The 53,799-nt window shown below is 68.6% G+C and carries 60 protein-coding genes (2 of these 60 cut by a window edge); 32 read left to right on the top strand and 28 right to left on the bottom strand.

Annotated elements, in window-relative coordinates:
* Both AC07PV_RS06890 and AC07PV_RS06885 read left to right on the top strand, forming a co-directional pair.
* Positions 1–226 carry the 3' portion of a VOC family protein gene (locus tag AC07PV_RS06890; RefSeq protein ID WP_218293968.1) on the top strand. 137 nt of this gene lie to the left of the window's left edge, so 226 of the gene's 363 nt are visible here — the last part of the coding sequence; its start codon lies beyond the left edge, outside the window; the stop codon is at positions 224–226.
* A 305-nt stretch (positions 227–531) separates the two neighbouring features.
* Positions 532–1,092, top strand: coding sequence for a GNAT family N-acetyltransferase (locus AC07PV_RS06885; RefSeq protein WP_494629789.1), 561 nt, complete (start codon positions 532–534; stop codon positions 1,090–1,092).
* 48 nt (positions 1,093–1,140) lie between these two features.
* On the opposite strand, the gene AC07PV_RS06880 is transcribed toward AC07PV_RS06885, so the two are convergent.
* Positions 1,141–1,386, bottom strand: a complete 246-nt coding sequence (locus AC07PV_RS06880; protein ID WP_494629788.1) for a hypothetical protein — start codon at positions 1,384–1,386, stop codon at positions 1,141–1,143.
* Positions 1,387–1,423: 37 nt separating this feature from the next.
* Complete coding sequence (locus AC07PV_RS06875) at positions 1,424–4,552, bottom strand: YncE family protein (protein WP_494629787.1); 3,129 nt, start codon at positions 4,550–4,552, stop codon at positions 1,424–1,426.
* Positions 4,553–4,657: 105 nt separating this feature from the next.
* Between AC07PV_RS06875 and AC07PV_RS06870 the strand changes: the two genes are divergently transcribed.
* The gene (locus AC07PV_RS06870) at positions 4,658–5,599 is read left to right on the top strand and encodes a M14 family metallopeptidase (protein ID WP_494629786.1); all 942 of its coding nucleotides are present in this window, start codon (positions 4,658–4,660) and stop codon (positions 5,597–5,599) included.
* 33 nt (positions 5,600–5,632) lie between these two features.
* On the opposite strand, the gene AC07PV_RS06865 is transcribed toward AC07PV_RS06870, so the two are convergent.
* From AC07PV_RS06865 to AC07PV_RS06850, 4 genes are all read right to left on the bottom strand, one after another.
* Positions 5,633–6,172 (bottom strand): DUF924 family protein, encoded by a 540-nt coding sequence (locus tag AC07PV_RS06865; protein WP_218293972.1) that lies wholly within the window; start codon positions 6,170–6,172, stop codon positions 5,633–5,635.
* Positions 6,173–6,296: 124 nt separating this feature from the next.
* The gene (locus AC07PV_RS06860) at positions 6,297–6,524 is read right to left on the bottom strand and encodes a hypothetical protein (RefSeq protein WP_494629784.1); all 228 of its coding nucleotides are present in this window, start codon (positions 6,522–6,524) and stop codon (positions 6,297–6,299) included.
* A gap of 142 nt (positions 6,525–6,666) precedes the next feature.
* Positions 6,667–7,584: a DMT family transporter gene (locus AC07PV_RS06855; protein WP_494629783.1), complete on the bottom strand. Its 918-nt coding sequence runs from the start codon at positions 7,582–7,584 to the stop codon at positions 6,667–6,669.
* Between the two features lie 199 nt (positions 7,585–7,783).
* A complete protein-coding gene (locus tag AC07PV_RS06850; RefSeq protein WP_218293975.1) occupies positions 7,784–8,296 on the bottom strand; it encodes an MgtC/SapB family protein in 513 nt (170 codons plus the stop codon).
* 463 nt (positions 8,297–8,759) lie between these two features.
* On the opposite strand from AC07PV_RS06850, the gene AC07PV_RS06845 reads away from it, so the two are divergent.
* Positions 8,760–9,350, top strand: coding sequence for an NAD(P)H-dependent oxidoreductase (locus AC07PV_RS06845; protein WP_218293976.1), 591 nt, complete (start codon positions 8,760–8,762; stop codon positions 9,348–9,350).
* A 27-nt stretch (positions 9,351–9,377) separates the two neighbouring features.
* On the opposite strand, the gene AC07PV_RS06840 is transcribed toward AC07PV_RS06845, so the two are convergent.
* The gene (locus AC07PV_RS06840) at positions 9,378–10,160 is read right to left on the bottom strand and encodes a pseudouridine synthase (protein WP_492245604.1); all 783 of its coding nucleotides are present in this window, start codon (positions 10,158–10,160) and stop codon (positions 9,378–9,380) included.
* A 109-nt stretch (positions 10,161–10,269) separates the two neighbouring features.
* Between AC07PV_RS06840 and AC07PV_RS06835 the strand changes: the two genes are divergently transcribed.
* Positions 10,270–10,605: an ankyrin repeat domain-containing protein gene (locus AC07PV_RS06835; RefSeq protein WP_218340704.1), complete on the top strand. Its 336-nt coding sequence runs from the start codon at positions 10,270–10,272 to the stop codon at positions 10,603–10,605.
* A 109-nt stretch (positions 10,606–10,714) separates the two neighbouring features.
* Here the strand turns inward: AC07PV_RS06835 and AC07PV_RS06830 are convergent, their stop codons facing one another.
* Complete coding sequence (locus tag AC07PV_RS06830) at positions 10,715–11,182, bottom strand: tellurite resistance TerB family protein (protein WP_218340705.1); 468 nt, start codon at positions 11,180–11,182, stop codon at positions 10,715–10,717.
* Between the two features lie 156 nt (positions 11,183–11,338).
* Here AC07PV_RS06830 and AC07PV_RS06825 point away from each other — a divergent pair, with 156 nt between their 5' ends.
* On the top strand, positions 11,339–12,256 hold the full coding sequence (locus tag AC07PV_RS06825) for a DHH family phosphoesterase (protein WP_218293980.1): 918 nt from the start codon (positions 11,339–11,341) through the stop codon (positions 12,254–12,256).
* Positions 12,257–12,447: 191 nt separating this feature from the next.
* On the opposite strand, the gene AC07PV_RS06820 is transcribed toward AC07PV_RS06825, so the two are convergent.
* From AC07PV_RS06820 to AC07PV_RS06805, 4 genes are all read right to left on the bottom strand, one after another.
* On the bottom strand, positions 12,448–13,659 hold the full coding sequence (locus AC07PV_RS06820) for a DUF1501 domain-containing protein (RefSeq protein ID WP_218340706.1): 1,212 nt from the start codon (positions 13,657–13,659) through the stop codon (positions 12,448–12,450).
* Positions 13,660–13,669: 10 nt separating this feature from the next.
* Entirely contained in the window at positions 13,670–15,256 is a 1,587-nt protein-coding gene (locus AC07PV_RS06815; protein ID WP_218340933.1) for a DUF1800 domain-containing protein, read from the bottom strand.
* 138 nt (positions 15,257–15,394) lie between these two features.
* Positions 15,395–16,678 carry an MFS transporter gene (locus AC07PV_RS06810; RefSeq protein ID WP_218340707.1) on the bottom strand — a complete coding sequence of 428 codons (1,284 nt, stop codon included), beginning with the start codon at positions 16,676–16,678 and terminating at the stop codon, positions 15,395–15,397.
* A 206-nt stretch (positions 16,679–16,884) separates the two neighbouring features.
* Positions 16,885–17,319: a thermonuclease family protein gene (locus AC07PV_RS06805; protein ID WP_218293983.1), complete on the bottom strand. Its 435-nt coding sequence runs from the start codon at positions 17,317–17,319 to the stop codon at positions 16,885–16,887.
* 485 nt (positions 17,320–17,804) lie between these two features.
* Between AC07PV_RS06805 and AC07PV_RS06800 the strand changes: the two genes are divergently transcribed.
* On the top strand, positions 17,805–19,841 hold the full coding sequence (locus AC07PV_RS06800; RefSeq protein WP_494629781.1) for a tail fiber domain-containing protein: 2,037 nt from the start codon (positions 17,805–17,807) through the stop codon (positions 19,839–19,841).
* A 362-nt stretch (positions 19,842–20,203) separates the two neighbouring features.
* Positions 20,204–20,740, top strand: coding sequence for a DUF2242 domain-containing protein (locus tag AC07PV_RS06795; RefSeq protein ID WP_370627835.1), 537 nt, complete (start codon positions 20,204–20,206; stop codon positions 20,738–20,740).
* Between the two features lie 48 nt (positions 20,741–20,788).
* Here the strand turns inward: AC07PV_RS06795 and AC07PV_RS06790 are convergent, their stop codons facing one another.
* The gene (locus tag AC07PV_RS06790) at positions 20,789–21,328 is read right to left on the bottom strand and encodes an RBBP9/YdeN family alpha/beta hydrolase (protein ID WP_218340709.1); all 540 of its coding nucleotides are present in this window, start codon (positions 21,326–21,328) and stop codon (positions 20,789–20,791) included.
* A 130-nt stretch (positions 21,329–21,458) separates the two neighbouring features.
* Between AC07PV_RS06790 and AC07PV_RS06785 the strand changes: the two genes are divergently transcribed.
* The gene (locus AC07PV_RS06785) at positions 21,459–21,896 is read left to right on the top strand and encodes an Lrp/AsnC family transcriptional regulator (protein ID WP_218293986.1); all 438 of its coding nucleotides are present in this window, start codon (positions 21,459–21,461) and stop codon (positions 21,894–21,896) included.
* Positions 21,897–21,976: 80 nt separating this feature from the next.
* On the opposite strand, the gene AC07PV_RS06780 is transcribed toward AC07PV_RS06785, so the two are convergent.
* On the bottom strand, positions 21,977–22,519 hold the full coding sequence (locus tag AC07PV_RS06780; protein ID WP_494629780.1) for a dihydrofolate reductase family protein: 543 nt from the start codon (positions 22,517–22,519) through the stop codon (positions 21,977–21,979).
* Positions 22,520–22,769: 250 nt separating this feature from the next.
* On the opposite strand from AC07PV_RS06780, the gene AC07PV_RS06775 reads away from it, so the two are divergent.
* The 4 genes from AC07PV_RS06775 (at position 22,770) to AC07PV_RS06760 (ending at position 27,777) form a co-directional block, all read left to right on the top strand.
* A complete protein-coding gene (locus AC07PV_RS06775) occupies positions 22,770–24,320 on the top strand; it encodes an acetate--CoA ligase (RefSeq protein ID WP_494629779.1) in 1,551 nt (516 codons plus the stop codon).
* Between the two features lie 99 nt (positions 24,321–24,419).
* On the top strand, positions 24,420–25,559 hold the full coding sequence (locus AC07PV_RS06770) for an FAS1-like dehydratase domain-containing protein (protein ID WP_494629862.1): 1,140 nt from the start codon (positions 24,420–24,422) through the stop codon (positions 25,557–25,559).
* An 8-nt stretch (positions 25,560–25,567) separates the two neighbouring features.
* Entirely contained in the window at positions 25,568–26,770 is a 1,203-nt protein-coding gene (locus AC07PV_RS06765) for a CaiB/BaiF CoA transferase family protein (RefSeq protein WP_494594629.1), read from the top strand.
* Between the two features lie 32 nt (positions 26,771–26,802).
* Complete coding sequence (locus tag AC07PV_RS06760) at positions 26,803–27,777, top strand: Bug family tripartite tricarboxylate transporter substrate binding protein (protein WP_494629777.1); 975 nt, start codon at positions 26,803–26,805, stop codon at positions 27,775–27,777.
* A 13-nt stretch (positions 27,778–27,790) separates the two neighbouring features.
* On the opposite strand, the gene AC07PV_RS06755 is transcribed toward AC07PV_RS06760, so the two are convergent.
* The 4 genes from AC07PV_RS06755 to AC07PV_RS06740 form a co-directional block, all read right to left on the bottom strand.
* A complete protein-coding gene (locus tag AC07PV_RS06755; RefSeq protein ID WP_492254925.1) occupies positions 27,791–28,192 on the bottom strand; it encodes a hypothetical protein in 402 nt (133 codons plus the stop codon).
* A 2-nt stretch (positions 28,193–28,194) separates the two neighbouring features.
* Complete coding sequence (locus tag AC07PV_RS06750; protein ID WP_369641952.1) at positions 28,195–29,007, bottom strand: IclR family transcriptional regulator; 813 nt, start codon at positions 29,005–29,007, stop codon at positions 28,195–28,197.
* Between the two features lie 203 nt (positions 29,008–29,210).
* Positions 29,211–29,621 carry a PaaI family thioesterase gene (locus AC07PV_RS06745; protein WP_218293992.1) on the bottom strand — a complete coding sequence of 137 codons (411 nt, stop codon included), beginning with the start codon at positions 29,619–29,621 and terminating at the stop codon, positions 29,211–29,213.
* A gap of 188 nt (positions 29,622–29,809) precedes the next feature.
* Positions 29,810–30,700, bottom strand: coding sequence for a LysR family transcriptional regulator (locus AC07PV_RS06740; RefSeq protein WP_492245614.1), 891 nt, complete (start codon positions 30,698–30,700; stop codon positions 29,810–29,812).
* A 117-nt stretch (positions 30,701–30,817) separates the two neighbouring features.
* Here AC07PV_RS06740 and gstA point away from each other — a divergent pair, with 117 nt between their 5' ends.
* Both gstA and AC07PV_RS06730 read left to right on the top strand, forming a co-directional pair.
* On the top strand, positions 30,818–31,426 hold the full coding sequence (gene gstA / locus AC07PV_RS06735; protein ID WP_369641954.1) for a glutathione transferase GstA: 609 nt from the start codon (positions 30,818–30,820) through the stop codon (positions 31,424–31,426).
* Positions 31,423–32,136, top strand: coding sequence for a glutathione S-transferase family protein (locus tag AC07PV_RS06730; RefSeq protein ID WP_494629776.1), 714 nt, complete (start codon positions 31,423–31,425; stop codon positions 32,134–32,136). The genes gstA and AC07PV_RS06730 overlap by 4 nt, the downstream gene beginning before the upstream one ends.
* A gap of 10 nt (positions 32,137–32,146) precedes the next feature.
* Here the strand turns inward: AC07PV_RS06730 and AC07PV_RS06725 are convergent, their stop codons facing one another.
* Both AC07PV_RS06725 and AC07PV_RS06720 read right to left on the bottom strand, forming a co-directional pair.
* On the bottom strand, positions 32,147–32,683 hold the full coding sequence (locus tag AC07PV_RS06725) for a pseudouridine synthase (RefSeq protein WP_492245616.1): 537 nt from the start codon (positions 32,681–32,683) through the stop codon (positions 32,147–32,149).
* A gap of 74 nt (positions 32,684–32,757) precedes the next feature.
* Positions 32,758–33,684: a peptidoglycan DD-metalloendopeptidase family protein gene (locus AC07PV_RS06720; protein ID WP_494629774.1), complete on the bottom strand. Its 927-nt coding sequence runs from the start codon at positions 33,682–33,684 to the stop codon at positions 32,758–32,760.
* A 148-nt stretch (positions 33,685–33,832) separates the two neighbouring features.
* On the opposite strand from AC07PV_RS06720, the gene AC07PV_RS06715 reads away from it, so the two are divergent.
* Positions 33,833–35,131, top strand: coding sequence for a phospholipase D-like domain-containing protein (locus tag AC07PV_RS06715; RefSeq protein WP_494629773.1), 1,299 nt, complete (start codon positions 33,833–33,835; stop codon positions 35,129–35,131).
* Between the two features lie 132 nt (positions 35,132–35,263).
* Here the strand turns inward: AC07PV_RS06715 and AC07PV_RS06710 are convergent, their stop codons facing one another.
* Complete coding sequence (locus AC07PV_RS06710; RefSeq protein WP_218293999.1) at positions 35,264–35,512, bottom strand: hypothetical protein; 249 nt, start codon at positions 35,510–35,512, stop codon at positions 35,264–35,266.
* 400 nt (positions 35,513–35,912) lie between these two features.
* Between AC07PV_RS06710 and AC07PV_RS06705 the strand changes: the two genes are divergently transcribed.
* Complete coding sequence (locus AC07PV_RS06705; RefSeq protein ID WP_218340722.1) at positions 35,913–36,695, top strand: transporter substrate-binding domain-containing protein; 783 nt, start codon at positions 35,913–35,915, stop codon at positions 36,693–36,695.
* A 128-nt stretch (positions 36,696–36,823) separates the two neighbouring features.
* On the opposite strand, the gene AC07PV_RS06700 is transcribed toward AC07PV_RS06705, so the two are convergent.
* A complete protein-coding gene (locus tag AC07PV_RS06700; protein ID WP_494629771.1) occupies positions 36,824–37,288 on the bottom strand; it encodes an SRPBCC family protein in 465 nt (154 codons plus the stop codon).
* Positions 37,289–37,436: 148 nt separating this feature from the next.
* On the bottom strand, positions 37,437–37,754 hold the full coding sequence (locus AC07PV_RS06695) for a DUF2322 family protein (RefSeq protein WP_494629770.1): 318 nt from the start codon (positions 37,752–37,754) through the stop codon (positions 37,437–37,439).
* A 209-nt stretch (positions 37,755–37,963) separates the two neighbouring features.
* Between AC07PV_RS06695 and AC07PV_RS06690 the strand changes: the two genes are divergently transcribed.
* From AC07PV_RS06690 to AC07PV_RS06680, 3 genes are all read left to right on the top strand, one after another.
* The gene (locus AC07PV_RS06690; protein ID WP_057272387.1) at positions 37,964–38,287 is read left to right on the top strand and encodes an ArsR/SmtB family transcription factor; all 324 of its coding nucleotides are present in this window, start codon (positions 37,964–37,966) and stop codon (positions 38,285–38,287) included.
* Between the two features lie 99 nt (positions 38,288–38,386).
* Positions 38,387–38,860: an SRPBCC family protein gene (locus AC07PV_RS06685; RefSeq protein ID WP_494629769.1), complete on the top strand. Its 474-nt coding sequence runs from the start codon at positions 38,387–38,389 to the stop codon at positions 38,858–38,860.
* A gap of 79 nt (positions 38,861–38,939) precedes the next feature.
* Positions 38,940–39,566: a flavodoxin family protein gene (locus AC07PV_RS06680; protein WP_218294458.1), complete on the top strand. Its 627-nt coding sequence runs from the start codon at positions 38,940–38,942 to the stop codon at positions 39,564–39,566.
* A gap of 151 nt (positions 39,567–39,717) precedes the next feature.
* On the opposite strand, the gene AC07PV_RS06675 is transcribed toward AC07PV_RS06680, so the two are convergent.
* Positions 39,718–40,047, bottom strand: coding sequence for a hypothetical protein (locus tag AC07PV_RS06675; protein ID WP_218294004.1), 330 nt, complete (start codon positions 40,045–40,047; stop codon positions 39,718–39,720).
* A gap of 356 nt (positions 40,048–40,403) precedes the next feature.
* Between AC07PV_RS06675 and AC07PV_RS06670 the strand changes: the two genes are divergently transcribed.
* The 3 genes from AC07PV_RS06670 to AC07PV_RS06660 all read left to right on the top strand — a co-directional run bounded on the left by AC07PV_RS06670 (position 40,404) and on the right by AC07PV_RS06660 (position 41,454).
* On the top strand, positions 40,404–40,643 hold the full coding sequence (locus tag AC07PV_RS06670) for a hypothetical protein (RefSeq protein WP_218294005.1): 240 nt from the start codon (positions 40,404–40,406) through the stop codon (positions 40,641–40,643).
* A gap of 122 nt (positions 40,644–40,765) precedes the next feature.
* Positions 40,766–41,116 carry an RNA-binding regulator gene (gene rbp / locus AC07PV_RS06665; protein WP_218294006.1) on the top strand — a complete coding sequence of 117 codons (351 nt, stop codon included), beginning with the start codon at positions 40,766–40,768 and terminating at the stop codon, positions 41,114–41,116.
* A gap of 173 nt (positions 41,117–41,289) precedes the next feature.
* Positions 41,290–41,454, top strand: a complete 165-nt coding sequence (locus AC07PV_RS06660) for a hypothetical protein (protein ID WP_218294007.1) — start codon at positions 41,290–41,292, stop codon at positions 41,452–41,454.
* Between the two features lie 78 nt (positions 41,455–41,532).
* On the opposite strand, the gene AC07PV_RS06655 is transcribed toward AC07PV_RS06660, so the two are convergent.
* Positions 41,533–41,850: a hypothetical protein gene (locus AC07PV_RS06655; RefSeq protein WP_255594544.1), complete on the bottom strand. Its 318-nt coding sequence runs from the start codon at positions 41,848–41,850 to the stop codon at positions 41,533–41,535.
* A gap of 567 nt (positions 41,851–42,417) precedes the next feature.
* Between AC07PV_RS06655 and AC07PV_RS06650 the strand changes: the two genes are divergently transcribed.
* Positions 42,418–43,317, top strand: a complete 900-nt coding sequence (locus tag AC07PV_RS06650) for a serine hydrolase domain-containing protein (protein WP_494616556.1) — start codon at positions 42,418–42,420, stop codon at positions 43,315–43,317.
* A gap of 132 nt (positions 43,318–43,449) precedes the next feature.
* Here AC07PV_RS06650 and AC07PV_RS06645 read toward each other — a convergent pair whose 3' ends face one another.
* Positions 43,450–45,285: a glutamine--tRNA ligase/YqeY domain fusion protein gene (locus AC07PV_RS06645; protein ID WP_218294009.1), complete on the bottom strand. Its 1,836-nt coding sequence runs from the start codon at positions 45,283–45,285 to the stop codon at positions 43,450–43,452.
* Between the two features lie 172 nt (positions 45,286–45,457).
* On the opposite strand from AC07PV_RS06645, the gene AC07PV_RS06640 reads away from it, so the two are divergent.
* The 6 genes from AC07PV_RS06640 to AC07PV_RS06615 all read left to right on the top strand — a co-directional run bounded on the left by AC07PV_RS06640 (position 45,458) and on the right by AC07PV_RS06615 (position 49,727).
* Positions 45,458–45,808, top strand: coding sequence for a hypothetical protein (locus tag AC07PV_RS06640; RefSeq protein ID WP_218294010.1), 351 nt, complete (start codon positions 45,458–45,460; stop codon positions 45,806–45,808).
* Positions 45,809–46,028: 220 nt separating this feature from the next.
* Positions 46,029–46,508, top strand: coding sequence for a type II 3-dehydroquinate dehydratase (locus AC07PV_RS06635; protein WP_218294011.1), 480 nt, complete (start codon positions 46,029–46,031; stop codon positions 46,506–46,508).
* A gap of 76 nt (positions 46,509–46,584) precedes the next feature.
* Positions 46,585–47,007 carry an alternative ribosome rescue aminoacyl-tRNA hydrolase ArfB gene (arfB, locus tag AC07PV_RS06630; protein WP_218294012.1) on the top strand — a complete coding sequence of 141 codons (423 nt, stop codon included), beginning with the start codon at positions 46,585–46,587 and terminating at the stop codon, positions 47,005–47,007.
* 110 nt (positions 47,008–47,117) lie between these two features.
* A complete protein-coding gene (locus AC07PV_RS06625; RefSeq protein WP_218294013.1) occupies positions 47,118–47,954 on the top strand; it encodes a DODA-type extradiol aromatic ring-opening family dioxygenase in 837 nt (278 codons plus the stop codon).
* A gap of 52 nt (positions 47,955–48,006) precedes the next feature.
* Entirely contained in the window at positions 48,007–48,678 is a 672-nt protein-coding gene (locus AC07PV_RS06620) for an alpha/beta hydrolase (RefSeq protein WP_218294014.1), read from the top strand.
* Between the two features lie 149 nt (positions 48,679–48,827).
* Positions 48,828–49,727: a DUF3014 domain-containing protein gene (locus AC07PV_RS06615; protein WP_218294015.1), complete on the top strand. Its 900-nt coding sequence runs from the start codon at positions 48,828–48,830 to the stop codon at positions 49,725–49,727.
* A 46-nt stretch (positions 49,728–49,773) separates the two neighbouring features.
* On the opposite strand, the gene AC07PV_RS06610 is transcribed toward AC07PV_RS06615, so the two are convergent.
* A complete protein-coding gene (locus AC07PV_RS06610) occupies positions 49,774–51,021 on the bottom strand; it encodes an MFS transporter (protein ID WP_218294016.1) in 1,248 nt (415 codons plus the stop codon).
* A 74-nt stretch (positions 51,022–51,095) separates the two neighbouring features.
* Between AC07PV_RS06610 and AC07PV_RS06605 the strand changes: the two genes are divergently transcribed.
* A complete protein-coding gene (locus AC07PV_RS06605; protein WP_218294017.1) occupies positions 51,096–52,109 on the top strand; it encodes an AraC family transcriptional regulator in 1,014 nt (337 codons plus the stop codon).
* A gap of 12 nt (positions 52,110–52,121) precedes the next feature.
* Here AC07PV_RS06605 and AC07PV_RS06600 read toward each other — a convergent pair whose 3' ends face one another.
* Positions 52,122–52,589 carry an Lrp/AsnC family transcriptional regulator gene (locus AC07PV_RS06600; RefSeq protein ID WP_218294018.1) on the bottom strand — a complete coding sequence of 156 codons (468 nt, stop codon included), beginning with the start codon at positions 52,587–52,589 and terminating at the stop codon, positions 52,122–52,124.
* Between the two features lie 101 nt (positions 52,590–52,690).
* Here AC07PV_RS06600 and mdeB point away from each other — a divergent pair, with 101 nt between their 5' ends.
* Positions 52,691–53,799 carry the 5' portion of an alpha-ketoglutarate dehydrogenase gene (gene mdeB, locus AC07PV_RS06595; RefSeq protein WP_218294019.1) on the top strand. The gene runs 1,561 nt beyond the window's last position, so the window shows 1,109 of its 2,670 coding nt (coding positions 1–1,109); the start codon lies at positions 52,691–52,693; its stop codon lies beyond the right edge, outside the window.

Below are 53,799 nucleotides of genomic sequence, written 5' to 3'. Positions count from 1 at the left end.
CGGCGCCGAGATACTGATCCATCAGGCCGCCAAAAGTCTTAGGCTTGGCTCCGCCGCCATCAAGATGTCATTTGCGGTGACTGATGTGCAAAAGTTCGTCGCGGCCGCCAAGGCAACGGGCGTTGTCTTTGGGGCCATCCATCAAGCAAACGGCTACGCATTCGCCAACACAAAAGATCCAGACGGGAACTCGGTCAGCGTTTCAAGCCGCAAGTTTCGCGACTGACCGAGTTGGGGCCCGAGGCCGCCGCTGGACGAAACCACCCCAAAGCTGGCGTTGATTCACTGCCCGCTGGCTTGCGGCCCAAACCGCGCTGTCCAGGTGTCCGGCGCCTGCCTACTGGCAAGCTATAGTTTGCCGAGGTGATGCCTGCCGGGCTTGTCGGAAATTTGATATCTGTGCTTTTGAACAGCGCACTGACCGCAAGCCCCATCTGCAAGCCACTTCGAGGAGGAATCAGTGTCCAGAATATTCCGCAAGGTGCAGTTTAGCCCGCAAGTTTTGCGGGATACATCACGTTAGACCGCACTATGAGCCACTTCCCGGAGCTTGATACTCAGAATCTCCTTTTGCGGGAGATCGTTGACACTGATGCTGAAGATCTTTTGAGCATTCATGGCGACGCCCAGCACATGAAGTGGTTTGGATCGGATCCCTTGACAGACATCGACGGGGCGAGAAGTCTGATCCAGACGTTTGCGAAATGGCGTGAGGAACCTGCGTCCGGCACCCGCTGGGGCATACAGCTAAGAAGCGTCCCCGGCCTGATTGGAACTTGCGGCCTGTTCCGCTGGAACCGAAACTGGCGAATGTGCGTGGTGGGCTATGAAATCTCTCCGCTGCACCAGGGACGCGGCTACATGAAAGAGGCATTGGCTTCGGTTCTCGCTTGGGGATTCGGAGAGATGGAGTTGAACCGTGTAGAAGCACAGGTGCATCCCGACAATCGAGCCTCCTTGGCCGTGCTCGGAAGGCTTGGCTTTGTGGAGGAAGGGCGCCTCAGAGAGGTTGGGTATTGGGCGGGGTCCCATCATGACCTGATGCTGCACTCGCTTCTGAAGCGGGATTGGAGGAGCGGCGGTGCGGCCTGACAGGCCGGTCAACTCCGAGGTTGAGCACCCTGTCGTCCCAGGATGGGGTCAAGAATGGACGAAGGTCAGGACGGTGAGAAGCACCACCCCGGCCACAAAGAGGAGTCCGTCGAGCAGCAGGACGCTGCGGACAGCAAGACCAGGAACTCGGCTGGCGAACTCTCGCAATTGATCGGCGACCGCATGGCCGCGCGGAAGCACCGCCGCGGCGGCAAGAAGGCCCGCGACGACCAGAACGGCCAGCAGCAGCGTTGCAGCCAGGTACCCAAGCAGAAAGCCAAACGCATTCATCATGGTGCCCCCGGCGCCTCGCATGCTATTGCCACATCGGCTACCAGCATAACGGCGCCGCCTCGCCACGCCAGAATATCCACCGCCGCGTCTCCGCATACGGCGAGGTGCCGATGGAGTAGGGGTCCATGCCTGTCTCCAGGCGCTCCAGTTGCACCAGATAGCCGCCGTAGCTGGCCGCCCACAGCGTGCTGCCGTCGGGCGACGCCTCCATGGCGCTGATGGTGCTGCCGATGTGGTGGCGCCACAGCGGGCGGCCGTCGTCCCCGAGGGCGTGCAGGTAGCCGTCGGCATCGCCCAGCACCACGATGCCGGGCAGGGTGGCCGAGGCGTACACGCGGCAGCGTTCGTCCAGCGGCGGGGCGTCTTCGTCGCCCGCAGCCCCTTGCGGCGGCCCTCCGAGGGGGACGGAGCGGGTGCCGCCCCCGTACAGGTGGCACGAGTTGGCGAACAGGCGCGTGCCATCGTGCGAGAAGGTGGCGTGGTGCGGGTAGGACGACAGCGTTTCGTATTCGGCCACCACGTTGCCCCGTGCATCGAGCAGGATGTGCTGGCTGTCCTGGTCGCCCACCGCGATGTGGCGCTCGTCCGGCGACAGGGCCATGTGCAGCATGTCGAGCGCCAGCACCGTGACCTCTGTGCCATCTACCCATTCTTCCTGCTGGTTCTTGGGCCAGGTGTAGGGGCCATCCTCGTCGAAGGTCTGGGGGTGCAGGCGCTGTACGCCGGGGCTCCCCTGACTGCCCTGGCTGGCCAGCAGGTAGATGCCCGTGGGGTTGCGCAGCAGCACGCGCTGGCCGTCGTTGAAGGGGATCAGCTCGTCGCAGCGCTGGCCCGGCGGGCCTGCCGACACCGGCACCTGGGGCGGCAGCCCTTCGTTGCCCTGGGGCAGTGCAAACCGGGCGATCACCGGGCCGTCGAATCCGTCGTGGGTGGTGATGTGCTGGCCGTCGCTCCGGGCAAAGCAGCGCCGGTTGGGCGAGCGGCCCAGGCCGTGCAGCGCGGGCAGGGGGGTGCGCCTCACGCCCTGCAGTTCTACCCAATGGACGGCATCGTCGTAGGGCGCGCCGATGCGCGCCAGCACGCGGCCATCGCCCAGCGCGAACACCGGGCCGATGAAGCTGCCTGCATCGGCGGCGTGGCGCACGAAGGCGTCGGGCGCGAATGCGAAGCGCCGGCGAAAGCGCCCGGCCAGGTCCTCGTCGGCGTGGGTGTGGACCACGCGGGCCAGTTGCAGCACCGTGGCGGCAGCCGCCTTGCGCGGGTCGGAGGGCAGGTGGCTGTCTTCCTCGGTATCGCCTTCGCCGTCACGGTCGCCGTCTGCCGGGTTGCCGCCGTGGCCTTTCTGCGCCTCGGCCGCATCCAGGGCGCGCTGGTGGGCGCGGATGGCGGCCACATAGCCTTGTCCGTCGGCCTGCCACTGGCCGGACAGGGCCATCAGCTCGGCGGGGAAGACCGCCGCATCGGGCGCATCAGGCGCCAGCGGCGGCGCAGCCAGCAGGTGCACGGCCGCCGCGATGCGCTGGGCCTCGGCCTGGCGGGCCTGTTCCTGTTCGTGGCGCGCGCGCACACGGGTCTCCACCCCGCCCGCGAAGCGCAGCAGCCGCGCGATGTGGTCGGCCGCGCCGCGGGGCAAGGGGGCGCGGGCATCGCTCTGGCGCTGTGCGTAGGTGAACTCCACCACGGCGGGCCCGTCCAGCGCGGGCTCCACATTGATCTGGTAGGCGCTGTGGGCGTTGTCTTCTTCGTCGCCGGGGGCGTCTTCGCCGTTTTCCCAGCTGAGCTTGAAGGCGCGGCCCCAGGGCTCGCCGCCGTGCATGCAGGGCTGGCGCGCGCCCACCCACACGTCGCCTTCCCACCAGCCGTTGCGGTCGCTGTCCCACCAGTCGTTGTAGCGCTCGGTGAACACGGGCAGGCTGGTGAAGTCCTCGATGCGTTCTGCGGTCAGCGCGACCACCAGGCGCTGGTGCAGCGGGTAGCGGGCGCGGTGCTGGCCCACGGCCTTGCGCAGGTAGTCCAGCACGCCGCGCCAGGCCTGCGTGCAGGCCCGCCAGGCCTCGGGGGCGGTGTCGGGGGCCAGGGGCAGCCACTCGCCGGGCTCGCCTTCGCGGTAGGCGCGGTACACCAGCGTGGGCTGCGCGGTGGTCGGCACCTTGCGGCCCAGGACGGCGGCGGCCAGGCGTGCCAGCAGCCCCTGGCGCTCGGGCACCTGCGACACCGACAGGTAGAAGTCCCAGGTCTTCCACACGGTGATGAACACGTTGTCATCGCGCTGGTCGCCCTCCGCGTCCACATGCCGCTGGCACAGCGAAAAATCGGTCTGCCGGAACCATCCCGTGGCCGTGTGCTCCTTGGGGCCGATCACCGGCGTGTGTGTTGCGGCCAGGATGTTGCGCACGCTGACCGCTTCATCGGCGAACAGGCCCGCCTCCAGGGGCAGGGCGGCATGGATGTCGTCGCTGCCGCGCGTGGCGCTTTCGCCCGTGCGCACGGCGGCCACCACGCGGGGCCGGTCGAGCATGCAGCCGATGCCATTCTCGCCATCGTCCGTGCCGTCATGGAACACGGGCGGGAACACGATGCCCGCGATCTCGCTGGAGAACTCCGCCCGGTGCGGTATGCCGCGCACCTCGTCCATGAGGAACTCCACCTGCTCGGGCCCGGTGATGTCCACGGGATAGGCATCCGTGAACAGCGCCACCCGGGCCTGCAGGCCGCCCCGCACGGCGAGGCCGCCATGGCGGCCGTCGCCCCAGAGCAGGTCGGCCACCCGCAGCGCGCCCTGCACATGCAGCCGCTGGCCACCCACCACGGCGTTGCGCAGGCTCGCATCGCCCAGCACGGCCAGGTGGGCGGCGCCCCCGGTGCCGTCGCAGGTGAGCGCGCCGTCGATCCGCAGGCACCCCTCGATCAGGACCAGAAAGGGCTGGCCCGCGAGGGCGGGATGGGCCGGGTGCGCGCCGCCACCCTGCAGCAGCGTCCGCAGAGGGCTGCCGCTGGCCAGGGGCGCATCCAGGTGCAGCGCGGTCAGCCGTACGTCGCCCGCGATGCAGAGCACGGTTTCGGCGGCCAGGGCGGCCGGGTCCTGCGCCAGGCGCCCGGCGATCCAGCTGTCGGCGGGCAGACGGTCGGCCACATCGGCCAGCGTACAGAGTCGGGCGGGGGGCATGTGCATCGGTGCGGGAGGGGGGCGTCCGGCGGGCATCGTACACCGCGCCCTGCACGGTTCCTGCTTTGCGCGGACAATCATGTGTTGTCTTATCAATGGACCGCCATGACACAGAATCCCCCCGCCTTCGAAGTGCTGCCGCGCGACCTGTCCGCCTACCGCCAGGGCAACGTGGGCATCGACTACGTGCACCGTTTCGAATCTGGCCAGCCCGGCCCCCATGTGCTCATCAATGCGCTCACGCACGGCAACGAGATTTGCGGCATGGTCGCCGCCACGCACCTGCTGGACACGGGCGTGCGTCCGCGCATCGGCACCCTGACCATCAGCTTCGCGAACGTGGCGGCGTACGAGTCGTTCGACCAGGCGCGCCCCTTCGAAAGCCGCCAGCTCGTGCACAACCTCAACCGCATCTGGTCGGCCGGCGAGCTCGACGGCACGGACGAGAGCCCCGAGCTGCTGCGCGCGCGCGCCCTGCGCCCCGTGGTGGCCGCGGCGGACCACATCCTCGACATCCATTCGACCAGCCAGGACGTGGAGCCCTTCTGGGTGTACCCGGCCTACCCGCGCAACGCGGACGTGGCGCTGGCCCTGGGACGCCCGCCCGTGCACCTGGTCATGCCCAGCGGGCTGGGGTCGGGGACGCCGCTCATCCAGCACGGCCGCCATGGGCTGGCCGACAGCCAGGGGGTGGCGCTGGTGGTGGAGTGCGGCCAGCATTTCCTGCAGTCGGCGGCCGACATGGCGACGGCGGTGGCACTGGATTTCCTGGCGCACTTCGGCCTGATCGAGGCAGCTGCGGGACGGCCCGTGCCCGATCCCCAGCGCCGTTACGAGCTGCTGGAGACCTGCATGGTGCGTACGCCCGGTTTCCGGTTCACACGGCCGGTGCAGGGGTTCGAGGTGTTCGCGAAGGACGAACTCATCGCCACCGATGGTCCGCACGAGATCCGCGCGCTCTGTGATGACTGCACGGTGCTGATGCCCACGCGCGAACCTATCGTGGGCCGCGAGGCGGTGTACCTCACGCGGCCTCTCGCGGTCTGAGGGGCCTGAGGGTCTTCGGGCGCCCCCGCCGGCTCAGAACGATGAGCCGGGTTGCGCGAGAAAAGCGGTTTCCTGCGCGGTGGAGCCGCGCCCCAGCACGGCGTTGCGGTGCGGATACCGGCCAAAGCGCGCGATGATGTCGCGGTGGCGCAGCTCGAACCGCAGGTTGTCTTCCAGGCCGGGCTGGTCGAACAGCGCCATCGCCTGCGCGTGGATGGTGCTCGACTCGCTGTGCATGTAGGGCATGTACGCAAAGGCGCGCTGGGCGGTGGGCAGGTCCCGGTCATGCCGGCCGGCCACCAGTTCCTGGGCGAGCGCCAGCGCCTGCGCGTCCTGTGCGAACGCCAGGGGCGAGCCGCGGTGGATGTTGCGGGAAAACTGATCGAGCACCAGGATTTCCGCCAGGCGCCCGCGCGCCGTGCTGCGCCACGTCCACAGCTCGCAAAGGCGCGCGGCCTCCCAGGTGGCGCCGAAGCGTTCGCGGATGGTGGCGTCCAGTGCATCTTCCTGGGCGAAGTGTTGCGCGGGCGTGAGTTCTTCGAACCAGAAATGAAGGACGTCTTCGGCTTGCATGGGGCGTTCTCTGGATGAAATGGGCAGCAGGCGCCGGAGCGTGGTGCCTGGGATGCTATGGATGCAATGCGCGCATGTTCGCCGCAGGCCTGGCAGGGAGGGTGCCTTGCAGTCGATGGCTTGGTTACTTGCCTGTTTCCTTGTCCAGGCGGATCTTGCCTTCCCGCACGTACTGGTTGAACTGGTCGCGGGGAATGGCGGCCGAACCCACGGCGTCATTGTCGGCCGTCCAGCTCAGGGTGGTGCTGTCCTTGGCGGGCTCGATTTCCACGGGGCCCTTGGGTATGGTGAGCGGCGCGCCGTCACCCGGGGTGTAGGTAACGTGGCCTGCGATGGTGGCGTGCTGTGTCATGCGATCTCCTTTGGCGGGGTGCCGCCGCAATACTGATCGCTTCATTGGACCGCCAAGCGCGCCGCCGCGCTGTAAGACCATGCCGTGCATCGGCGCGGGCCATGGCCCAGATCCACCCATCCCGGACCCCTCGTGCCCGGCGTCAGGGCGGCAGCACGGCCTGCGTGCGTTCCTGCCGCACCAGGTACAGCCCGCTGCCGATGATGATGGCGCCGCCCAGCAGCGTGGAATAGCCCGGCACGGTCTGCCACAGCACCCAGTCCAGGCCCATGCCCCAGGCCAGCGCCGTGTATTCAAACGGCGCCACCACCGATGCCTGCCCGTGCCGGAACGCCTCGGTGATCGCCAGCTGGCCCAGGAAGCCCGTGACCGCCAGGCCCGCCACCAGCGGCCAGTGCGCTTGCGCCACACCCACCCAGCGGGGCCAGGCCAGGGCCCCCGCGCCCAGCGCCAGGAAGGCCGTGGTCCAGAACACCAGGCTGGCGCTGGAGTCCGTGCGGCTGAGCACGCGGCCCGTGATGGCCGACACGGCGTACCCGCACGCCGCCCCCAGCACGGCCAGCGCGCCCAGGGTGAAGAAGGCCTCCTGGCTCGGCCGCAGGGCCACGACGACGCCCACCATGCCCAGCGCGATCGCCACCCAGTGCGCGGCGCGCACCTTCTCGCGCAGCACCACGGTCGACAGCGCCGTGATCAGCAGCGGTGCGATGAAAAACAGCGTGTAGGCCTCGGCCAGGCCCAGTTCCTTGAGCGCATAGGTGAACAGGCCCAGCATGGTCACGTTGAGCACGCCGCGCAGCAGGTGCAGGGGCCAGCGCACCTGGAGCAGGCGGCCCGCCTCGCCGCGCCACAGCACATACAGCGCCACCAGCGGCAGCGCCGCCCAGCCGCGCAGCGCCGCCACCTGCATGGCCGGGTAGCTGGCCGACAGGGTCTTGAGCAGTGCGTCCATCAGGGAGAAAAAGCCTACGGCCGCCACCATGGCGACGATGCTGCGCAGGTTGCCCGTGGCCGCCGTGTGCGCCGCCGTGGGCGCGCGGGGGTTGCCGGCCTGCGTCATGGGCGGGCCGCCAGGTGGGAGCGGCGCGCGCGAGGTGCGGGCGCCGGGCTGCGGCAGGGCGGGGGAAAAGGCTGCGCGGGTGGGGTGTGCATGTGCGATGCCGACGGCATGCTGGTGGCGCCGCGGGCCCAGGTGGCTGAGGGCCAAAAAGTGTAGCGCACGCGCGGTGCCGGAAATGGCTGGCCCGGGCTGCGCCCGCTCAGTCCGGCTTGTGCTGCGGCCGGGTGCTGGCGCGCGCCATGCGGTCGTGCACCAGCGGCACGGCCCACAGCACCAGCAGCGCCAGCAGCGTGCTGAGCACGGCCGTGGTCTCCCGCCCCAGGCCCGCCGCGACCCCGATGGCGGCCGTGAGCCAGATGCCGGCGGCGGTGGTCAGGCCCCTGACCTGGTTTTCGGCGTCGCCCTTGAGGATGGTGCCCGCGCCCAGGAAGCCCACGCCCGCGATGATGCCCTGCAGCACCCGGCTGTTGTCCGCGGGCGCGATGCCGGCCTGCTGCGCGACCAGCACGAAGAGCGCGGCGCCCATGGCCACCAGCATGTGGGTGCGCACGCCGGCCGCCTTGCCCGCGTGCTCGCGCTCCCATCCAAGCAGCCCGCCCAACACCGCGGCCACTGTCAGCCGCACGACGATGCGCGTGGCCTGCGCGGCGTCGGAGACGTCCGAAAACTCGGACGCCACGGCGGCGGCGATCTCCTGCCAGAGGTCAGCCATGGGGCGTGCCCCGGTGGCCGGTGGCGGGACGGGCGCTTGCCGCCGCGCGGCGGTGGCTGGAGGTGCGGAGTGTTGGCATGGTGGGCAGGCAGGTGGTGCGGCAGCGATGGTGCTGGTTCACGACTGTGCCGCCCGCGCCAGGCCGTGCCTACCAGCGGCGGGCGGGCCCGGGGGTAGGACGGTGCCGACGCGACGCCTTGCCACGCCATGGCGGCGGCCACTGAAATGAGGATGAAAGTGCCATGAAGCGCTTGATGGAAAAGCGCCAATAGCTATGAAAATAGTAGTGAATGGCGTGGCGATGAACGGACCTTGGACCCCCGCCCGGAACCGGCGCCGTCCCTGTGCCACGGGCCGCTTGCACGCAAGGGTGGCGCGTGTCACGATTTGCTCCGGGCCCCCCACGCCACCGTTTGCCCGGGCCGCCGCCACGGGGCAGGCGCGGCCCAGTGAGGAGTTCGCCATGACCCCGCAGCGCATTGTTCTGATCCAGGGACATCCCGACGCGAGCGCGCCGCACCTGTGTCATGCCTTGGCGCAGGCCTATGCCCGGGGGGCCACTGGCGCTGGCCACGAGGTGCGGCAGATCGACGTGGCCGCCATTGACTTCGCGCTGCTGCGCAGCCAGCATGAGTGGGAACTGGGCCTGCTGCCCGCCAGGCTCAGGCCCGCCCAGGACGACATCAGCTGGGCCCGGCACATCGTGCTGTTCTTTCCGCTGTGGCTGGGCGACATGCCGGCCCTGCTCAAGGGTTTTCTGGAGCAGGTGGCGCGGCCCGGCTTCGCGTTCACCACCGAGGGCAGCAACCCGTTCGGCCGCAAGGGGCTCACGGGCCGCAGCGCGCGGGTGGTGGTGACCATGGGCATGCCCGCGATGGTCTACCGCTGGTATTTCCGCGCGCACAGCGTGAAGTCGCTGGAGCGCAACATCCTGGGTTTCGTGGGCATTGCGCCGGTGCATGAAACGCTGGTGGGCAGCGTGGAGCAGTTGGGCGAGGACGGCGTGGCCAAGTGGACGGCGCGCATGCAGGCGCTCGGCGCCAAGGCGGGGTAGGCGGGGTAGGCGGGGTAGGCGGGGCCCTCAGTCCTGCCACGGCAACCGCGCCAGCAGGCGCTGCCAGTCTGCCGTGGGGCCCGTGGCCTGCGCGCCGTCCCCGGTACCCGGCGCGGGGCCCGCGCCGCCCTGCGGGGCCACGGGCCATGGCAGCCCGCTTTCGAACGTCATGGCCAGGCCCGTTGCCGGGTGCGGCACCGTGAGCTGCCAGGCGTGCAGCCACAGCCGCTGCTGGCCCAGCCGCTCGGCCCACCAGCGGTTGAGCGGGCCCTTGCCGTGCGTGGCGTCGCCGATGATCGGATGGGCCAGGTGCTTGAGGTGGCGGCGGATCTGGTGGCGCCGGCCCGTCGTGGGCACGGCCTCGACCAGCGAGGCGCGCGTGGCGGCGAAGCGGGGGTCGCTGGCCTCGGGCAGCGTGAGCCGCGCCAGGCGCCGAAAGCGCGTGTGCGCCTCCTGCACGGCCGTATCGGCCGGCGCGTCGTCGGGCCGGAGCGCGTGGTCCACCGCGACGGCCTCGGGCGCCCAGCCGCGCACCATGGCCAGGTAGCGCTTGTGCGTGGCCTGCTGCTCGAAAGCCTGCGACAGCGCGCGCGCCGCATCGCTGTGCAGCGCCATCAACAGCACGCCGCAGGTGCCCTTGTCGAGCCGGTGCACGGGGAACACATGCTGGCCCAGCTGGTCGCGCAGCACCTGCATCACGAAGCGCGTTTCGCCGGCATCGAGCCCCGTGCGGTGCACCAGCCAGCCGGCCGGCTTGTAGACGGCCACCAGGTGCTCGTCGCGCCAGAGGATGTGCAGGGGAGGGTGCATGGAAAGAAAAGTGGCCTGTGCCGCGGGCCGGGTAGGGAAGGCGCGCATTGTGCAGCACGCCGCGCGCTCTACACTGCGCCGATCCCGTTCATGCAAAGGATGCAGTGGTATGTCGGCTGGAGACTGGAAGGACATGTACGCCGCCGCCGTGGCCGGCGATCTGGCGCTGGTGCGCTACCACATCGGTGCGGGCGTGAACCCCAACTACCAGCACCCCGAGATCCTGTGCACGCCCCTGGTGGCCAGCCTGATCCACGGGCATGCCGAGATCACGCGCTACCTGCTGGCCCACGGCGCCGACGCCGGGCTGAGGTCCGACTTCGACGACATGACGCCGCTGGAGGCCGCGCGCCGCCACGGGCGCACCGAGTTCGTGCCGCTGCTGCGGGCCCGGGGCGGCAAGGAAGAGCGCAAGCCGTTCTGGTGGCGCTGGCTGCCCATCTAGCGGCGCCGGTCAGCCGCCGGCGGCGGCGAAGGGGCCCGCCGATCCGCGTGCGGCGGCCGCGTCCGGATGCCAGGACTGTCGGCCCGCCGCTGGCGGCCTTCCAAGGTCTTCAGGCAAGGCGTGCAGACTCCTTGGCCCGCATCTTGGCGGCGATGTATTCGCCGTGCGTGACATGCAGCAGGCCGGCCACCTTGCTGATGGTGTGCATCTCGTTCTCGTCCAGGCGCGCGTCGGCGTACGCCACCTGCCACATGGCCTCGACCAGCTGCACCTTCTGCGGCTGTGTGAAGTGATCGTTCAGGCTGCCCGTGAAGCGTTGGTAGTCGTAGGCGCTGCGGGAGGTGTCGACGGCCAGCTCCAGCAGGCGATCCAGTTCATCGTCGGCCAGCGCGAACTTGCCGCGCAGGGCGGTGACCATGGCCGTGCGTTCGGCCGCATCCATGGCCGCGTCGAACCGCACCACCTCCACCAGCAGCACGGCAGCGGCCAGTTGCACGGCGTGGGCCTGCTCCTGGGCGGAAGGGGTTGCCGGGGGTTGCATCAGGCTGTCGAGCAGGTCTTTGAGTGTCTGGAACATGGAGGGTGCTTTCGATGGGGCCGCGGCATGCAGGCATGGATGGATGGAGGTCGCACGGGCGGTCTTGGTTCCCCCGCCCTGGTGCGGCCGGGCGGACGGCCGCCGTGGCGATACAGTGCTCGCCCCCCGCCACCACCCCGGCGACAATTGGGGGCCATGACGAAGAAAACCATACTCCCCCTGCAACTGCTGGTTGCCCCCGCCAAGAATGATCCCTCGCCCCTGGTCCTGTACCACGGGCGCTATTGCCCCGACGGCTTTGGCGCCGCGCTGGCCGCCTGGCTCTACTACGGCGACAGCGCCGAGTACGTGGGGCTGGACCATGGCGATGTCAACACCGTGGACGACCTGCCGCCCGTCGCGGGCCGCGCGGTCTACATCCTTGATTTCTCCTTCTCGGCCGAGGTGCTGCGCGCCATCGACGAGCGCGCGGCCAAGCTGGTGATGCTGGACCACCACAAGAGCGCGGCCGAGAAGCTCACGGGCTTTGCCTGCCGCTGCGGCGTGGTGCATTTCGACATGGGCAAGTCGGGCGCGCGCCTGGCGTGGGAGTTCTTCCACCCGCACGAACCCGTCCCGGCGCTGCTGCAGTACGTGGAAGACCGCGACATCTGGAAGTGGGAGTTCGCCGAGAGCGCGGGCTTCCTGTCGGCGCTCGACATGGAGGCGCAGACCTTCGAGCGCTGGCGCGAGATCGCATCCTTCACGCCGCAAGAGCTCACGCTGTTCATGGCGCGGGGCGCGGCCATGGATGAAAAGTACCGCAAGCTCGCGGCCGACATCGCCGAGGGCGCGCAGCCGCTGGTCTTCAACGGCATCGAGGGCCTGATGGTGAACGCCCCCGGCATGTTCCACAGCCTGGTGGGCGACATGCTGTCGGCGAAGACGGGGACCTTCGCGCTGATGTGGAGCGCGGGCGCCAAGGGCGTGAAGGCAGGGCTGCGCGCGCAGCGCAATTTCGACTGCATCGCGCTGGCCGAGAGCATGGGCGGGGGCGGCCATGCGCAGGCCTGCGGTTTCAAGATGAAGGTGGAGCGCCTGCCCGAGCTGCTGACGGGCACCTTCAACGCCTGAGGCCGGGGCCACGCCCCTGGGTCGCTTCGCGCCTTCCCCCTTCTCTCGAATGCTCCGCGATGCGGGAAGGGAAACGCAGCCAGTGCGGCGGGGCGGCCCTTGCACGGATCTCTCCCGGCCCAGGGCGGGCGTGTGCAAACGCCCTGCGCAGCTCTGGGGCATCGTCGGGCCAGTGCCATTGACCCCCGAGGCTACGCCAGCCGCAAGTCGGCCGCCTTTGCCCCCGGAAACACCCGTGCCACGGCGGCGGCGTTCAGCCCGTACATCCGCGCGAACAGCCCGCCTAGCACGCTGCGGTAGTCGTTGAGCACCGGGTAGTCGCGGTTCTGGAACAGCGTGGCGGCGCTCAGGGCCTGCTGCTCGCCCGCGATGCGCCCGCCATTCACGCCACCGCCCAGCACCCAGAACACGGTGCCGTGGCCGTGGTCCGTGCCCCGGTTGCCGTTTTCTCGGAAGGTGCGGCCGAACTCGCTCACCACCACGACCACGGTGGATTTCCATGCGGGGCCCATTTCGTCGGCAAAGCCGGCCAGGCCCCGGCCCAGCTCCTCGAAGCGGTTGGCCAGTGCGCCCGTGGCCGCGCCCTGGGCCACATGGGTGTCCCAGCCGCCTACGTCCACAAAACCCAGCTGGTAGCGCGTCTGCATCAGCCGCGCCATGCGCCGGGCCGTGCCCTCGAAGCCCTTGGTGCTGAGCGCGTTGCGGCTGGCGGCCTCCATCTCGCCCTGCATGGTGCGGGCCACTTCCTCGCGCGTGGCAAAACCCTCGGCCACGGGCGTGGCCAGCGGGGTGCCCCGGTACATGGATTCGATGAGCTGGGCCTGCCGCGCGTCCACGCCGCTGCGGCCCGCGACCGCGCTCAGCAGGGTGTTGGGCACGTCCACCGCGCCGCGCAGCACCAGGGGCAGGGTGCTGGTGAAGGCCATGGGCTGCGGCGTGGCTGCTGCGCCGGCCGCCGGAGCGGCGAGTTCGGCCACCAGCCGGTTCAGAAAGCCCGAGCGGTAGTCGCGCCGCCCGCCCACGGGCTGGCCCAGTTCCATGCTGTCCTGGGTGTCGAAGTGGCTGCGCGAGAGGTCGTCGGTGCCCGCGAAGGGCACGAAGGCCAGCTGGCTTTTCTGGTACAGCGGCAGCATGGAATCCGCGAGCGCGGGGTGCAGTCCCCAGTCGGGCGTGAGCGCCAGCGCGCCGCCGTCCTGTCCGGGGCGGGCGATGGCGATGTTCGGCCGCGTCTCGTAGTAGTAGCTGCTGGCCGTGGGCACGAGCAGGCTGGCGCAGTCGTAGCCGCCGCGCAGGAACACGAGCAGAAACCGCACGTCCTGCGCGCGCGGGGCGGCCAGAACGCTTGCACTGGCGACGCCGAGCGCGCTGGCGCCCAGGGCCTGAAGAAGGTGTCTGCGTTGCATGGTGTTCTCCTCATCCATGCATGAATTCGGGTGATGCGAGGAACAGCAGGTTCCATTCGCGCGGCGACGCCGCCTGGGCCAGCGCGTTGCGCGTGGCGGTGGACCAGGCGGGCTGCAGGGCGCGCACGTAGGCGCTTTGCGCCAGCGGCGGGGGTGTGCGCTGCGGTGCCGCTGGCCCGGCCATCCCGTCCTCGCGCGGGGCGGGGGCCGTGGCGGCCCCGGCGCCGATGGCCCGGGCGATCTCGAAACGCGTGGACATCTGCCCGGAGCCCGACCACGCGGCCGCATCGAGCGGGTAGCCGTCAGGCGTGGCGCGGCCGTACAGGGGCTCGGCCAGGCGCTGCAGCCAGGCGAGCGCGGGCTCCGCGCCGGGCAGCACGGCGTCGCCCTGCGCCAGGCGCAGGGCGGCCAGCACATAGTGCACCGGGTCGCGGAAACGCTGGCCCAGCGATGCGCGAAATCCGGGGGCGTTGAAGAGTGCTTCCAGCACGGCGGCGATGTCGCCATCGGTGCGTTCGAAGGTGCGGGCCAGCGTCTGCAAAAGCGCGGGAGGCGGGTTGTCGCCCACCAGAAAGAGCGCGATCTTGCGCGTGACGAAGCGCGCGGTCGCGGGAGCGCGGGCCAGGCGGTCCAGCGCTTCGTCCACCTCGGCCAGGCCTTCGGCGCGCAAGGGCTGGCCCAGCAGCGTCTTGGGGTCCCAGTCGTGGCGCTGGGGGTTGAACTCAAACAGCCCCTGGCGCACGTAATGGCGGCGCAGTGCGGGCTTCATGCGCGGCGGCTCTTCGCCGGGCGGGCGCAGCGATACACCCACGCCGGTCAGCACGCGCGCCAGCTCCTGCACGTCCTGCTGGCTGTAGCCGCCGTCCACGCCCAGCGTGTGCAGCTCCATCAGCTCGCGCGCATAGTTTTCGTTGATGCGGCCGGCTGCGTTCTGCGCGTTGTCCAGGTAGCGCAGCATGGCCGGGTGGCGCGCGGTGGCGCCCAGCAGGTCGCGAAAGCGGCCCAGCGCATGGGGGCGCACGGCACGCTCCTCGTAGTCGCCCACCAGCGCGCGCAGGCTGCCCTTGCCCGCGAACACGTTGAAGTGGTTCATCCAGAACCAGGTCATCTTCTCGCGCAGCTGCGCGGGCGTGTACAGCGCGCGCAGCACGAAACGCTCGGCCGCCTCCTGCTGCAGGGCGCGCATGTCCTGCTGCCAGGCCTTGAGCGCGGCCTTGCGCGCGTCTTCGGTGGGCAGGGCCTTGGCGGCGCGGTGGCGTGCGTCCATTTCCAGGGCCAGCGCCTCGGCGGGCACGCGGGAGATGGTCATCGCGTCGATGCGGGCCTGGGCTTCGCGCGGCAGCGCGGCGGGCGGGGGGCGTAGCTGGGCGGCCAGACAGGCCTGCGCGCCCTGGGGGGCCAGCGCCTGCGCGCCCTGGGCGGTGCAGCCCCAGGTGACGCGGTCCAGCAGGCGGGCCAGGGTGGGCTCGTCGGCGGTGCTCCATGCCTCCATCCCCGTCGCGCAAGCCATGCCGGGGAGCGTCCCGGCCGCCGCGCCCAGCAAGCCCGCGAGCACGGTGCGGCGGCGCAAGGGGGCGGGGCGTGGTGGCGAGGTCATGAAGAGGTTGGGCGGCAGGCCAGGTGCAAGTGGGCGCATGGTGCGCCGCCCCGCACCGCCGCGCAAGCCTGTGCGGCGGGTTTTACCTGCGCGACACAAACGGCCCGGAGGATGTGTCGATTGGTTTCCGCCCGCCTGCTACCGCGCGCCCGCGGGCGCAGCGCCGGTGGCCTGCGCGGCTTCCTCGAAGCGGTCCACCGTGCGCAGCGTCTTGAACGCCAGCATCCAGCCGCCCACCACGCCCAGCGTGCACAGGCCGCCCACCACGGCCGCCGGCACCACGCCCAGCCACGACGCGCTGGTGCCGGCGCGGAACTCGCCCAGTTCGTTGGACGAGCCGATGAACAGCATGTTCACCGCGTTCACCCGCCCGCGCATGGTGTCGGGCGTGGAGAACTGCACCAGCGCGCCGCGGATGTACACGCTCACCATGTCGGCCGCGCCGGCCACCATCAGCGCCGCGAACGACAGCCAGAACCAGCTGGAGAGCGCGAACACCAGGTTGGCCGCGCCAAACACCGCCACGGCGATGAACATGGTGCGTCCCACATGGCGGTTGAAGGGGCGCATGCTCAGGTACAGCCCCGCGCCGACCTCGCCCCCGGCCATGGCGCTGCGCAGCGCCCCCAGGCCCGCGGGGCCCACGTGCAGCACCTCTTGTGCATAGATGGGCAGCAGGGCCACCACGCCGCCCAGCAGCACCGCGAACAGGTCCAGCGAAATGGTGCCCAGGATGATCGGCCGCGAGCGGATGAAGGTGATGCCCGCCCCGAAGCGTTCGAACATCGTCCCCTGCGTGGGCCCGGGCGCCGTGGCGTGCGCCACCACCACGCGCAGGAGCAGCGCCACGCCCAGCCCGAAGCAGGCGCAGCACACGGCGTAGGTCAGTTCGCCGCCGCCGAGCGCATACAGCAGCCCGCCCAGCAGCGGCCCGCCGATGCTGGCCACGCGCATGAGCATGCTGTTGGCCGCGATGGCCTGCGCGAGCTGGCCGCGCGGCACGATCTGCGGCAGCAGGCTCTGCATGGCCGGGCCCGAGAACGCGCGCGAGCAGCCGTACAGCACCAGCACCGCATAGATGCCCGCCACGCCGCTGGCCCCGTGGCCCGACAGCCACCACAGCAGGGCGCTGCACAGCCCGCCCACGCTCCAGCTGATGGCCAGGATGCGCTTGCGCTCGAACCTGTCGATCAGGTCGCCCGCCGGCAGCAGCAGGCACAGCATGGGCAGGAACTGCGCCAGGCCCACATAGGCCAGCGCCAGGGGCTCGCGCGTGAGGTCGTACACCTGCCAGGCCACCACCACGGCCTGCACCTGCGTGGCCACGACGGCCACCACGCGGGCGATCAGAAAGGAAACAAAACCGGAATGGCGGTAGACGCTGGCGGCGGGCGCCATGGGCGTGGGCTCAGGGGTGGACATGGGCGGGGGAGGGGTGACGGATCGGCCCGGTGCGGTGCAATGCGCCGCCAGGCCTGGTGCGAAGGACCCTGGATGCTACCGGTTGTGCGGCGCCGCCCGGGCCCGCGCCGCGCAAATCCCTCAAAGTGGCGCCGTGCTGGGCCGGCCGCGCCGCCGCATCCTCCGCCGTGGCGCGCGTGCGCCTTGCCCAGGGGGAGCGGAAGGCTTCAGCGGCCGTGCCGGTGCCGGTAGTCCCAGGGCGCCAGCGGGCGCCGCTGGGACCACAGGCCCGCGCCGCCGCCCCGCGCCTGCTGCTGCAGCGGCGCCAGGTGCGGGTGGCTGGCGGCGTAGGGCGTGTACACCCAGGCCAGGCCGGCCCGCACCTGGGCCGCGGCCACGTCGGTGCCTGCGCAGCGCACATTGGCCACCGTGCGGCCATAGCTGTCCCGGTCCAAGGCCTGCAAGGTGGCGCGCTGCCTGAAGCACAGCCGCGCCAGGTTCTGGCGGGACTTCTGTCCGAAGGCCTGGCGCGACTCGGGTGCGTCGATGGCGGCCACGCGCACCTTGACCTGCCGGTAGGCGCCGGGCGTACCGCAGCGCGCGGTGAGGGTGTCGCCGTCACTGATGGCGACGACCAGGCACAAAAGGGTGGCGAGCGGCATGGATGGAGCGAAGCGGGGAAGCGGGTCGGGCCGAGGGGGCGGCGGCGGTGCTCACCCTCCTGCCATTTTGATGGACGGACCGGAGGGTGGCGCTTGATATTCAATGGATTCTAGCTATCAATAGTGTAGCTTTCCGGCACTCTGCTCCCACTCCGGTGGCGGCTGCGTGTGCGTCGTCTTTGCCCGTCCGGTGGCCGCTGTGGCGGGCACGCATCAACGCGCCACCGTTGAACCGCCGGGGCGGGGTTCAGGCAGGGTTTTGGGTGGTCATTGTGAGAAAATGTTTCACCCGTGGGGCCAGGGCCTGCGACCGTGATTCGGCACGCAAGCGCCCACCTGCGCGGCCGGGCCGGTGGGCGAGGGCGCAAGCCTGCCACGGCCGCCCTCCAGGCGGGGTGTGCCGCCCCGCTGCAATGGTGTGCCCGCGCGGCCGCCATCCCCCGTCGCCGCAAGGCAAGAAATCACCGAAGAAAGAGCTTCCGACCATGTCCTCCCCGCGCGTTCATGCCAGCCCGTTGTTCCTCAGCCTGCTTGCGGCCGCGATGTGGGGCCCTGCCGCGCAGGCGGCGGACGTCACGATCCGGCCGGCGGCGGGCTCGGGGTTTGCCGTCAAGGACGCCAGCGGAACGCAGATCCGCTTTCGCGTGGATGAGGGCGGCGCCATCGCCGCACCGGGGATCGGGGCTTCTCCGGCGGTGGCCAACCGGGTGTGCTACGGAGCGGCCGGCGTGCTCGGTCCGTGCCAGGCTTCGGCCGTGGGGGCCACGGGCGCCACCGGCCCCACGGGGCCGACCGGGCCCCAGGGGCCCGCGGGGGCCACTGGCGCCGCCGGCGGTGCGGGGCCTCAGGGGCTTCAGGGGCCTGTGGGGGCCACGGGGCCCGCAGGCGCGGCAGGAACCACGGGCACCGCGGGCCCCGCCGGTGCGACGGGGGCCACCGGGGCGGCCGGCTCGTTTGCGGGCAGCTACATGGGTGCCTGGTCCGCGGCCACGGCGTATGTCCCCGGCACGCTGGTCAGCCAGGGCGGCTCGACCTACCTGCAGGTCTCGGCTTCGGACTCGATCAACGCCGACCCCTCCGTGAGCCCCGCCGTCTGGGCGCTGGTGGCGCAGGCAGGCGCGGCTGGCGCCACGGGAGCGACGGGCGCCACCGGCTCCGCCGGCGTCGCAGGGGCGGCTGGCGCGGCCGGGCCAGCGGGTGCGGCCGGTCCCGCGGGAGCCACGGGCCCGGCCGGGGCCACCGGCGCGACGGGAGCCACTGGCGCCACGGGCGACCTAACGGGGGCCGTCCAGTTCGCGCCCGCTGGGCAGCAGGCTGCCACCACGGCCAGCGCGCTCGTCAACCTCAAGCTGGTCGGTGCCGCCACGCTGGGTTCGGCCGGCAATACGCCACTGCTGTCGCTGTCTGCCAGCGGCCTGTACCTGGATGGTCAAAACCACAACAAGGAGCGTGTGCGTGTGGACAACGACGGCGCCATCCTGTCGGTGGGCGACTTTTCCAACGGCATGGGGGGCGCGCCGGCCGAAGGCCCGGGCACGCGGTTCCTGTGGTATCCGCAAAAAGCGTCCCTGCGCGCCGGGCAGATCGACGGCACCCAGTGGGACGACGCCAACATCGGCATGTATTCCACGGCGTTCGGCTACAACGCCAGGGCTTCGGGCGACTATGGCTTCGCCGTGGGGCAGGGTACGGTGGCGGCCAACGGCAACTCCGTGGCCATGGGGCTGTACAACGTCGCCTCCGGCTTCGCGTCGGTGGCGCTGGGGATGGGCGCGCATACCAACGCGCGGCAGGGCTCGTTCGTTTTTGCCGACCGTTCGTTTCCCACCTTCTGCGACGGCGGCGTGTCCTGCTCGCCAGAAACCTACTTCCGCGCGGGGGTGAACAATTCCTTCAATGTGCGGGCCGCGGGCGGCGTGAACCTGTATACGAATGCCGCGGCCACCACCGGCCTGCGCATGAGCTATCTGTCCACCGGCGGGTCCAACTTCTACGGCAGCTTTGTGTGGACCGACCGCTCCAGCGATGCCGCGATCACCCCGTCGGGCACCAACCAGGCCATCTTCCGGTCCTCGGGCGGCTTCACGATCTACACCGACGCGGGCCTGGCGGCCGGGGTCACGGTGGGCGCGGGGGGCGGCTCGTGGTCCTCCGTGTCCGACCGCAATCTCAAGGAGAACTTTGCGGCGGTCGATGGTGAAGACGTGTTGCGGCGCCTGCGCGCGGTGCCGGTGACCACCTGGAACTACAAGACAGAAGGCCTAGCGGTGCGCCACATGGGGCCCATGGCGCAGGATTTTTCCGCCGCTTTCCGCCTGGGGGACAGCGATACGAAAATTGCCACCATCGATCCTGACGGCGTGGCGCTGGCGGGTGTTCAGGCGCTGGACAAGCGCACGGTGGCGCAGCAGCAAAGGATCGATGCGCTCCAGAAGGACCTGCAGGTCAAGGAGGAGGCACTGGCCGCCATGGCCCAGCGCCTGCAGCGGCTGGAAAAGCTTCTCTCCCAGGCCAGGCCCTGAGGCGCGGGCGCAGCGGTGCGGACCAGGGCGCAGCAATTTGATACCTTGTGTGCGGGGGAACGGGCTGCCCGCTGACATCGCCACCCCGCCATGCGGGCCATACTGCGAAGCCATCGCAATGGGCCGCCGCCGGCGACCCCGTTGCCTCGCGCAAGGGAACTGCGGGCGGCCTGGCCCGTCACACCACCTCTTGGGCTGGCGCCCGCTTGCGGGCAGGCGCGGCCGATGATGATCCATGACACAAAAGGAGTGCCGGTTTGAGCTTTCCTTCGACCACCCCCATTGATCCAGGCGCCCTGGGCGCGCCTTCCTCCCGCGGATTTCCCGGCGGGGCACCGGCTCTGCGCCGCGCCCGGACTTTCGTGGCGGCCCTGGCGGCAGGAGCCGCGGCGCTGGCTTTGCCAGGTTGCTCGGCCACGGGTGCCAAGACCTTCGCCGTGCCGGAGAACTTCGGATCGGTGGCCACCTACTCGCGCCTGTTCGATGCCACCCCGCAGCAGACCTGCGAGGCCTCGCGCCGCGCGCTGCTGAGCCAGGGCTACATCATCTCCACCCACCAGACGGAGCTGGTGGAAGGCAAGAAGAGCTTCCAGCCGGAGGCCGAGTCGCACCTGCAGATGGTGGTGCGCGTGGTGTGCCTGCCGGAGGCCAGCGATGGCAAGGTGAGCCTGGGGTTCGTGACCGCGCTGCAGGACACCTATGCGCTGCGCAAGACCAACAACTCCGCCAGCGTGGGCGTGGGCGCCATCGGCTCGGTCTCGCTGCCGTTTTCCGCCAGCAGCGAATCGCTGGTCAAGGTGGGGAGCGAGACCATCTCCAAGGACACGTTCTACGAGAGCTTCTTTGACCTCGTCAAACGGTACCTGGCGATCGACCAGGCCCAGGCGGCCGGAGGCTGAGGCCCCTTGCGGGATGCGCGCGGGGCCTGGCGAAGCCGGGCGGCGGCCTCACTGCCCGCGCCAGCGCGCCACCTGCTCCCATCCCGCGGGCCAGTCGCCCAGGCCGCTGTCGGCATTCACATGGCCGAGCGCGCCCAGCACCACGTGTTCGGCGTTCCACGCGCCCGCGCACCGCGCCGAAAAACCGGGGGTGGAGTAGGGATCGCTGGTACTGCTCATCAGCATGAGCCTGTCCATCGTCGGCAGCGCGGCGGGCAGCGGGAAGAAGCCCCGGGCATCGGCTGGAAACGCCGGGCCCTCGGGGTCGGGCACGGCCACCAGCAGCAGGGCGTGCAGCGGCCGGTGGTGGCGTGCGGCCCAGTGCACCGCCACCAGGCAGCCCAGGCTGTGGGCGACCAGGATGGGGGGCTGCGCCGCCGCCGCGATGGCGTCGTCGAGCGCCTGTACCCACGCGTCGCACACGGGGTGATCCCAGTCCGCCTGCTCCACGCGCGCCACGTCCGCGCGCCGGGTTTGCCACAATGACTGCCAATGCCCGGGGCCGGAGTTGTGGATGCCGGGAATGAGCAAAACAGGTCGCGTCGCCATTGGTGTTCCTTGTCGTGAAGCAGATCCATCACTGCCCCCCGACGATAGGAAAATCATGCCGCCGCGGCCAGCGGGCTTCATCGGAAAGCGCGCCCCCAAACCTTGAAATCATCGCAAAGGAACCACCCCCGTGGAACTGGACAAGAAAGACCGGCAGATCCTCATGGCGCTGCAGGACGATGCGCGGCAGAGCCTGTCCGCGCTGGGCAAGAAGATCGGACTGTCGCAGCCGGCGATGAGCGAGCGCGTGAAGAAGCTCGAGGACGCGGGGGTGATCTCGGGCTACGCGGCGCGCATCGACCTGGCCGCCGTGGGCCTGGGCCTGCAGGCCGTGGTGCGGGTGCGCACCACGCACGAGCACATCAAGCGCTACGTGCAGCTGTTCCAGTCCATGCCCGAAGTGTTGGATGCCGTGCGCGTGACGGGCGAGGACTGCTTCGTGGTGCGTTGCGCCTTCGGCCAGCCCGCCGACCTGGAGCGCGTGGTCGATGCGCTGGCGGCGCATGGCAGCGTGTCCACATCGCTGGTGCTGTCCCATCCCGTGCACAAGGCGGTGCCGCTGGCGTGAGGGGACGTGCAAGACGGGAAGGCTTGCGGCGCCTTCAGTATCAAACCAGGGTGCTATATAAAATATAGCAAATCTTGCCTCTACGGCCGCGGCACCTCGTAGCGCAGCTCCGCGAAGATGCCGCCCAGCGTGGTCACGGACTTCAGGCGCAGCGTGGGCTGCACGATGGACCGCGGAAACAGCGGCGCGCCCGCGCCCAGCGTGACCGGTGCGATCTGCACGATCAGCTCGTCCAGCAGGCCCGCGTCATGGAACTGCCCCACGAGTTCGCCGCCACCCACGATCCACACATTGCGCCCTGCTGCGGCCCGCGCCATGGCCTGGTGCACGGGCCGCACGTCGCCCTGCACAAAGCGCACGTCGGCACCGGGAATCGCGCGCAGCCTGCGCGAACTGAACACCCACGTGGGCTGCGGGTAGGGCCAGGGCTGGCCCGCGTCGATGGCATTTCTGAGCATCCATTCGTAGGTGTGCGAGCCCATGGCCAGCGCGCCCACATCGCGGATGAAAGCGGGGTAGCTGGAGCCCTCGATCTCGCCAAACTCCAGCAGCCAGCCGAGGTCGTGGTCGGGCGTGGCGAGGAAGCCGTCGAGGCTGGATGCGCCATAGAACTGGGTGGTCACGCGGATTCCTTCCGGTCGGTGGGTGGCCCTGCACTGTAGTGCGCGCTGGTGACAGCGTACTGGCAGCAATGGTGCGTTGCGCGCGGCCTCGCGGGGCCCTTGAAACCCCGTTCGCGCGGGCACGCGAATAGCGCGAGGAGCCGATGGAGTGCATTTTTAAAAATTGTATTGAGACAATTGATGGTCGTATTTGACAATCAATGTCGAAGAATCGAGACTGCATGCACCGACACACAGAGCCCATGCAGCCATGAAACGCCTGACCGACTACGCCAGCTACGCCGATGCCCAGAGCCACTTCGCGACCGAGCGCCTATGGGATCTTTTCGATGGGGACCGCGCTGCGTTCAACATCGCCCATGAGTGCGTGGACCGCCATGCCGGTGCGGGCCGCGATGCGGTGATCGTCTGCCGCGCCGATGGCGTGGACGAAACCATCACCTTCGACGAACTCTCGCGGGATTCGGCCCGTTTCGCACACTTTCTCGAAGGCCGCGGCGTGCAGCGCGGCGACCGTGTGGCGATCATGCTGGAGCCCTCGCGGGCGTTCTACACGGCGATGTTCGGCGTGATCAAGCGGGGCGCCATTGCTGTGCCGCTGTTCACGCTGTTCGGCCCCGACGGCGTACGCCTGCGGGTGGGCGACTGCAAGCCGAGCCTGCTCATTACCAACGAGGAAAAGCGCGGGGTCGTCGAGGGCCTGGGCACCGCCGCGTTCGAGGTCTTCGATGACGCGCTGTGGCAGCAGCTGCAGGCGCTGCCTGCCACCTACGCCAGCACGTCGCGGGCCGACGACCTGGCCGTGTTCCAGTACACGTCCGGCACCACGCGGGAGCTGCCCGAGGCCGTGAAGCACACCCACAAGGCGCTGGTCACGCTGATGGTGGCCGCGCTGTACGGCACGGGGCTGCGCCCCGGCGACCGCTTCATGTGCCCGTCGTCCCCCGCCTGGGGGCACGGCCTGTGGCATGGCACGCTGGCGCCGCTGGCGCTAGGCCTGACGATCGGCAGCTACAGCGGCCGGTTCAACGCCGAGCGGCTGCTGCAGGCGCTGTCGGCCCACCGCTTCACCAACATGTCGGCCGCCGCCACGCACTACCGCATGATGAAGAACTGCGGCAAGGCGGGCGACCACGCCTATCACTTCACGAAGCTGTCGTTCACCGGCGAGCCCATCGACGACGACACGGCCGACTTCGTGCACGAGCGCTTTGGCCTGGAGGTGTGCAGCATGTACGGCACGACCGAGATCGGCGTGGTGCTGGTGAGCTACCCCGGCGCCAGCGACTTCCCGGTCAAGCGCGGCTCGCTCGGCAAGGCCGTGCCCGGCACCCGGGTCGAGGTGCACGACGCGCAGGGGCGCATCTGCCCGCCGGGCACCACGGGGCAGCTCATGGTCTTGCGGCGCGGCCAGTGGATACCCACCAAGGACCTGGGCCGCACCGACGAGGACGGCTATTTCTTCCACGGCGGCCGTGCCGACGACGTGATCATTTCCGCGGGCTGGACCATGAGCGCGGTGGAGATCGAGAACGTCATCCTCATGCACGAGGACGTGCTCGAAGCTGCCGTGATCGGCGTGCCCGACTCACTGCGCGGTCAGGTCGTCAAGGCCTTCGTCGTGTCAGGCCGCGAGCGCAGCGAGGGTTTCATCGACGAGATCCAGAACCTTGTCAGGACCAAGCTCAGCCAGCACGAATACCCGCGCCACATCGCGTTCGTGGCGGAGCTGCCCAAGACCCCCGCCGGCAAGGTGCACCGCAAGGTCTTGCGGGAGCGCGAAGCGGTGGCCTGCGCCTGAGCACCCCGCCACCCGCGGTCCCTTCTTCCCTCCGTCTGTCCGTCCATCCATCCATTCATTCATCACCACCACCACCCCAAGGAGACTCCACCCATGTCCATTGCCACCACCCCGCAGCGCAGCTTTCCCAAGATCACCGACAGCGGCCTCGATGAATTGCGCGAGCGCATCGGCATCAAGATCGGCCAGACCGCCGAGCCCTGGTGCCACGAGGCCACGCGCGACAACATCCGCCACTACGCGCACGGCATCGGCGACGACAACCCCCTGTGGTGCGACCCCGACTACGCGGCCAGGAGCCACTACGGCGGCATCGTCGCGCTGCCCAGCTTCCTGTTCGCCACCAGCCGCATCGTGTCGGGCTATGTGGGCGGCCTGCCGGGCGTGCACGCCATGTGGTCGGGTGCGGACTGGACCTGGCACAAGCCCGTGCGCCGCAATGACGTGATCTCGACCGAGGCCTCGCTCAAGGACCTGATCGAGCACCAGACGCGTTTTGCCGGCCGGGCCATCCAGCAGATCTACCATGTGGACTTCTTCAACCAGGACGGCGACAAGGTGGCCGAGGCCGACAGCTGGTGCTTTCGCACCGAGCGCGACCATGCGCGGGAGCAGGGCAGCAAATACCAGAACGTGCGCGAACGCGGCCCGCGCCAGTACACCGACGAAGAGTTGAACGAGGCCTACAAGCTCTACCGCAACGAGGAAGTGCGCGGCGCCACGCCCCGCTACTGGGACGACGTGAACGTGGGCGACGAGCTGCCCACCATGTTCAAGGGGCCGATGACCGTGACCGGCTTCATCGCTTACGCGCAGGGCTGGGGCGGCCTGTACATCCGCGCCAACAAGCTGGCCTGGAAGCTGATCGACGCGCACCCGGGCGTGGGCATCAAGAACCGCTTCGGCATCCCGGACGTGCCCGAGCGCGTGCACTGGGAAGAAGACTTCGCGCTCGAAGTGGGCGCGCCCGGCGCGTACGACTACGGCCCCGAGCGCACCTCGTGGCTCACGCACCACCTCACCAACTGGATTGGCGACACGGGTTTCCTGCACAAGGCCAGCTGCAAGATTCGCCGCCACAACCCCGAGGGCGACATGCTCTTCATCAAGGGCAAGGTCACGCGCAAGTTCGAGGAGGGCGGCAAGCACCTGGTCGAGATCGCACAAGAGGCGCACAACCAGGACGGCGAGCTGTCGGTGCTTGGCGGTGGCGTGGTGGTGTTGCCCCGCCGCGGGTGAATAGCAGCATGACAAGCTTCAGCGCCCCGGCGCTGGAAGGCCTGCGGGTGGTGGACCTCACCCGCGTGCTCGCAGGCCCCCTATGCACCCAGATGCTCGCCGACAATGGCGCCCAGGTGGTCAAGATCGAGCCGCCAGGGGGCGACGAGACCCGGCACCTCGGACCGCCATACGACGACATGGGCCACTCCGCGTACTTCGCCGCGCTGAACCGGGGCAAGAAGGCCATCAGCCTGGACCTGAGCCAGCCCGACGCGCACGAGGTGCTGCACCGCCTGCTGCGGGATGCCGATGTGCTGGTGGAGAACTTCCTGCCCGGCACCATGGAGAAATGGGGCCTGGGCTACGAAGACGTGCTGGCCGAACGCTACCCGCGCCTCATCTACTGCGCCATCTCGGGCTTTGGCCGCGATGGGCCGCTGGGCGGCCTGCCAGGCTACGACGCGGTGCTGCAGGCGCAGTGCGGCCTGATGAGCATCAACGGCGAATCGGCCACGGGCGCCACGCGCATGGGCATTCCCATCGTGGACCATCTGACGGGCTATGTGGCGCTCACCGGCATCCTCATGGCCCTGTGCAGCCGGCACAAAAGCGGTGCCGGGCAGCGGGTGGAGGCCACGCTCTACGACACGGCGCTGAGCCTGCTGCTGCCGCATGCATCGAACTGGTTCGCGTCGAAGAAGGCCCCGGGCCTGCTGGGCAGCGCGCACCCCAACATCGCCCCGTACGACAAGTTCAGGGCGCGCGACGGGCATGTGTTCATCGGCATCCTCAACGATGGCCAGTTCCGCCGTTTCAGCCAGCACATCGGGTGCCCGGGCCTGCCCGAGGATCCCCGGTTCCACGCCAACGCAGACCGCATCGCGCACCGCCAGGCGCTCAAGGACATCATCGAGTCCGCGATTGCCGCGCAAGACTGCGAGCCGCTGTGCGAGGCGCTGATGCGTGTGGGGGTGCCCGCCGGGGTGGTGAACGACGTGCCGCAGGCGCTGGCCCAGGCGCACTGCGCGCACCGGGAGATGGTCATCCGGCAGGGCGCGTTCACGGCGCTGCGTGGCCCGGCGCGGCTGTACGGCACCCCGGCACTGTCGGGAGCGCCGCCCCCGGCTTTCAGCCAGCATGCCGACGAGGTGCTGGCCGATCTCGGATTCAATGACGCCCAGAGGCGGGACCTGTATACCCGGGGTGTCGCGCGCACCCGCCCTCTCTGATCTGCAGAGCACGAAAAATAAAGGAGACAAGCATGCGAACCTTCGCTGCCATCATGACCGCTGCCAGTTTGCTGTGGGCGATGCCCGCTGCCCACGCGCAGGCCCAGCACCCCAGCTATCCCACCAAGCCCATCCGCATCATCGTGGCCTATGCCGCGGGGCAGGGCACCGATGTGGCCACCCGGTTTTTGGGCGAGCAGCTCGGCCGGGAACTGGGCCAGCCCATCGTCGTCGAGAACAAGGCCGGTGCCGGTGGCAACCTGGGCAACGAGCTCGCGGCCCAGGCCCCGGGCGACGGCTACACCCTGACCATGGGCACCAACGCCACCCATGTGCTCAACCAGTTTCTCTATGCGAAGCTGGCCTTCGACCCCGAGAAGGATTTCGAACCCATCGCCATGGTGGGCACGTTTCCCATGGTGCTGGCGGTGGGGGCCAATGCCCCCCACCATTCCGTGGCGGAACTGCTCGAATCCGTGAAACGCGCCCCCCGCTCGGCCGACATCGCGATGCCCAGCACCTCGGCGCGCCTGGTGGTCGAGTTCCTGAAGGAGCGCTCGTCGGCCCCGTTGTTCGGCGTGCCCTACAAAGGCTCGGGCAACGCGGTGACCGACGTGCTGGGTGGCCAGCTGCCGGCGGTCATCGACACGCCCCTGGCGCTGCGGCCCCACATCGCGGCCGGCAAGCTGCGCGCCATTGGCGTCACGTCGGCAACCGCCAGCAACCTGGCGCCCGGCGTGAAGCCCATCGCGGAGCAGGGCCATCCGGGTTTCGAGTTCGTGGCGTGGAACGCGCTGTATGCGCCCAGGGGCACGCCGGCGGCGGTGACCGGTGTTCTCAATGCGGCGGTCAACAAGGTGCTGGCCCGGCCCGAAGTGCGCCAGCGCCTGCTGGAACTGGGCTTCGAGCCCGCGGGGGGAACGGCCGCGGCCCTGATCGAGTTCGCCAGGAAGGAGCGCCAGCGCTGGGCGCCCATCATCAAGGCCGCGGGCATCCGCGCGGACTGACGCAAGGCTCCGCTCAGGAGCCCGCCTGGAACGTGCCCGGGAAGAGATTCCCGGGCACTTCGATGGTGGCGGGCACATAGCGCAATTGGGCGCGCATCAGCGGGGTGCCCCCCGTCCGGCCGCGCTCCTCGCACCAGGCCTCGATGGCCACACACGCATCCTCGCCGCTGCTGGACACCAGGCGGCCCGTGAACGTCACACATTGGCCCAGCCGGGGCCGGGCCAGCAGCGTGACGTCGGACAGCCCCACCAGCTCGACCGGCGCTCCAAAATGCTGCCCCGGCAGCACGGCCCCCGCGAGGTCCATGGTGGCCAGCAGCCAGCCCGTGGGCACCTGGCCGCTGGCATCGATGTCCGCGGGCATGGTGATGGTCTTGAGCAGGGTCTGTGCCGCCGCGGTACCGGGCGCCGGCATGGTCAGCTCCCGCCCAGCAGGCGAGACAGCTCGGCCGCCTCCCGCTGCATGACCTGGGCCAGCTGCTGCACCACGGCGGCACCCATCTGGCTGCTGAGCCCGACCACCACCAGGGTATGGACCAGCCGTCCGCCCGGCGCGAAGACGGGCACGGCCACGACCGTGATGCCGGCCATGAAGTTGTCGCGGTCCAGGCTCCAGCCCCGGGACCGCGTGAGCTCGACCTCCTTCTTCCAGGTGGTGTACGTGGGGGCCTTGTCCCACACCACCCGGGCGAATTTCTCCTTGAGCGCGGGCCAGCTTTCGCCGCTGTAGGCCGCGATCAGCCGCCCCGTGGCGCTGACCAGCGTCTCGAACTGGCTGCCCACATCGGTGTGGACCCGAAACGGCTGGCTGGAGCGGGACAGCGCCAGCACCATCACCGTCTGGCGTGATGTGATCTCCACCCCCATGGCCGTCACGCCGAACTGCGCGGCCAGGCGGTCGAGCACCGGCTGTACCAGCTGCGTGAAGCCGCCGCCCTCCAGCACGCTGCGGGCCAGGCTGATCATGCCGGTGCCCAGCGCGTAGCGCTTGGTCGACGGGTCGAGCGTGACTAGGTCTTCGGCCACCAGCACCCGCAGGATGTGCAGGCAGGTGCTGGGCACCAGGTGCAAGGCTTCGGCCACCGTCTTCAGCGTGAGCGGCTGCTTGTGCTCGCCCAGCAGCCGCAGGATGGCGATGGAGCGTGTCACGGCGGGCACGGGCCGCACGCGCACGCCTTTGGTCGGCTTGGTGTCGGCGGGGGGCGGGGCGGGCTTGGAGCGGGAGGCCATGGGCGGGTTCTGGAGCTTCAAACCGGCAAGCGTAAACCCATTTGTGGCCGCGTCGGCTGCAGCGCCGTGGTGCGGCCGGGCGCCGAAGAGGGCCATCAGGCTGTGGTGGGCGGGAATGTCCAGGGCGCGCTCCTTGTCAGGGTACAAAGGAATTTCGGCCACGGCGTGGCGGCGGGCAGATGCCGGTGCGGGGCTGGCCGGCTTCATTTCATGGCTTTCATGAGCGCATGGGCCGTCAGCACCAGGCTCGCGCCCGCGCGCAGCTCGCCGCGCATGAAGACCAGGCTGCCGGTGCGCTCGATCACCTCGGCCCGCGCCTCGACGAACTGGCCGGGCCGCACCGGGCTCACGAAATGGGAATCGAGCTGCAGCGTGACGCAGGGGCTGCGGCCGCAGGCTTCCCAGGCCACGGCGCTGAGGGCGTGGTCCATCAGGGTCATCAGCGCGCCGCCGTGGGCCGCCCCCGCGGGGTTGAGGTGCTGCGGTCCGACCGCGAAGCCATAGGCCCAGCCATGGTCTTCCCGCTGGGCCCACAGCGGCCCCGCGTGCTGGATGAAGCCGGCCAGGCTGCGCGCCTTCCAGCCCGTGCCTGGGGGAGAGAGGGTATCGGGCAATGTGAACTCCTCGCACCTGTCTGCAGGGCAGGTGGTGGAGGCAAATTGTACTTTTGAAAAATAATTGTATTAGTACAAAATGCCTTGGGCATGAAGCTGCCCGGCCTGCGCGCCCATCCGCAGGCCGGGCCAAAAGCCCTGGAGCCGGCCGGCGGAATGGGCCGGGCCGCAGGAATCGCCGGAGTCCCTCAGGGCAGCTGCACCGTGTCCGCCAGGTGCCCGTACACCGCCGCGATGCGCCGCAGGTGGCGCGATTCGGGGTGCGTGAGCAGCCACAGCCCGTTGTCGCACTCGGGCAGCGAGCCGGTGAGCGGGCGCAGGTCGCCGCGGCCCTGGGCCAGGAAGGTGGGCAACACGCCTACGCCCGCGCCCCGGGCCACCAGTTCCATCACGGTGAGCAGGCTGTTGACGCGGTAGGTGGGTTGCGCCCTGGGGTACTGCTTCTTGCGCCAGCGCACCGAGGGGTGGCCGGGCATGGAGTCGTCGGGCGCGACCCAGGCCGCGCGGCCCGCCTCCACGTCGGACAGTGCCAGCGGGTTCGAGGCTGCGGTGTACAGCGCCGAACGGATCATGCCCAGCTGCCGGCCCACCAGGTGTTGCGGCGGGCGCCTGGTGGCGCGCACGGCGATGTCGGTGTCGCGCCGCGTGAGGCTCACCAGTTCATTGCCTGCATGCAGCTCGTACACCAGGGCCGGGTGGCGGGGCTGCAGCACCTGCAGGGCGGGGGCGATGAGGCCCTGCAGGATGGTGTCGGTGGTGGAGATGCGCACCGTGCCCGAGACCTGCTCGGGCTGCGCCTGCGTGGCGGTGCGGGCGGCCTCCAGCGCGGCTTCCACGCGCTCGGCCTGCTCGGTCAGGGCCTGGGCCAGCTCCGAGGCGCGGTAGCCCGCGCGCGAGCGCTCGAACAGTGGCTGGCCCAGCCCGCGCTCGATGCGCTGGATGGCGCGGAACACGGTGGACGCATCCACGCCCAGCCGCTCACCGGCCGCCGCCAGCGTGCCGGTGCGCACCATGGCCAGCAGCACCTCCAGCTCGGCGGCGCCCAGGCGGTATTGCGCTGGTGCAATGGATGTTTTCATGAATGCGTATTTTTTTTTGCGTAAATGCAATCATAAATTCTGCCTGTCGCCCGTGCCACCGCTGTGTGCAGCGGCGATGCTCCCAACCCCTTTTTGCACAGAAAGCCCGCCACTGCCATGAAGCTCTACTACGCCCCCGGCGCCTGCTCGCTCGCCGTCCACATTGCGCTGCGCGAGGTCGGCGTCCCCTTCGACCTGACCAAGGTGGACCTGGCGCACCACACCACCGAGACGGGTGCCAGCTACCTCGACATCTCCCCGCGCGGCTACGTGCCCTTGCTGGAGCTGGACGACCAGTCGCGCCACACCGAAGGCGCGGCGCTGCTGCAGTACGTGGCCGACCTGGACCCGGCGCAGGCGCTGATCGGCAAGCCCGGCTCGCGCGAGCGCCTGGCCGTGCTGGAGTGGCTCACCTTCGTCAGCACCGAGCTGCACAAGGGCTTCAGCCCCTGGCTGTGGCACAAGGAAACGGCCGAGTCCACGCGGCAGGCGGCCAAGGCCAAGCTGGCCGCGCGTTTTGCGGAGCTGGATGCCGTGCTCTCGCGCAGCGACTTCCTGGCGGGCGCGTACAGCGTGGCCGATGCGTATGGCTTCACCATCGTCAACTGGGCCCACCTGCTGGGCATGCCGCTCACGGCCTACCCGCATCTGCAGGCCTGGATGGCACGCGTGGCGGCCCGCCCGCAGGTGCAGGCCGCGCTGCGCGCCGAGGGGCTGGCACCGTGAGCGCAGCAGCGGCTGGCGCGCCCGCGCTCACGCTGGTCTCGCACGCGCTGTGCCCGTATGTGCAGCGCGTGGCCATCGTGCTGCGCGAGAAGGGCCTGGCGTTCGAGCGCCGCACCATCGACCTCGCCCACAAGCCCGACTGGTTCCTGGCCCTCTCGCCGCTGGGCAAGACGCCGGTATTGCAGGTGCGCGGCCAGAGCCTGTTCGAGTCGGCGGTGATCTGCGAGTACCTGGACGAGGTGGCCATGCCCGCGCTGCACCCGCAGGACCCGCTGCAGCGCGCCCGCCACCGCGCGTGGATGGAGTTTGGCTCCACGGTGCTCAACACCATCGGCGCGTTTTACGCCGCGCCGGATGAGGCCGCGCTGCGGGCCCGCGCGCAGGAGCTGCTTGGCCGCTTCGTGCAGCTCGAAGAAGCGCTGGGTGCGTTCAGCGGCGCGGGGCCGTACTTTGCGGGGCCGGATTTCGGCATGGTGGATGTGGTGTTCGGCCCCGTGTTCCGGTACTTCGACGTCATCGACACGTTGCCGGGCGTGGACGGCCTGGGTCTCTGGCAAGGCTTGCCACGTGTGCTGCGCTGGCGCACAGCGCTGGCCGCGCGCGCCTCGGTGCAGCAGGCCGTCAGTGCGGACTATGCCGAAGGGCTGCGTGTGTTCCTGCGGGCGCGCGGCTCGGCACTGTCGCGCCGCATGGACGCGGTGGCGGCGTAGCTGCCTCGATTCAATCGGCCCAGGTGCCCGGCGCCAGCCCGTCGAGCGTGTAGGGCCCGATGGCCGCGCGGATGAGCCGCAGCGTGGGGTGGCCCACGGCGGCCGTCATGCGCCGCACCTGGCGGTTGCGGCCTTCGCGGATGATGAGTTCGATCCACGCGGTGGGGATGGCCTTGCGCTCGCGGATGGGCGGGTTGCGCGCCCACACGGCAGGCGCGGGCGCCAGCAGGCGCGCGCGGGCGGGCAGGGTGGGGCCGTCGTTCAGCACCACGCCGCTGCGCAGCGCGGCCAGCGCGGCTTCGCCCGGGATGCCTTCCACCTGCACCCAGTAGGTCTTCTCCATCTTGAAGCGTGGGTCGGCAATGCGGGCCTGCAACGGCCCGTCGTTGGTCAGCAGCAGCAGCCCTTCGCTGTCGGCGTCCAGCCGCCCCGCCACATACACGCCGGGCAGGTCGATGTAGTCCTTCAGGCCCTGCCACTTGCCTTCGGCGGTGAACTGGCTCAGCACGCCATAGGGTTTGTTGAAGCGGATCAGGCGCGAGGTCATGCGGGGAATTGTGTTTGAATGAAATTGGCCGCTGGCGCTTGTCCATCAAGCGCAACAAGCTATCAAAATAATAGCTATGCGGGGACAAACAGCGCCGGGTCCACCATGGTGCGGTTGAGCATCACGCCCCAGTGCAGGTGCGGGCCGGTCACGCGGCCGGTGGCGCCCACCTTGCAGAACGCGTCGCCCGCGTTCACCACCTCGCCCACCCGCACGTCCTTGCTGCTGAGGTGGGCGTACACGGTGAGCAGGCCCCGGCCGTGGTCGAGCCACACCGTGCCGCCGCTGAAGAAGTAGTCGCCCACGTCGATCACCCGGCCCGCCAGCGGCGCCACGATGGGCGTGCCCGTGGGCGCGGCGATGTCCATGCCGCTGTGCGGGTTGCGCGGCTGGCCGTTGAACACGCGCCGCAGCCCGAACGAGCTGGAGCGCCGCCCCGGCACCGGCACGCGCATGCGCGGCGATGCCGGCGCCTGGCCCGCGGGCTGCTCGGTGAAGGTGGCCATCACCTGGGCCTGGTGCTCGCGCTCGCGCTCGTAGCGTGCCTGGTCCTCGGGCGAGAGGTCCACCGTGCGCGGCGACACCTGCAGGTGCTGCTCTTTGTACTGCTTGTGTGCCACGGTGTAGTGCACCAGGCGCGGGCTGCCGCCGCCTTCGGCCAGCACGGTGATGAACGCATCGCCGGGCGCGGCGGCCAGCGGGATGCCCACGAGGGCGGTCCATTCGATGGCATCGCCCACCACCCGCAGCGGCACATCCACATCGCCCTGGCGCACCTGCGCCACCGGCCGCGTGGCCGCGGGCCCGAGCGACAGCCGCGCCACGCCCCCCGGCACCTGCAGCGCCTGGGGCCATACGGTGGGCGCGGGTGGCAAGGGCTTGGCGTGCAGCAGCCCCAGCATGGCGGGCTGCGCCAGAAGGCCCGCCGCGCCCACCAGGGCGCTGCGACGGTTGATGGGGAGGGCGGGGTGGATGAGGGCAGGGCGGACAGATTCAGACACGGCAGGGCAGGGATAAAAAGCGCAGTGGTGTGTGTTTGGGGAGACGGTGCGATGCGGCCGCTGTCGCGACCCGCACCAGCGATTGTGCCCCCGGTGTTGGCGGTGTCCGCCTACATTGCGCCGCCGGGCCGCCACCTACCATCGCGCCATGCCGAAAGCCGCCCACCGCCGCCGCCCTTCCACCCTGCTCACGGTTTTTCTCACGGCCCTGGCCACGGGCGCGCTGGTGTTGCTGGCGCTCAACTTCACGGCCGGCGAGGAGAAGGTGCAGCAACAACTGCCGCGCCTGTACAGCACCGCCCACCCGCAGTTCGAACGCGCGCTGGGCAGCCTGCTGGGCCCGGGCATCGTGGGCGGCAATGCGGTGACCGAGCTGCTCAACGGCGACCAGATCTTTCCGCCCATGCTGGCCGCCATCCAGGCGGCGCAAAAAAGCGTCACGTTCGAGACCTACATCTACTGGTCGGGCGACATCGGCAAGCAGTTTGCCGACGCCCTGAGCGAGCGCGCCCGCGCCGGCGTGCCGGTGCATGTGCTGCTCGACTGGGTGGGCAGCGCCAAGATGGAAGAGAGCTATCTGGCCGAGATGAAGGAGGCGGGCGTGCAGATCGAGAAGTTCCACAAGCCCCACTGGTACAACCTGGCGCGCCTGAACAACCGCACCCACCGCAAGCTGCTGGTGGCGGACGGGCAGGTGGCGTTCACCGGCGGCGTGGGCATCGCGCCCGAGTGGACGGGCCACGCGCAAGACCCGGAGCACTGGCGCGACTCGCACTACCTGGTGCGCGGCCCCGCCGTGGCGCAGATGCAGGCCACATTTCTGGACAACTGGCTCAAGGTCACCGGCAAGGTGCTGCATGGCGAGGCGTACTTCCCGGCCATCGCGCCGGCGGGCACGCAAAAGGCGCAGATGTTCTCCAGCTCGCCTTCGAGCGGCAGCGAGAGCATGCAGCTCATGTACCACCTGGCCATCACGGCGGCCGAGCGCAGCATCGACCTGTCGGTGGCGTATTTCGTGCCCGATGAACTGACCCGCAAGTTGCTGATGGACGCCCTGGCGCGCGGCGTGCGCGTGCGCCTGGTCACCCCCGGCGAACACACCGACACCGAGACGGTGAAAGCCGCATCCCGCGCCACCTGGGGCGAGCTGCTGCAGGCCGGGGCCGAGATCTATGAGTACACGCCCACCATGTACCACTGCAAGGTCATGATCGTGGACCAGCTGCTGGTGTCGGTGGGCTCCACCAATTTCGACAACCGCTCGTTCCGCCTGAACGACGAGGCCAATCTCAACGTGTACGACACGGCATTCGCCAGGCGCCAGACAGCGGTGTTTGAAGACGACATCCGGCGGTCACGCCGCGTGACGTACGAGGCCTGGCGGGACCGCCCGCTGCGGGAGAAGGCGCACGAGAAACTGACGGGCTGGCTGCGCTCGCAGCTGTAACGGTGCTTGAGTGAAATAGGGCGCCAGCGCTCATGGTGCAAGCGCCGGCTGCTATCAAAAGTGTAGTTTTCTGCTTTGGATGCGGGGTGGGGCGGGGGCGCCCCACGCCGGCATTGCCCCCTGTCCCACCGCTCAGTGCGTCACAAACTCGTACGTCACCGCTTCGCTGTCCACCATGTCGAGGATGTCGTCCAGCACGTCCTCGTCGTCGGTGCTGGCCCACAGGTCTTCGGGGTCGGCCGCAAACAGCGGCTCGATGGCGATGTCCATGTACTTGCCATCGGGCAGCTTGATGACGGGCGTGCCCTCGGAGGTATCGGCCAGCTCCCAGTCATCGGGCACGGTCATTTCGAGTTGGATGGTGACGTTGAGTTTTTTCATGGCGAGTCCTTGTTGCTGAACCGGGCAGGGTAACCGAGTTTGACAAGAAATGGGCGTGTAGCGCTTATTGGACAAGCGCAATATGCTATAAAAAATAGAGCATTGGCCGTGGACGGAGCCTGGGCGTGCCGGCCCCTGCGCGGTGCGGGCCTGCATGGCACGCCGCTTGCAACGCTGGGGTGTTGTGCAAACGCTGCCGTCAACGCGCGTCCATGCACGCGTGCAATGCCCGTCCTGCGCCGCTGGCACCACCCCGGATGAATGCCCCTGGCTTTTGCCCGCGGGCCTGCTGTAATGTTTGCGGCGACGGGGTGTGCCGGCCGCTGCGGCCCGCGTGGCCGGTGCACCGTGCTGCCACACCCTTCGCCAAGCCACCTTTCACCCACTGGAGAACCTCGAAATGATCCCCAAGAAAATCCTCGCCCTTGCCGCAGCCGCCGTGGTGGCCAGCCTTGCTTTCAGCCAGGCCGCGCAGGCCGGCCCCCGGCTCGACAAGATCATGGAGGCCAAGGTCATCCGCGTGGGCACGCCCGGCGACTACCGCCCGTTTGCCATCAAGACCGACGCGGGCTACTCGGGCCATGACATCGACGTGATCGAGACCATGGCCAAGGAGCTGGGTGTGAAGATCGAATACGTGCCCACCACCTGGCCCAACCTGGTGAAGGACCTGCAGGGCGACAGGTTCGATGTGGCGGTGGGCGGCATCACGCGCAACGTCAACCGCATGCGCATCTTTGACATGCTGCCCGGCTACGCACCCTTCGGCAAGGTGGCCCTGGTGCGCGCGGCCGACAAGGCCAAATACACCAGCGTGGACGCGATGAACCAGCCCACCGTGCGTGTCATCAAGAACCCCGGCGGCACCAACGAAACCTATGTGCTGGCCAACCTGAAAACAGCCCAGGTCAGCACGCACGACAAGAACGCCGAGATCCCCGCGCTGATCGCCGAGGGCAAGGGCGACGTGATGATCACCGAGACGTACGAGGCCCTGCACTATGCCAAGGCCGACCCGCGCCTGCACGCCGCGTTCGTGGATGCACCGCTCACGCCCAAGAACTACCTGGGCTTCATGTTGCCCACCGACGATGCCGACTATGTGCGCGTGATGGGCTTCGTGTGGGGCCTGGTGGACAGCCGGGGCACCATCAAGCAAGCCGCCGACAAGTGGCTGAAGTGAAGTGATGTGATGTGAATTGAGGGATGGGGAGGGGCTGGGGCGGCGGGCGCGTGGCGCGGCACCGCCTGCCGGTGCGCCGCCGTTCACCCCGCCGCCGGGGCCGTGTGCATGGCCCGGCCGGCACCGATTTACTCCGCCGGAATCTCCGGCTCCACCAGCAGCGCCAGCAGCTGCAGCGACTCCTGCCAGCCCAGGTAGCACGCCTCGGCGGGGATCACGGCCGGAATGCCCGCCTGCACGATGGACACCTCGGTGCCCACGATCACTTTTTTCAGCTGGATGGTGGTGCGCATCTCGCCCGGCAGGTTGGGGTCGTCGAACCGGTCGGTGTGCACGATGCGCTCGCCCGGCGCCAGCTCCACATACTCGCCACCAAACGCATGCGTCTGGCCGTTGCTGAAGTTGGTGAACTGCATGCGGTAGGTGCCGCCCACGCGGGCATCCAGGCTCAGCACCCGGCCGGTGAATCCATGGGGCGGCAGCCACTTGCACATGGCGTCGGGGTCCAGGAACGCGCGGTAGATGCGCTCGGCCGGTGCGCGCAGCACGCGGTGCAGGGTGACGGTGCCTGTGGGGGTGGTGTTGGTGGTCATGCTGGGGTCTCCTTGGGGGTGGACATCAGGGTGGATGAAGGCGTGAGCCGCTCAACCATATCGCTCATTCAACGTGTTCACACCCTGACGACGAACGGGCCCGCGCGTTTTCGACAAGCCGCCGCTGCCACCGCGGTTTTTTTTCGTTTCAGGCGGAAACCGTGCGGGCCCCAAAACTCTCGCTGCCCTGGGCCCAGGCCAGCAGCCGGTCGATGTTGGGGTGCTTGCCCGGGAAGGCCTGCGCGTCGGCCACATGCTCGGCGTACCACTCCAGCCCCAGGGTGGCGGCCGCGGGCGTGATGCGGCCGCCATACAGCGCCGCCAGCGCGGCATACACGGCCAGCGAACCCGTCTGGCCGGGCTTGTTCTCGATGGTGGCCAGCACCTGGCCGCCAGCGTCCAGCAGGTGCAGGGCGGCGAAGTGGCTTGTGGAAGGAAGCTGCTGAAGGCGGTTTGCGAAATTCATGGGCAAGGACAAAGGGTGGGTGCCACGGGCGGATTCCCCGGCCCGCAGCGAATGGATGGATCGTGTGGGCCTGCATTGTCGTGCCACCCGGTGGGCCGCACAAACGATCCCGTGTCCCGCGCAGCGCGCCTGAATCTTTTTACGAAGGATTGACCAATCCATAACCGTTTGGTTATTATTCGTCATCCATAACCAATGAGTTATATCCTGTGAAATCCCCTGAAGACCTGACCTTCGCGGCGTTGTCGGACCCCACGCGCCGTTCCATCTTCCAGCAGCTGTCCCGGGAGGGGCAGCAGACCGTGAACGTGCTGACGGGGCATTCCCACATTTCGCAACCTGCGGTGTCCAAGCACCTGGCCGTGCTCAAGCGCGCGGGGCTGGTGGAAGACCGCCGTGCCGGGCGCGAAACCTACTACCAGGTGCGGCGCGAAGGGTTGGCGCCCCTGGTGGACTGGATGAGCGTCTATGCCGGCTTCTGGAACCAGCGCCTGGATGACCTGGAGAACCTGCTCGGACGCATGGACCAATGACAGCGCAACTCCACTACTGCGGCAAAAACACCATGCAGAACCGCCACCACCCTCTGAGCCTCGTGCCCGCCGTCAGGCTCACCTTGCAGGCGATGCGCCATGGCTGACGCAACCCGATCCCATGGCCCCACCCCCACGGCGCAAGGCACCCGGTCCCTGGTGTTCGAGCGGCAGCTACCCCACCCGCGCGAGAAGGTCTGGCGCGCGCTCACCCAGTCCTGGCTGATGCAGGAGTGGCTCATGCCAAACGACTTCGTGGCCGAGGTGGGGCACCGCTTCACGGTGCGCGCGCAGCCGCTGCCGGGCTGGTCGGGCATGACGCACTGCGAGGTGACCCTGGTGGAGGAACCCAGCCAGCTCGCCTACCGCTGGGGCAACGGCACCGAGTCGGCCAATGGGCTCATCACCCACATCACCTGGACCTTGCAGGAGCACGGCGGCGGCACGCTGCTGCGCATGGAGCAGGCGGGTTTCCGGCCCAACGATGGCATCAGCTTCGAGCGCATGGGCGGCTTGTGGCCGCGCATTCTGGAGCGCCTGGAGCAGGTGGTGCACAGCCGCGAAGGCCCCTAACGCCAGCCTGCCACGGCCTAGCCAACCTCCCTCATATCCCTCACCCACAGTTTCTCAACCCATGAACTCAAGCATGAACATGACCCTGACGACGCCCACTCTCCAACCCACCCGCGCCCCTGGTGTGCGCATTGCCATCGTCTTTCACAGCGGCTATGGCCACACGGCCCGGCAGGCCCAGGCCGTGAAAGAAGGCGTGGCGCAGGTGGAGGGCACCGAGCCCCTCCTCATGACCGTGGAAGAAGCGCCCTCACGGTGGAATGACCTCGCGTCCGCCGACGCCATCATCTTCGGCGCGCCCACCTATGTCGCCAGCGCCTCGTCGCAGTTCAAGGCCTTCCAGGAAGCCACGTCCAACGTGGTCATGGCCAAAGGCCTCGGCTGGAAGGACAAGATCGCCGCGGGCTTCACCAACTCGGGCTCGCGCTCGGGGGACAAGCTTTCCACCCTGATGCAGATGGCCCTGTTCGCCGCGCAGCACGGCATGCACTGGGTGAACCTGGCGCTGCCCCCGGGCAACTGCTCGTCCACCGGGTCGGAGGAAGACCTGAACCGCCTGGGCTTCTGGCTGGGCGCCGCGGCGCAGTCCAACACCGACCAGGGTGCCGACGTGGTGCCGCCAGAGGCAGACCTGGCCACGGCGCGGTACCTGGGGGAACGCGTGGCCCACACCACGCTGCAGTTTGTGCGGGGGCGTGTGCACTGAGGCTGGCTTGTGGCCTTCTGGCCAGCGCGCTGAGATTTCAGTGAAATGGGCTGCTGGAGCTGGATGGATAAGCGCTGGCAGCTATCAAAACTGAAGCGCAACCGATTCCAGGAAGAAGGACGCACCGGCCCCTGCGCGCGCGGGCACCGGTTCAGGCCTGCCACACCCCAAACCCCGCCGAGCGCAGGTCGATGCCGATCTCGATCTCCCGGTCCACCGCGTCTTCGTAGCTCATGGGGTTGAAGCCTTCGTACAGGTCGGGCAGCAGGCGCAGGCCGTACTGCTGTACAAACCGGTTCGCCTGGATGCCTGCCTTGTGCTTGTCAAACCGCACGTCCGGGTCCAGGCCCGTCATGCCCACGTACACGCAGGGTTTGCCGTCGATGTAGCCGGGGTTGTTCTTGCGAAAGCGGGGCTCGTTCAGCACGTCCTTCGAAAGCTCGACGACATAGACGTGGTGGTGGAGTTTGCGGCGGGGCATGGAGCGACAGGAGGAAAAAAGAACCACCGGCGCAGCGGGAACACGCGCAGGCAGCGCCGGCAAGCGTAGCAAAACCCGGCGCATTGCTGGCGCGGATGCTCCGGCACTGCCCAATTTCGCGCCTTTTAAAACCAAAAAGAATATTAATTCAAATTCAAATGCGAATTGATATATACTGAGTGGGTTGCAGTCACGGCCCTTGACGCGTGCCGTCACCGCAACGCCTGCTCTGTGGCGGCCATCCGCCCCAGGCCAGCCGCCTTTTGCGACCTTTGTCGCCCAGTGGGTCTGTAGAGCTGCAGCCCACCGAGTCCCTCGATGCTCACGCAGGTCGATTTCCAAGCCTGCGATCCTGAATGAACCAGATTTCAAAGACCGCCATTTCCATGGGCCAGTACGTCGTTTCGCCCGCGACACACCCGACCGACTGCGGCCGCTTCCGCGCCTCCTTCTCGGTCCACCGTTCCCAAGGCAACGGCAGCTACTGCCGTGTCTTCCGTTTCGACAAAGCCTTTGCCTCGCGCGAAGCCGCCCGGCTCTTTGCCGTTACCCAGGGCTGGCTGCAAACGTGCATGCCGCATCCCCCCGTGTGCTGATGGATGGCCTGCCCACCGCAGACCCCATCCACGCTTCCTCGTTGTGGCGGACATCCGGTCCGCACACCCTTGTCCCAACGGTGCGCCCTGCGTTGCGCGCCCTCCTTCAGAAAGGCTCCTCCATGAGCACCAAGATCTACGTGGGCAACTTGCCCTATTCCGTGACCGATTCCAGCCTGGAAAGCAACTTTGCCGAGTTTGGCCGGGTTTCCTCCGCCAAGGTCATGATGGACCGCGAGACCGGCCGCTCCAAGGGCTTCGGCTTTGTGGAAATGGCGTCCGCCGAAGTCGCCCAGGCCGCCATCACCGCGCTGCACGGCATGTCTGTCGATGGGCGCGCGATTGTCGTGAACCTCGCCCGCCCCCGCGAAGAGGGTGGCGGCTCGGGTGGCTACAGCGCGGGCGGCTACAGTGCCAGCAAACGCTCGGACATCGGCTACGGCACGGGTGGCTACGGCGGCGGGCGCTACTGAACCCGGCAGCTTCCTCTGAAAAACCGGCTCCGCGGAGCCGGTTTTTTTTCGTCCCGGCCCAGCGGCATGGAGCCATCCCCACAGCGGCGCGGGCCACCTTGCGCGCGCGGTGCACTGGGGCAGAATCCAGCCATTGGTGAGCTGAAGAACGGCAAACCAAGGAAGCACATCACATGAAATCCATCCATTGGTTCTCCCTGGCTGCGCTCGTCCTGGGGCTGGCGCTGCTCTTCCTGGGGTCTTCAACCGCAGGCGGGGTCGTCCTGGGGCTTGCCTTCGCCGTGGAGCTGATTTGCTCCGCATTGACGGGAAAACAGACGAACGATGGCACCCATTGATGTCCGCAAGGGGCGCGGAAGCGGCGCCGTCCGTGAAGAAAAAAATGGCCGGCCAACCTAGGCCCGCCTGGAGGCCTCCTACGGAGGGCTTCCCAAAGCGCCTAGCAGGCGTGCGCTCACCTCTGATGCATCAAGCGTGGCGAACTGCATGTTGTGCTGATCCGTCAGCGGGCCGTGGCCGGGTTCCATGCCACCGGCAGCGCTGTAGCCCATGGCCTTGAACTTCCAGACCCCGCCGACCAGCTTGAGCGAACCCACATGCGCGCCATCGGCGGTGTGCACTGACACCACCCCGGCGTTGAGCGGCAACAACTGCAAGGGGCCCGCCACCGGGCCGGCCGGCACGTGGGCGAAGGTGGGAGTGAACGTGGCCGACAAGGGCTGGGTGTGAGGCATGGCGGTGTTTGTACCGTAAAAGCGCGGCGCCCACCGCCTGGTGCCGTGCGGGGAATCGGCAGGCAGAAGTCTGTCTACGGCCAGAAGCTGCCGGTGGTGAATCGTGAAAGCGGACGCTCAATGAACTGAGCTAGCGGCCCGCAGAATGTTGGTTCGCTTGAGTGGTGGGTTAGACGCTGAAACGCTACTTTGTCTTCCGTTTTTGCTGACCAAATGGCCACCAACCTAGCAAAAAAAGTGGAAGGGACAGAAGTACCTTTAGTGCGGCATAGTTCGTTGCATCCAAGGTGGGGGCAGCGGCGGGCCCAACGATACCGCCTTGCTGAACATATTGCTCTCGATATTTCAGTAGCTCATCAGAGTTGCATGCTGCAGGGCAACTGCATGCGATGCATTCCAAGGCTGCAGGGCTGTTCGATGCCCCGCAGGATAAGCAAGACCATTGATATTCAGGCATAGCTTCAACCCAATGTAGGTCGCGCCAATTCGCCGACCATATCTTTCGGTAGTTTGGCTCATAACGGCCAGGATCGGACCTTCAATGCGTCAACCCAATTTTTCAGTCCAATGCGCCCCTTGACATATTTCTCTCTCGTATCAAACGGTTCACTAGTGCGGCACGGAGAACAAGATGTGATGGTTCCTTGGTGGAGCTTTACGAAGACAGTTCTAGCGGCAGCGTCTCTGTCACTGGTGCGTGATGGGATTGTTCGACTCGATGACGTAGTCCTTGAAGGTCCGTTCACGTTGCGTCAGCTGCTGAGACATGAAGCCGGGCTGGCTGACTACGGTGAACTTGTCGAGTACCACGCTGCCGTTGCTCGCGGCGATGCGCCCTGGCAGGCGGATGAAATGTTGCAACGCCTCGATGCCACGAGGTTGCGTTATGCCCCTGGAGTGGGGTGGCAGTATTCGAACGTCGGCTACTTGTACGTAGCGAGACTTATCGAGCGTGCGACAGGTCTCGCACTTGAGGAAGCGCTTATGCAACAAGCGTTGGCGCCCTTGGGCCTGCTGAGAGTTCGTAGCGCAAAGACGCCAGCTGACTTGGAAGGCGTGTGCATGGGGGCCATTTCGACTTATGACCCGAGATGGGTTTATCACGGCTTGCTTGTTGGCTCTCTCTCCGACGCTGCCCTCTTTCTAGACCGCCTGATGGCTGGACACCTTCTGCCTGATTTGCTGGTGCAGGAGATGCAAGCTGCACGCGCCCTTGGCGGACCTCTTCCTGGGCGCCCATGGAAGTCGCCGGCATACGGCCTCGGGCTGATGCAAGGCGTGTTGCATACGGGGCCGACATTGTGTGGGCACACCGGTGCTGGGCCGGGCAGCGTGGTGGCCGTCTATCGCAGAGCCAACGGTTCTAACACGGCGACTTGTGCTGTCTTTCACGCAGGTTCCGACGAAGGCCTTGCAGAGGAGGAGGTCGTCAAGCGGTTGTCGGCGTCCCTGAAGTCTGGTGATTGACGATGCGTGTCCTCTTAGCGTCTGCTTTCAAAAAGCGAATATGACAGCGTTGGGCCCCAAGCTGTCATCAGTCCAAAAGCAAAAGGCCAGCAGACCTCACAGTCTGCTGGCCCTTCTTTGTTCACAGAGAAATCACTTCCCCCAGGAATCCTTCAACCCCACCGCCAAGTTGAACACCGGCTTCCCCGCCGCATGGTCCACCCGGTCCGCCACAAAATACCCATGCCGCTCGAACTGAAACTTGTCGTCTGGCCGTGCATTGGCCAATGACGGCTCCACGATGGCTGTCACCACCTTCAGGCTGTTCGGGTTCAGGCTTTCGATGAAGTCCTTGCCGCCTGCGTCGGGCTGGGCGTCCAGGAACAGGCGGTCGTACATGCGCACTTCGGCATTCACGCCGTCGGCCACGCCCACCCAGGTGATGGCGGCCTTGACCTTCACGCTGTCGGCGCCGGGGGTGCCGCTCTTGGTGTCGGGCACCACGGTGGCCAGCACTTCGGTGATGTTGCCGGCGGCATCCTTGGTGCACCCGGTGCATTCGATGACGTAGCCGCCCTTCAGGCGCACCTTGTTGCCCGGGAACAGGCGCTTGTAGCCCTTGGGGGGCACTTCTTCAAAGTCTTCGCGTTCGATCCAGACTTCCTTGCCGATGGTGAAGTGGCGCTCGGGGCTTTCCACGCCTTCAGGGGGGTGGGGCAGGGAGGGCAGGGTGCAGGGCTCCAGGTGGCCCGCGCCCATGACGTCGTCCCAGTTGGTGAGCACCAGCTTGACGGGGTTGAGCACGGCCATGCCGCGGAAGGCCTTGAGCTCCAGGTCTTCGCGAAGGCAGCCTTCCAGGGTGCTGTAGTCGATCCAGCTGTCGCTCTTGGTCACGCCGATGCGTTCGGCAAAGGTCTGGATGGCCTCGGGCGTGTAGCCCCGGCGGCGCAGGCCCACGATGGTGGGCATGCGCGGGTCATCCCAGCCGCTGACCTTGTGGTCGTACACCAGCTGCGCGAGCTTGCGCTTGCTGGTGATGACGTAGGTGAGGTTCAGGCGCGCGAATTCGTACTGGCGGGGGGGCGGGCTGGCCAGCAGGCCGCCTTCGGTCAGGCGCTCCAGCAGCCAGTCGTAGAACGGGCGCTGGTCTTCGAATTCCAGCGTGCACAGGCTGTGGGTGATTTGCTCCAGCGCATCCTCGATGGGGTGCGCGTAGGTGTACATCGGGTAGATGCACCAGGTGTCGCCGGTGTTGTGGTGCGTGGCGCGGCGGATGCGGTAGATGGCCGGGTCGCGCATGTTGATGTTGGGGCTGGCCATGTCGATCTTGGCGCGCAGCACCATGGAGCCGTCTTCGTGCAGGCCGGCCTTCATCTCGCGGAACTTGGCCAGGTTTTCGGCCGGGGTGCGGCTGCGAAAGGGGCTGTCGGTGCCGGGCTTGCTGAAGTCGCCGCGGTTGATGCGGATCTGCTCGACGGTCTGTTCGTCCACGTAGGCGTGGCCGGCCTCGATCAGGTACTCCGCCGCGCGGTACATGAAGTCGAAATAGTCGCTCGCCTGGTAGGGCGGGGCGCTGGGGTGGCCGTTCCAGTCAAAACCCAGCCATTTCACCGCGTCGATGATGCTATTGACGTATTCGGTGTCTTCTTTTTCGGGGTTGGTGTCGTCAAAGCGCAGGTGGCACACGCCGCCGTAGTCGCGCGCCAGGCCAAAGTTGATGCAGATGCTCTTGGCGTGGCCCACGTGCAGGTAGCCGTTGGGTTCGGGCGGGAAGCGGGTGCGGATCCTGGCGGGGTCGGGCTGGCCGATGGCGTGGTGGGCGGCGTCGCCCGGGCTGCCGCCCCAGCGGCGGGAGGCGTAGGTGCCTTTTTCCAGGTCGTTTTCGATGACCTGGCGCAGGAAGTTGCTGGGCTTGGTGGTTTCCAGGGATGCTGCGGGGGCAGCGCCGGGGGTGCCGGCGGCAGGATTGGCGGGGTTTGGGGTGCTCATTGGGCCATTTTAGGCGCCGGTTTCGTGAAGGTTTACGCATGGAAACAGGCGCGTATACGTCCAGACACAACGTAAAGACAGTTTTATGCCATCCTTTCGGCTACTTGGTGCGTTATGTACCGGTGAGGTGAGTCCATTTGGCTGGCTGCCCTCGCTCAAACAGGAGATTTCCATGACGAAAACCCGTTCTATCTATGCCATTGCCGCCTCGGCTGGCGTGGCGCTGGCATTGCTGGCCGGCACGGGCGCAGCCCAGGCCCGCGGCGACGTGAATTGGTCGGTTGGTATCGGCGTGCCCGGCGTGGTGGTGGGGGCCAGCAATGGCTACTACGCACCCGCCCCGGTGTACGTGGCCCCGCCGCCCGTGTACTACGCGCCACCCCGGCCCGTGTACTACACGCAGCCCCCAGCGTATTACGCCCCTCCACCCGTGGTGTACTACGGTGACCGTGGGTACCGCCACCATCGACACCATGACCACGGCTATCGTGGCCATGGACACAATCGCCATTGGGACCGTTGATCGGCGACGGGCCCGCGGGCCCGTCTGCTGATTGTTGCAACCAACCTCTTGGGCGCCAGTCGCTCACAGGCAGCGTCTTTGCACAGGCTGCCTTTTACAGCGGCCCTTCGGGGCCGCTTTTCTCGTGGGGCGTACCTGAAGGGGCCGGCGCCTGCGGGCCGCCGCATAATCGCGCACTCTGGCCTGCCAGCGTGGCAGGTGCCTAGCCCCGGAGTGCTGCATGTCTGTGAAGAAAAAAACCGTTTTTGTCCTGAATGGCCCCAACCTGAACCTGCTGGGCACGCGTGAACCCGCCGTGTATGGCGCAGCCACGCTGGCCGACGTGGAAAAGCTCTGCGCCGACGCGTGTGATCGCCACGGCTTCGCGTTGCGGTTCCATCAAAGCAACCACGAAGGCGCGCTGGTGGACTGGATTCACGAGGCCGGCCGCCTGCACGCGGCGGGCGAGCTGGCGGGCGTGGTCATCAACGCCGGGGCCTACACCCACACCAGCATCGCCCTGCACGATGCCACCAAGGGCACGGGCATCACGCTGATCGAGCTGCATATCAGCAACGTGCACGCGCGCGAGGCCTATCGCCACCATTCGTACATGGCGGCTGCGGCCAAGGCGGTGATGTGCGGTTTTGGCGTGCTGGGTTACGGCCTGGCCATCGACGGCCTGGCGCAGTTGCTGGCGCAGCAGCCGCCCGCGGCCTGAGCCGCCGGGAAGTTCACTCTTCTTCTGCCGTTCCCGCGTTAACCGCACATTCCGGCTCCGGCACGACAGGGCAAACATGGCGCCACGACCGCTTGAGGTGCGCGAGGACGAGGTGGAGATCACCGCCATGCGTGCCCAGGGCGCGGGCGGACAGAACGTCAACAAGGTTTCCAGCGCGGTGCACCTGCGCTTTGACGTGGGCGCCTCCTCACTGCCCGGGGACGTGAAGGAGCGCCTTCTGGCCCTGCGCGACACCCGCATCACGCAGGAAGGCGTGGTGGTCATCAAGGCCCAGCAGTACCGCAGCCAGGACCAAAACCGCAATGATGCGCTGGAGCGCTTGAACGCGCTGGTCAACAGCGTCGCGGTGCCGCCCCGCGTGCGGCGCGCCACCAAGCCTACCTATGGCTCCAAACAGCGGCGCCTGGAGGGCAAGACCCAGCGCGGCGAGACCAAGGCGCTGCGGGGTAGGGTGCGCGGTGGGGGGGATGGTTCGTGAGCGGAGTCTCGCCGCATTGGCACCATGGGTAGAACAATCTGTCTGGCGTACAGGGCTTGGTAGCGGGGCCCATCGGTCCTACATTCAAGGCATTACCGGATGGAGTTGCCATGTCTGCCACAGCCCAAACCCCCGCCACTGCCGCGCCCCACGGCGCCATTCCCGCGCTGTTCGTGTCGCACGGGGCACCCTTGTTTGCCATCGCCGCCGGCACCACCGGCCCTGCGCTCACCCAGTGGGGCGAAAGCCTGAAGGGGCAATATCCCGGCCTGCGCGGCGTGGTGATCATGTCGCCGCACTGGATGGCGCGCTCCCTGCAGGTCATGACCGGGCCGCAGCCCGCCACCTGGCACGACTTTGGCGGGTTTCCACCCGCGCTGTACCAGCTGCAGTATCCCGCCAGCGGCTCCCCCGCGCTGGCGCAGGAGGTGCTGGGGCTGCTGCAGGCCGCGGGCATGGCCGCGCAGGGCGACGCGGCCCGTCCGTTTGACCACGGGGCCTGGGTGCCGCTGATGCACCTGTTTCCCGAGGCCGACCTGCCCGTGGTGCAGGTGGCGCTGCCCGTGGGCGCCGGCCCGGCCGAGGTGTATGCACTGGGCGCCGCCTTGCGCGGCCTGCGCAGCCAGGGCGTGCTGGTGGTCGGCTCGGGCAGCATGACGCACAACCTGGCCGAGTTCTTTGGCGGCGCCCGGGAGCCCGCGCCGTACGTGCTGGAATTCAGCCGGTGGATCGAAGCAGCGCTGGCGCGCGGTGATGTCAGCGCGCTGCTCAACTACCGCAGCCAGGCCCCGCATGCCAGCCGCGCGCACCCGACCGAAGACCACTTCCTGCCCATCTTTTTTGCGCTGGGCGCCGCGGGGGACGACCTGCATGCCCACTACCTGAGCCGCGAGGTGATGTACAGCATGCTGTCGATGGACGCGTTCGCCCTGGAACCGGCGCATTGACCCGCAGGCTTTTTCATCCGTTCTCCATAAAAACTGCCCGAGGCGCCTGTCCATGCTCAACCTACCGCTCACCTTCTTGCAGCGCCCTGCTGCCGCCACCGCGCCCCGCCCCTGGCTGCTGGTGCTGATGCATGGGGTGGGCAGCAACGAACAGGACCTGTTCAGCCTGGCGCCTCATATTCCCGAGCGCTTTCATGTGCTGAGCCTGCGTGCACCGTTTCGCATGGGGCCGGGCTCGCATGCGTGGTTCGACTTTTCCATCGAGCCCAGCGGGGAACGCACCATCAACGAAGCGCAGGAGGCCGAAAGCCGCGCGCTGGTCGCCAAGGCCATCGAATCGGCCGCCGAGCAGCTGGGCATTCCGCCCGAACGCGTGGTGGTGGGGGGCTTCAGCCAGGGCGGCATCATGGCGCTGTCGCTGCTGCTCACCCGGCCAGCGCTCATGCAGGCGGCGATGGTCTGGCACAGCCGCCTGCTGGCGCAGGCGGTGCCCCTGGCGGCGCCGCCCGATGCCCTGCGCGGCAAACAGCTGTGGCTGAGCCACGGCACGCACGATAACGTGATCCCGCTGGCCCATGCACAGGCCATCGCCCACCACATGGCGCCCTTGCCGGTGACGGTGGCGTACCACGAGTTCCCCAGCGCGCACGAGATCCGGCCCTCCGAGCTGGCGGCCACGGTGGCGTGGCTGGAGTCGCTGTCCACCACCCCCACGGCGTTTTAAGCGCGGGTTTCGGCGGGCGGCCTACATCGCGTTACCGGCGCGGTGTCCCGCGGGTTTCCAATCAAGTCCATCCCCACGTGGGATGGACAGGGAACGCCCGGCGCCGAAGCCGCTCGGACAAGGGTTGTTCCTGTTTTGAAGGAGACCCGATGCCCGATCAAGAGACTGCCGAGTTCCGCCCAACGCCGGAGCGCACATCCTCCTCCCCCTGGGTCATTGCCGCCGTGCTGGCCTGCGCGGTGGCCGCCGCAGCTGCCTGGTGGTTCTGGCTGCGCAAGGCAGAGCCGCCGGTTGCGCCGCCCCCCGTGGCGGCCGCGCCCGAAGCGCCTGTGGCTCCACCGCCCCTGCCCGAAGCCTCGGGGCCGCAGAACCCGGTCGATGCACTGGCCCCGGCGGAAACGCCCCTGCCCGCGCTGGCCGAATCTGACGCGCGCGTCGTCGAGCTGCTGTCTGGACTGGTGGGGCGCGACAAGCTCGCATCGTTCCTGATCACCGACGGCTTTGTCCGCCGCCTGGTGGCCACGGTGGACAACCTGGGCCGTGCCCAGGCCCCCTCGCGCATGTGGCCCGTGCAACCCATGCCGCAGCGGTTTGCGGTGGACCGCACAGGCGAAGCGCCCACCACCATCGCGGCCGCCAATGCCGCGCGCTACAGCGCTTTTCTGGCCTTTGCCGAGGCCGTGTCGATGGAGTCCGCCGTGGCCTTGTATGCGCGGCTGTATCCGCTGTTCCAGCAGGCGTATGAAGAACTGGGCTACCCCAGGCGCTACTTCAACGACCGCCTGGTGGCCGTGCTGGACCACCTGCTGCTGGCGCCCGAACCCCAGGGCCCGCTGCGCGTGAAGCTCACGCCGGTGAATACCGATGTGCCGAACCTGCGCCCCTGGGTGCGCTACGAATTCGTGGACCCGGCGCTGGAATCGCTGTCCAGCGGACAGAAGATCCTGGTGCGCATGGGGCCCGCCAACGAGGCCCGCGCCAAGGCGCTGATCCGCGATCTGCGCAAGCGCGTGGCGACCGGCGAGATCGCACGCAAACCCGCGCAGTGAGGGGGCGGCGGGACCACCCGGCCCGTTGCCGGGTCGTGGGGGCCGATCAGGCGGCTGCCGGGCGCGGCCCGTGCCGCAGGGTCAGCAGAGTGCCCAGCGTGAGCGCCGCCAGCGCAAACGCCGGCCCGCCCAGCGCGCCCACATGGTCCACCATCAGGCCGCCGAAGATGGCGCCGCTGGCAATGGCGATCTGGAACGCCGCCACCAGCAGTCCGCCCGCGCCCTCGGCCTGGTCGGGAGCGGCGCGCACGATCCAGGTCTGGAAGCCCACCGGGAAGGCGCCGAACGCAAAACCCCACAGCGTGACGGCCACGGCCGTGATGGCCGCCGACTGCCCGGCCACGAGCAGCACGGCGGCCAGCGCGGCGATGACGGCACCGCCGGCCACGATGGCCTGGCGCTCGCTGCGCCCGGCGATCCAGCCGCCCACGAAGTTGCCGAAGAAACCGCCCACGCCATAGCCCAGCAACACCGCCGTGATGGTGGCCACCGACAGGTGCGTGACCTGCTCCATCAGCGGGCGGATGTAGGTGAAGCCTGCGAAGTGGCCGGAGATGACCAGCAGCACGGCCAGCAGCGCCACGCGCACGGGCGGGCGGCGCAGCAGCTCGCCCAGCACCTTGAGGTTGGGGTTGTCGCGCGGGGGCAGGGCGGGCAGCGCCACCAGCTGCACGGCCAGCGTGATCAGGCTGATGCCCCCCGCCGCGATGAAGGCGCTGCGCCAGCCCCACAGGTCGCCCATCCACGCGCCGATGGGCGCCGCGCAGACCGTGGCCACCGACACCCCGGTGAGGATGAACGACATGGCCCGCGCGAACAGCGAGGCGGGCACCAGCCGCATGGCCAGCGCGGCCGACATGGACCAGAAGCCGCCCAGCGCCACGCCCAGCAGCACCCGCGCCACCAGCAGCGTGGCCAGGCTCCCGGCCAAGGCCGACATCGCGTTGGACAGCACCAGCAGCAGCGTGAAGGCGATCATCACCAGCCGCCGGTCGATGCGGCGCGTGAGCAGCGGCAGCGACGGGGCGGCCACCGCCGCCACCAGCGCCGTCACGGTGACCGCCTGGCCTGCGGCGCCATCGCTCACGCGCAGGTCGCTGGCCATGGCGGTGAGCAGGCTGGCGGGCAAGAATTCGGCCGTGACCAGTCCGAAGACACCCAGCGCCATGGAGGCCACGGCGGCCCAGCGTGCCTCGGTGGGATCGGGGGTGGAATGCGGGGCGGGCGTAGCCTCGGCAACGACGGCACCAGTGGGCGCATCAAGGCAGGCGGAGCAGGAAGGAGAGGAAGACACGGGAAAGGCCTAGGGATGGATGGAAAGCCATCGTAGGGATAAGATGGCGGCGTTTCCATGCCGTAAAAGCCGAGATGCTTGACTTTTTGTCCAAACCCTTCAACCAGATCCCCCAGCAGCCGTTCGCGGAGCCGCCGGACCTGCTGACCCAGATCCTGCTCGGCCTGCGCCTGGACGGCGTGGAGTATGGCCGCTGCGTGCTGCAGCCGCCGTGGGCCATCGCCTTCCCAGCGCAGCGCTCGGCGCGTTTCCACTTCGTGGGCCATGGCGGAGCCTGGCTGCGCACGCCGGGTACCGACTGGCAGCGCCTGAACCCGGGCGATGCGGTGCTGCTGCCGCACGGCAGCTTCCACGTGCTGGCCAGCTCGCCCGACGTGCCGCCGGTGGACATCGATTCGCTGGCGCGCAAGCCCGTGTCCGAGAACATCTACCTGGTGGACGGCCGCGATGCGGGCCACGCGCCCCTGGGGGCCCCCGTCGCGCCACCTCCGCCGCTGGCCCCCGACGTGCTGTTCAGCGGCGCGTTGCGCTTCAACCTCGACCCGCTGCACCCGCTGATGGCCATGATGCCGGCGGTGATGATGGCCGGCGACCTGGCCCGGCGCGACACCACCGTGCCGGTGCTGCTCGACGCCATGGAGCGCGAGGTGGAGCAGGACCGCATGGGCGCCTGCGCGATCCTCGCGCGCCTGGCCGATGCGCTGGCCGCCAGCATCATCCGCGCCTGGGTGGAGTGCAGCTGCAACAACCCCACGGGCTGGATCGCCGCCGTGCGCTGCCCGCGCATCGGCAAGGTGATCGCCGCCATCCACGCCGAGCCCGAGCGCGACTGGAACGTGCCGCTGCTGGCTGACCTGATGGGCGCGTCGCGCTCGAGCTTTTCCGAATCGTTCACGCGCACCATGGGCGAGAGCCCGGCGCGCTACGTGGCCAAGGTGAAGATGTCGCAGGCGCGCCGCTGGATCGCGCGCGACGGCATGCGCGTGGCCGTGGCGGCCCACCGGCTGGGCTACGAGTCGGAGGCCTCGTTCAGCCGGGCGTACAAGCGCATCATTGGCCACCCGCCGAGCACTGCGCGGGCGGAGTGAAAAAAAGGGGCCCTACGCCCGGGGCAGCGGCAGCGCCGTCTTGTAGCGCACTTGCTTGAGCGCGAAGCTCGAGCGGATCTTTTCCACTCCGGTGATGGGGGCGAGGCGCTCCAGGATGAAGCGCTCCAGCGCCCCGATGTCGGGCACGGCCACCCGGATCAGGTAATCGCTGTCGCCGCTCATCAGGTAGCACTCCATCACCTCGTCGTGCTCGGCGATGCGCTGCTCGAAGTCGCCCAGCGCCTCCTTGCTCTGCGTCTTCAGGCTGATGCTGATGAACACGTTGAGCCCCAGGCCCAGGGCGGCCGCGTTGGCCAGTGCGACGTAGCGGCTGATGACGCCCGCGGCCTCCAGCGCCTTCACGCGCGCAAGGCACGGCGAGGGCGAGAGGTGCACGCGCCGCGCCAGCTCCACGTTGGACAGGGAACCGTCGGCCTGCAGCTCGGCCAGAATGCGCAAATCCAGGGTATCCAGCTTCATGTGCTGCAGTGTAGTCTGTTGGCCGCATGAAATGCTGTGATGGGCGCTTTGGTGGGCTACAACGGCATCCCATTCGGGGCGGCAATGGCTACAGTTGCGGCATGAACGCCCCCACCGCACACCACCACCTGCTCACGCCGGCATCGGCCGCACCGTTGGCCGATACGGACCCCGAAGAAACCGCCGAGTGGCGCGACGCCTTCCTGGCGCTGGTCGCCACCGAAGGCCCGGAGCGGGCGCGGCACATGCTGCAGGAACTGGTGCGCCTGGCGCGCGCGCAGCGCATCGGCTGGCAGCCGGACCTGAACACGCCGTATGTGAACACCGTGGCGGTGCAGGACCAGCCCGTCTTCCCCGGCGACCTCGCCATCGAGGAGCGCGTGGCTTCCATCGTGCGCTGGAACGCGCTGGCGATGGTGGTGCGCGCCAACCAGGCCTATGGCGAACTGGGCGGCCACATCGCCAGCTACGCCAGCGCGGCCGATCTTTTCGAGAGCGGCTTCAACCACTTCTTCCGTGCCCGTGAGGGCCTGGGCGAAGGCCAGCACCGGGGCGACCTGGTGTTCTTCCAGCCGCACAGCGCGCCGGGCGTGTATGCGCGGGCGTTCCTCGAAGGGCGCCTGTCCGAGCAGGACCTGAAACACTACCGCCAGGAGCTCACGGCACCGGGTGCGGGCGCGCAGGGCCTGTCGAGCTACCCCCACCCCTGGCTGATGCCGGACTTCTGGCAGTTTCCCACGGGGTCGATGGGGATCGGTCCCATCAGCAGCATCTACCACGCGCGCTTCATGCGCTACCTCACGCACCGCAACCTGCTCGACTGCTCGGCGCGCAAGGTCTGGGGCGTGTTCGGCGATGGCGAGATGGACGAGCCCGAGAGCATGAGCGCGCTGACCCTGGCCGCGCGGGAAGGCCTCGACAACCTGGTCTGGGTGGTCAACTGCAACCTGCAGCGGCTGGACGGCCCGGTGCGCGGCAACGGCCGCATCATCGACGAGCTGGAGCGCCTGTTCGCCGGTGCGGGCTGGAACGTGGTCAAGCTCGTGTGGGGCAGCGACTGGGACGGCCTGTTCGCCCGCGACCTGACCGGTGCGCTGGTGCGCACGCTCGAAGGCACGGTGGACGGCCAGATGCAGACCTTTGCCGCCAAGGACGGGCGCTTCAACCGCGACAACTTCTTCGGCCAGAACCCCGAGCTCGCGGCCCTGGC

The sequence above is a fragment of the Acidovorax sp. GW821-FHT09A11 genome (assembly GCF_059418365.1).
The sequence above is the reverse complement of the archived record's forward strand: the minus strand, read 5'-3'. Positions and strand labels throughout refer to the sequence as shown.

Coding starts and splice junctions, on each gene's coding strand:
- AC07PV_RS06650 (WP_494616556.1), top strand. CDS start 42,418: ATGCGCCCCTTGACATATTTCTCTCTCGTATCAAACGGTTCACTAGTG.
- AC07PV_RS06695 (WP_494629770.1), bottom strand. CDS start 37,754: ATGAATTTCGCAAACCGCCTTCAGCAGCTTCCTTCCACAAGCCACTTC.
- AC07PV_RS06865 (WP_218293972.1), bottom strand. CDS start 6,172: ATGCAAGCCGAAGACGTCCTTCATTTCTGGTTCGAAGAACTCACGCCC.
- AC07PV_RS06705 (WP_218340722.1), top strand. CDS start 35,913: ATGATCCCCAAGAAAATCCTCGCCCTTGCCGCAGCCGCCGTGGTGGCC.
- AC07PV_RS06655 (WP_255594544.1), bottom strand. CDS start 41,850: ATGCCTCACACCCAGCCCTTGTCGGCCACGTTCACTCCCACCTTCGCC.
- AC07PV_RS06715 (WP_494629773.1), top strand. CDS start 33,833: ATGCCGAAAGCCGCCCACCGCCGCCGCCCTTCCACCCTGCTCACGGTT.
- AC07PV_RS06740 (WP_492245614.1), bottom strand. CDS start 30,700: ATGAAAACATCCATTGCACCAGCGCAATACCGCCTGGGCGCCGCCGAG.
- AC07PV_RS06675 (WP_218294004.1), bottom strand. CDS start 40,047: ATGCCCCGCCGCAAACTCCACCACCACGTCTATGTCGTCGAGCTTTCG.
- AC07PV_RS06685 (WP_494629769.1), top strand. CDS start 38,387: ATGGCTGACGCAACCCGATCCCATGGCCCCACCCCCACGGCGCAAGGC.
- AC07PV_RS06660 (WP_218294007.1), top strand. CDS start 41,290: ATGAAATCCATCCATTGGTTCTCCCTGGCTGCGCTCGTCCTGGGGCTG.
- AC07PV_RS06635 (WP_218294011.1), top strand. CDS start 46,029: ATGTCTGTGAAGAAAAAAACCGTTTTTGTCCTGAATGGCCCCAACCTG.
- AC07PV_RS06800 (WP_494629781.1), top strand. CDS start 17,805: ATGTCCTCCCCGCGCGTTCATGCCAGCCCGTTGTTCCTCAGCCTGCTT.
- AC07PV_RS06835 (WP_218340704.1), top strand. CDS start 10,270: ATGTCGGCTGGAGACTGGAAGGACATGTACGCCGCCGCCGTGGCCGGC.
- AC07PV_RS06845 (WP_218293976.1), top strand. CDS start 8,760: ATGACCCCGCAGCGCATTGTTCTGATCCAGGGACATCCCGACGCGAGC.
- AC07PV_RS06810 (WP_218340707.1), bottom strand. CDS start 16,678: ATGTCCACCCCTGAGCCCACGCCCATGGCGCCCGCCGCCAGCGTCTAC.
- AC07PV_RS06870 (WP_494629786.1), top strand. CDS start 4,658: ATGACACAGAATCCCCCCGCCTTCGAAGTGCTGCCGCGCGACCTGTCC.
- AC07PV_RS06830 (WP_218340705.1), bottom strand. CDS start 11,182: ATGTTCCAGACACTCAAAGACCTGCTCGACAGCCTGATGCAACCCCCG.
- AC07PV_RS06645 (WP_218294009.1), bottom strand. CDS start 45,285: ATGAGCACCCCAAACCCCGCCAATCCTGCCGCCGGCACCCCCGGCGCT.
- gstA (WP_369641954.1), top strand. CDS start 30,818: ATGAAGCTCTACTACGCCCCCGGCGCCTGCTCGCTCGCCGTCCACATT.
- AC07PV_RS06840 (WP_492245604.1), bottom strand. CDS start 10,160: ATGCACCCTCCCCTGCACATCCTCTGGCGCGACGAGCACCTGGTGGCC.
- AC07PV_RS06825 (WP_218293980.1), top strand. CDS start 11,339: ATGACGAAGAAAACCATACTCCCCCTGCAACTGCTGGTTGCCCCCGCC.
- AC07PV_RS06855 (WP_494629783.1), bottom strand. CDS start 7,584: ATGACGCAGGCCGGCAACCCCCGCGCGCCCACGGCGGCGCACACGGCG.
- AC07PV_RS06790 (WP_218340709.1), bottom strand. CDS start 21,328: ATGGCGACGCGACCTGTTTTGCTCATTCCCGGCATCCACAACTCCGGC.
- AC07PV_RS06680 (WP_218294458.1), top strand. CDS start 38,940: ATGACCCTGACGACGCCCACTCTCCAACCCACCCGCGCCCCTGGTGTG.
- AC07PV_RS06625 (WP_218294013.1), top strand. CDS start 47,118: ATGTCTGCCACAGCCCAAACCCCCGCCACTGCCGCGCCCCACGGCGCC.
- AC07PV_RS06670 (WP_218294005.1), top strand. CDS start 40,404: ATGAACCAGATTTCAAAGACCGCCATTTCCATGGGCCAGTACGTCGTT.
- AC07PV_RS06885 (WP_494629789.1), top strand. CDS start 532: ATGAGCCACTTCCCGGAGCTTGATACTCAGAATCTCCTTTTGCGGGAG.
- AC07PV_RS06775 (WP_494629779.1), top strand. CDS start 22,770: ATGAAACGCCTGACCGACTACGCCAGCTACGCCGATGCCCAGAGCCAC.
- AC07PV_RS06600 (WP_218294018.1), bottom strand. CDS start 52,589: ATGAAGCTGGATACCCTGGATTTGCGCATTCTGGCCGAGCTGCAGGCC.
- arfB (WP_218294012.1), top strand. CDS start 46,585: ATGGCGCCACGACCGCTTGAGGTGCGCGAGGACGAGGTGGAGATCACC.
- AC07PV_RS06700 (WP_494629771.1), bottom strand. CDS start 37,288: ATGACCACCAACACCACCCCCACAGGCACCGTCACCCTGCACCGCGTG.
- AC07PV_RS06875 (WP_494629787.1), bottom strand. CDS start 4,552: ATGCCCCCCGCCCGACTCTGTACGCTGGCCGATGTGGCCGACCGTCTG.
- AC07PV_RS06880 (WP_494629788.1), bottom strand. CDS start 1,386: ATGATGAATGCGTTTGGCTTTCTGCTTGGGTACCTGGCTGCAACGCTG.
- AC07PV_RS06815 (WP_218340933.1), bottom strand. CDS start 15,256: ATGACCTCGCCACCACGCCCCGCCCCCTTGCGCCGCCGCACCGTGCTC.
- rbp (WP_218294006.1), top strand. CDS start 40,766: ATGAGCACCAAGATCTACGTGGGCAACTTGCCCTATTCCGTGACCGAT.
- AC07PV_RS06605 (WP_218294017.1), top strand. CDS start 51,096: ATGCTTGACTTTTTGTCCAAACCCTTCAACCAGATCCCCCAGCAGCCG.
- AC07PV_RS06765 (WP_494594629.1), top strand. CDS start 25,568: ATGACAAGCTTCAGCGCCCCGGCGCTGGAAGGCCTGCGGGTGGTGGAC.
- AC07PV_RS06755 (WP_492254925.1), bottom strand. CDS start 28,192: ATGCCGGCGCCCGGTACCGCGGCGGCACAGACCCTGCTCAAGACCATC.
- AC07PV_RS06805 (WP_218293983.1), bottom strand. CDS start 17,319: ATGCCGCTCGCCACCCTTTTGTGCCTGGTCGTCGCCATCAGTGACGGC.
- AC07PV_RS06820 (WP_218340706.1), bottom strand. CDS start 13,659: ATGCAACGCAGACACCTTCTTCAGGCCCTGGGCGCCAGCGCGCTCGGC.
- AC07PV_RS06860 (WP_494629784.1), bottom strand. CDS start 6,524: ATGACACAGCACGCCACCATCGCAGGCCACGTTACCTACACCCCGGGT.
- AC07PV_RS06725 (WP_492245616.1), bottom strand. CDS start 32,683: ATGACCTCGCGCCTGATCCGCTTCAACAAACCCTATGGCGTGCTGAGC.
- AC07PV_RS06760 (WP_494629777.1), top strand. CDS start 26,803: ATGCGAACCTTCGCTGCCATCATGACCGCTGCCAGTTTGCTGTGGGCG.
- AC07PV_RS06750 (WP_369641952.1), bottom strand. CDS start 29,007: ATGGCCTCCCGCTCCAAGCCCGCCCCGCCCCCCGCCGACACCAAGCCG.
- AC07PV_RS06615 (WP_218294015.1), top strand. CDS start 48,828: ATGCCCGATCAAGAGACTGCCGAGTTCCGCCCAACGCCGGAGCGCACA.
- AC07PV_RS06850 (WP_218293975.1), bottom strand. CDS start 8,296: ATGGCTGACCTCTGGCAGGAGATCGCCGCCGCCGTGGCGTCCGAGTTT.
- AC07PV_RS06710 (WP_218293999.1), bottom strand. CDS start 35,512: ATGAAAAAACTCAACGTCACCATCCAACTCGAAATGACCGTGCCCGAT.
- AC07PV_RS06640 (WP_218294010.1), top strand. CDS start 45,458: ATGACGAAAACCCGTTCTATCTATGCCATTGCCGCCTCGGCTGGCGTG.
- AC07PV_RS06620 (WP_218294014.1), top strand. CDS start 48,007: ATGCTCAACCTACCGCTCACCTTCTTGCAGCGCCCTGCTGCCGCCACC.